Genomic DNA, 54911 nt, shown 5'->3' with positions numbered 1-54911 from the left:
CAGCACGTCCTGCAGCTCGCCGTACGCCAGGTAGGGCTCGTCGCGGCGCAGGTCGAAGTCGAGGCCGGACGCCCGAGCGATGGGGCCGGAGACGCCGTAGTCCTCGACCAGCGAGGGGGAGAGCACGCCGACGCCGACGGTGCGGGCCCGGAAGATCTCGTTGCCGAAGATCAGCCTTCCAGCTCGGCCAGCCTGGTTCGCACGGTCGCGATTGCGGCGGATGCACGTCCGGGCCAGCCGGCCGGGATGTCCTCCTTGAGGCCGCCGACGCGGTTGAACATGTAGTGCATCCGGCCGCCGGAGACTTCCTCCATGACTTCCTGGATCGTCTCGCGCTCACGGAACGCGTAGAAGATCGGCGTGATCGCGCCCAGCTCGAGCGGTAGGAGCCGAGGAACATCAGGTGGTTCAGCACCCGGTTGAGCTCGGCCAGCAGCGTCCGGATCCAGGTGGCCCGCTCGGGCACCTCCATGCCGAGCATGTCCTCGACCGCGAGCACGACGCCCAGCTCGGAGGAGAAGGCGCTGAGCCAGTCGTGCCGGTTGGCCAGCATCACGATCTGGCGGTAGTCGCGCACCTCGAACAGCTTCTCGACCCCGCGGTGCATGTAGCCGACGATCGGCTCGCACTCGCGCACCCGTTCGCCGTCGAGGGTCAGCCGCAGCCGCAGCACGCCGTGCGTCGCCGGGTGCTGGGGCCCGATGTTGAGCACCATGTCGGTCGTGGCGAAGCCGGTGCCCACGCTGGCGGTGATCTCGGTCATGGGCGTCCGAACGCCCGACGGATCCGGCGGAGCACCCGCTGCGTGAACCCCCAGGGCGAGCGCCGCTCGATGCGTTCGAGCCGGGCGTACAGCTCGTCGATCTGCCCCTTCTGGCCGGCGAGCTTCTCGGCGGTCTGCGCCTGGATGCGGGCGTGTCGGCTGCCGGCGCCGTTCCACGGGGGGTGCGCGAACGGAGGTTCGTACGCCTGCGGGTGGCGGGTGATGTCGAGGACCATGCCGTCGCGCAGCCACTTGAGCCGGGAGGCGATCTCGTGGCCGTCGGACGCGATCAGGGGCTGGACGGGCCGGGGGAACGTCGCGGCGGCGAGTCGTTCGTCGAAGTCGCCGGTGCCGTTGCCTTCGCCCCAGATGTGCTGCAGACCGTTGCGCTCGAGGAAGGCCGTGTACCGGTCGAATCCACGGGGCAGCTCGGAGTTGAACGCTGTCAGGTCGGTTGCGGCGTAGAGCTCTTCGGCGCGCACGTCGGCGGTGAACGAGGGCATGAGGGTGAACGGCATCTGGTGGTGCTCGGCGAGCTCGAGGGTGCGCGAGTCATGGGCCAGCAGCATGGCGGGGGTGCCGCCGAGCAGCGCCGCGACGTTGCCGTGGAACCGGGTGCCGTACGCGAAGTCCTGGGTCGCGCAGAAGTCGTACCAGGTCCACGTGTCGAGGAACAGACGCATGCGGTCCTGCTGGTAGATCGGATGATCGAGGTGGACGGGCACGAGCGGGTCGTGGACGTGGGGGAAGGGGGTGCCCACAGCAGCAGTCGCAGGTCGTGGGCATCTTGGCCGATGTAGGTCAGCTGCGGGTGCCGGGCCGCCTGGGCGGTGGCGAAGGCGCCGATGCCGGCGACCTCTGGCGTCAGGTTGAGCGCGAGAGGGCTGTCGGTGGTGATTGCGTCGACCCGCTTGGTGACCTGGAAGTCGCGGCCGTGCAGGAACAGCGACGGGCACCCGATGACGTCGACCGAGGCCTCGGGGAATCCCAGCGAGAGCAGGTAGGAGCGGGTGAACTCACCGCGCACGCCGATCGAGGCAGATCGGTCGAGCACCGCGCCGACGAAGCGTTTGACGGTGTCGGCGATCGGCTGGAGCGACTCGATGCCTTGCCCGTGGGCGGCTTGCGCGCCGATGCCCGTGACGGTGACGGGGATGTCGAGCCGCTCGATCAGCTCGGCCAGCCGGTCGAGGCGGGGCGCGAACTCGGGCCCGGAAGGCATTGGCCAGCGGCACCACGAAGTGATCGAACTCGGCGTTGATGCGGGCGGCGTCACCGCGTTCGGGCACGACTCGCTCCGACAGCGTCCCGTTCGACACGAGCTCGGTGCCATCGGTCGACAACGCTCTCCAGACGGAGTGCTGGAAGAGGTAGTTGCCGCTGTTGGAGTTGAAGACGTCTTGCGTGAGGGTCGATTCGGCGACCACGGGGGTGAACGGATCCTTGCCCGAACGGATCAGCAGTCGGCGCTCACTCATGGGCTCAGTCTTCCACGTCCGGTGGTGTCGGTGATGATCCACCAGAAGTCGCCGAGGCCACCGCGGGCGAGCAGCTCGGCGGCCTCTCCGCTGCGGCTCAACGCCTTGACGTAGGCGGCCGGGTCGGTGTGCGCGAGCCTCGATGGGCGGACGGCCTCCGTCCAGGCCGAGCTGGCTGAGCGCATCGCGTTGTCGCACCAGCTGACCGTCGCAGGCGGCGGCGACGGAATCGACGGCGACGTGGGCGGTGATGTCACGGCTCCCGTCGGGGACGACGTCGACCTCGCGGCCGTCGAGGTACGACCTGAGGGAGCCGAACGGCGGGCGGTCGTCGCGGTGGTGGCCGTAGTCGATCGCCACCGCGATGCCCTCGACCCGGGCGACGGCGTCAGCCCAGGCGGCGTCACGCGCGGCGCCGATCTCGGCCCGTTCGCCGTCGTCGGCCAGCGGCCACCACTGGTCGAGCCAGTCAGAAGAGATCGCCGAACCGAGCGACTCTGCGCCTCCTCGAGGGGCGACAAGTACCTCGCGAGCGACGCCGTCGGACTGCTCGACGACGTCGACCGGGATGTTGTCGAGCCACTCGTTGGCGATCAGGAGACCGTCGATCCGGTCGGGCAGCTCTGGCAGCCACCCGATGCCTTCGGGCAGGGATGCGGGTCGGTCGGCCACCTCGACGCCGATCAGCCGTACGTCGGGGAGCAGGCGGTGCAGGGCAGCGAGCAGCTCACCTCCGCCGGCGCCGAGGTCGACGACGGTTGGCGCCGAGGTGCGCCGGGCGAGCTCGGCGACCGCTTCGGCAAAGGGTCCGATGTGGGCGCTGGTGCGGAAGTGCTCGGCGGGCCGGGAGGTGCGAAAGAAGCCGTCGTCGCCGTAGAGGGCCTGCTCCCACGCCGCGCGCCAGGGAACTTTCGCCATGAGAGCAGGCTAGACCCCGTCCGGACAGCCCAGGGTGCCTACTCGGTCGCGGCGAGGACGCTGACGTGGTTGGCCACCGCCAGCCCGCCCATGTTGTGCACGGCAGCGAGCCGGGCCTGGGGAATCTGTGTCCCGGGGAAGGTTCCGGTCAGCTGCATCGAGGCAAGGACGTGCTGCGAGACACCTGTCGCACCGACCGGATGGCCCTTCGACTTCAGCCCGCCGGAAGGATTGACCACGAGCGCGCCGCCGGGAAGGACGGTTCCTTCGTCGATGGCTCGGCTACCCTGTCCCTGCGGGGCAAGCCCGATCGTCTCGTACATGATCAGCTCGGCGATCGTGAAGCAGTCGTGCAGCTCGACCAGGTCGAGGTCCGACAGGGCGATGCTGGCGGCGGCCAGTGCCTTGTCCCAGGCAAGCCGGGTCGCAGCGAAGGCAAGTGGGTCCCGCTTGGACTTGGGCAGGAAGTCGTTGGCGCTGGCCCAGCCGGCCACCTGTACTGCGGGGTGCTGGGACGAGGTGGCGGTGCTACCGAGCACGAGTGCCGCAGCACCGTCGGAGACCGGTGAGCAGTCCGTGCGTCGTAACGGGGCGGCAACCATGGGATTGCGGTCGGAGACCGTCGAGCAGAACTCCTCGCCGAGGTCCTTGCGCAGGTGCGCATACGGATTCTGCGCGCCGAGCCGGTGACTCTTCGCCGCGATCCTGCCGAGCACGTCGCCGACGGGCCCGTAGCGGCGTTCGTACTCGACCGCGACCTCGGCGAACAGCCCGGCGAAACCGGTCTCCGACACCGTCCCTGCGGCGTCATAGTCGGCTCCGAGCAGGGCGGCCCCTACGGTCGATGCGGGAACGCCCGACATCTTCTCGGCACCGATGACCAAGACTGTCTGGGCGCTGCCAGCCATCAGATGGGCCAGTCCGGTGTGCACTGCGGCCGAGCCCGACGCGCAGGCGTTCTCGACCCGCAGCGCGGGAGTGCCGAACAGCGAGTCGTCGATCTGCAGTGCAAGCGACGACGCGAAGCCGAGGGGATTGATCCCGGAGTTGAACTGACCGAGCACGATCAGGTCGACGTCCGCAGGGTCGACCTCGGCGTCGGCGAGGGCCTCACGTCCGGCGCTGACGATCAGTGACTCCAGCGTGTCGTCGACATGTTTGCCGAAGGCGGTGTGCCCCCAGCCGAGAATGAGTGGACTGTCTACCAACCTGGCCATGTCTGACGCAACTCCTTCTTGTCGATCTTGCCGACGGCGGTCACCGGAAGCGATGGCACGACGACAACCTGTTTGGGTCGTTTGTAGGTGGTCAGGGCGTCGCGCGCGGCAGTCTTGACCGCAGCGGCGGTGACGTCGGGGCCCTCGGGCACCACGAAGGCGACGACCGCTTCGCCCCAGTCCGGGTGCGGGATGCCCGTGACGGCGACCTCGCGGACGCCGGGGACCCTGGCGAGGACCTGCTCGACCTCCGTCGAGTAGACGTTGAGGCCCCCGGTGATGATCATGTCCTTCTTGCGGTCGACGAGGTAGAGGTAGCCGTCGTCGTCGAGGTAGCCCAGGTCGCCGGTGTGCAGCCAGCCGTCACGCAGTGCCTCGGCAGTCTCGGCGTCGCGCCCGAGGTAGCCGGCCATGGTGTACGACGTGCGGGCGGTGACTTCGCCGACTTCACCGGGGCCGCAGGGCGATCCGTCCTCGCGACGCACGACGAGCTGGGCCATCACGACGGACTGTCCGCAGCTCGCGAGCCGGTGGGTGTCGCGATCGAGCCGGTGGTCGTCGCGGCGGAACCGGGTCAGGAAGTTCGGCGCCTCCGACTGGGCGTACAGCTGCATGAACACCGGTCCGAACATCAGCAGCCCCTGCTCGAGTCGTTCGACGCTGATCGGGGCTGCGCCGTACAGGATCGTCCGGACCGCAGCTGGTGTCGAGCCCGACACGCGCTGCGACGGTGTCGAGCAGCCGGTAGATCATGGTCGGCACGAGGAACAGGTAGCTGACCCGATCGACAGTGATCTTGTCGATCACGGACTCGATGTCGAATCCTTCTTCGACGAAGGTCGTCGCGCCCTTCATCAGTGCTGCGTGGAGCAGGAAGCCCGCGCTGTGAGGCAGCGGCGATGTCAGCAGCAGGGCATCTTCGGCGACGATCTCCATCTCGACGACGTGCGACAACAGGTTGGCGGCGATGCCGCGCTGGGTGTGCAGGACGCCTTTGGGCCGCCCGGTCGTGCCACCGGTGTACATGATCAACGCGTGCGCGTCGGGGGACACGTCAGGCTCGTCGGTGAGCGGGGGGTGGGCGATGGCCCTCGACCAGCCGTCGAACTCGCCTGGACCGGCTCCACCGCGAACGATCGTGGTCGGCTCGGCTCCCAGCGCGCGCGCCGCCGTGAGCGAGGCGAGGTGGTCGGCCTCGACCAGGCATACCCGGGCGCCGGAGTCGGCCAGGATGTACGCCTGCTCGTCGGTCGACAACATCAGGTTCAGCGGGACCTTGGCTGCGCCGAGCAGCACGATCGCCAGGTCGGCGACGACGTACTCGATGCCATTGCGCAAGATGAGTGCGACCGGGTCGCCGGGGCTGACGCCCAGGTCTGCCAGGTGTCCGGCCACGGCACGGGCATCGCGCTCCAGGTCGCGATAGGTCCAGGACTGACCGTCGGCCACGACGGCGCGCCGGGTGCGGTGTCGTTGCAGAGTCGGCCAGAGGTAGTCCCGCAGGATCGCCTCAGTCATGTCGTGGGTCCTGTTCTTCAGCGTCTGAGGTGTCAGCTTGGGTCGGAAGCGGGGTCCGGGCGACTCGCATGGCGAGCCCGAACGCCTGGTAGAGCCCGGTCAGCCAGACGATCTCCTGGACCTGCGGCCACCCGAGCAGGTCGACGGCCCGTTGGAACGTCGAGTCGTCCAGATCGGCGTCGTCGACAAGGCAACGGGCCACGTGGTGGACCGTCAGCAGAGGCTCGTCGAGCCGTGGGACGGTTCCCGACCGCAGCAGCGCGCCGACGTCGGGATCCAGGCCTGCGGCAACGGCGATCGGCAGGTGCCCGGCCCACATGAAGTCGGATCCTTCGGCGACGGCGACGACCAGGATCACGACTTCTCGTTCCAGGACTGGCAGCTGCGGCCTCACGGAAGCTCGTCGCGGTCTCCAGCACCGCGAGGCCGACCTGGGGGCTCGCGGCCATGAGGTCGAAGGGCCCGACCAGCCTGCCGTCGGGGTCGACGGGGCTGAGCCCGACCGCGCCGCGACCCCAGTCCTCGCTGATCCGGTCGCGCAGGTGCTGCTGGGCCTCGTCGAGCCGTCCGGCGGTCGTCCACGGCGCCCGGCCCAGCAGGGTGGGCAGATCGGTCACTGGTCCCCCAGGTAGGCCTTGCGGACGTCGTCCGACGCCAGCAGTGCTTCTCCGGTGTCCTCGAGCACGACTACACCGTCCGCCAGGACGTATCCGCGGTCGGACAGCTCCAGGGCCTTGTGCATGTTCTGCTCGGCCAGCAGCACCGTGACACCCTCAGCGGTGATGCGTTCGAGCGTCGCGAACACTTCTTGGACGATGATTGGCGCCAGGCCCAAGGAAGGCTCGTCGAGCACCAGCAGGTCGGGTTGTGACACCAGGGCCCGGCCGAGCGCGACCATCTGCTGCTCGCCGCCTGACATCGTGCCGGCCAGCTGCTTGGAGCGACGTCCCAGGACGGGGAACATCTCGTAGACCTGGTCCAGCGATCCGGTCGCACGGCGCCGGGCGGCAGGGTGGTGCAGCCCGAGCAGCAGGTTGTCGCGGACCGTCATCTCCTTGAACAGTCGGCGCCCCTCCGGCACGAGGGCGATGCCGAGCGCCGGCCGATAGGTGGCCGGACGTCGGGAGATGTCCTCGCCGTCGAAGACGATGCTGCCGCCGCTGACCGGCTGCATGCCCATCAACGCCTGCACCAGCGTGCTCTTGCCGGCGCCGTTCGACCCGACGAGCGAGACGACTGACCCGCGGTCCACCCGCAGGTTGACCCCGCGCAGCGCGGCGGCCTCGCCGTAGTTGACGACCAGCCGTTCAGCTCGAGCATTGACCTCTCCTCCCAGGTAGGCGGCGATGACCAACGGGTCGCCCAGGACCTCGTCGGGTTTGCCGCTGGCCAGGTTCTGTCCTTGGTTCAGGACGTACATGCGGTCGGCCAGGCTCGCGACCGCGCGGACGTTGTGCTCGATGTAGACCACGGCGACCCCGCTGTCGCGCAGCGATGCGATCAGCGCCATGCCCGCCTCGGCCTCGGACGGGTTGAGCCCGCCGAGCACCTCGTCGAGCAGGATGAGCGCCGGGTCCAGCGCCAGGGCGCGGGCGATCTCCAAGAACTTGCGTTCGTGCAAGGTCAGCACGTCCACGGTGCTGTCGGCATGGGCCGCCAGGCCCACCCGTTCGAGCACCTCGCGGGCCCGGTCCAGCGCGGCGACCCGGGTCAGCCGGTCGCGTCCGAACATCGAGGACGTCGCGACGTTCTCGACGACCGTGAACGAGCCCAGCGGACGGGGCACCTGGAACGTGCGGGCGATCCCGGCCTGGGCGCGGAGGTGCGGGGCGGAACGGGTGATGTCCTTGCCAGCGAGCTCGATCGATCCGGCACTGACCGGGTGTGAGCCGGCGATACAGCTCAGCAGGGTCGTCTTGCCCGAGCCGTTGGGTCCGACGAGGCCGATGATCTCGCCGGCGGACACCTCGAGGGTGACCTGGTCGAGGGCGGTCACTCCGCCGAAGCGCTTGGTGACGTCGACACAGCGAAGCAGCGTCATCGTGCTCCTCCCTTGATGGTGCGCGCGGGGGTCAGGCGCGTGATGAACCCGGAGACGCCGTGTGGCATCAGCGCGATCACCACGACGAGGCTGAGTCCGACGATGACCTGGGCGAGCTCGGCGGAACCGAGGCCGAGCAGGGCCTCCCGCAAGGTGACGACGAGTGCGGCTCCGATGACCGGGCCCCACCAGCGGGTCATGCCGCCGAGGATCGCCATCATGATCACGAACAACGGGATGTTGAGCGCGAACACCGCGCCGACCTCGACGTAGCCGAGGAACACGGCCTGAGGTGCGCCGGCCAGACCGGCGAGGGCCCCGCTGATCGCGAAGGTGACGACCTTGTAGCGGTACGTGGGGACGCCCAGCGACTCGGCGACGGACTCGTCGTCGCGGATCGAACGCAGCGCCGTGCCCCAGCGGGTGTTGGCGGCCGCGATCGCGGCGGCACCGCACAAGGCGACCAGGAGAGCGGCGACGATGAACAGGTGCCGGGTGTCCGAGCCGATCCAGCTGTCGGCGGTGTGCTCACGGACGAAGACGCCGGTGCCGCCGTCGAGGAACGCGACGTTCGAAACCACCGTCATGACGATGAACGCCATCGCCAACGTGATGAGACCGAACAAGTCGCCGGCGAAGCGCGGGGAGGCGAACACCGCCAGCCCGACGACCAGTGCGAGGGCACCGGCGACCAGACCTGCCACCAGCAGCGCCACGATGAACGGCATGTCGGTCGACCGGAGCATGGCTGCTGCGGCATACGTCCCGATGCCGAAGAACACGCCGTGGCCGAAGCTGGCATAGCCGGAGTTGCCCGAGAACATGCTCCAGCTGAGAGCCAGGCAGATCCAGATCAGGAACTGGAATCCGAACGTGACAGCGAAGTTCGTGCCGAAGGTCGGCACCAGCGCGATCGCCAGGGCCACGCCGGCGGCGAGAACGATGAGCGGCCGGCGCATGGATGGATCAAGCCAGTGATTCACGGGTGACTCCTGAGGTGAGGCGCTCCTTGGCGAGGCGCGCCAGCGGTTGGAGGGCGAGGAAGGCGAACAGCAGGCCGAACGTCACGGCCGGCGCCCACTGCGGTGGGAACCACAGCGACCAGGCGTTCTGGACCACCATCAGGACGATCGCGGCCAGCAGGGCTCCCAGAGGCCGGCCGAGACCGCCGAGGAGGGAGGCGACGACCACGATGCCGATCCAGTGCAGCGGGAGCCCCGGGGACAGCGGCATCTTCATGGCGACGACCATCCCGGCGGCGGCGGCGCTGGCCGATGCCAGACCTGAGATCGCCAGGGTGATGGGCAGGATCTGGACACCGAGCGTCTCGGCGACGGCCCCGTCCTGGCGCATCGCCTGCACGGCCCGTCCCCATCGGGTGCGGTGCAGGGCGAGAGCTGCGCCGCCGACCAGGATCACCGCGACTGCGAGGGCGACGAGGTCGATCGGTGCCACCGAGACCGAACCGACCTTGGTGCTCTGGGTGAGGCCGTCGGCCAGCCAGGGGCGCAGGCTCAGCAGGTCGGGGCTCCAGATCATCGACACGACGCTCTCGGTGACGATGAACAGCGCGAACGTGAGCAGCAGGCTCGTGAACGCCTCGGCCTTGATCAGGTGGAAGAACCACTGGACCGCGACGCCGAGGACGAAGAACGTCGGCACGGTCACCGCGAGGGTCAGGAATGGGTTCCACAGCTGCTCGGTGACGAGCGTGTAGGTGAGATAGGCGCCCAGCAGGGTGAGCGAGAGGTGGAAGAAGTCAGGCACGCCGAGGTGGCCCCACTTCATGGTCAGTCCCAGCGCGATGGTGCCGAACAGGCAGCCGAGGAACACGCCGTTGAGCAGAGTCTGCGCGAGGGCGAGGGTCGAAACCGACATCTGCGATCCTTCCGGGTCGAACGGGTGTGGCAGGCCCTGACGGACCCGCCACACCACGCCGTGTCAGGAGAGCGTGGCTCTCAGGGCTTGTACTGGATCTCGGCGCCGGCGACGTCCTCGGGCCACACCAGGACGCGCTTGCCGTCCTGGACCTGTGTCACCCGGTTGAAGTCAGAGCCGTAGTTGTTGAACCCGTCGAACGAGACGGTGCCGGCGATCGTGTCGACCTGGTTGGCGTTGAGCCATTCGATGATCTTCTTGTTGTCGGGTCCGACCTCGTTGACGGCGGTCAGCAAGATCTGCCAGGCACCGAGACCGGCGGCTGCCTGGGTCTCCACCAGGGGGAACAGCTTCTCGGCCTTGGCGGCCTCGCTGTAAGCTCTTGGCGAAGTACCGGGCGATGTCGGTGTCGCCCAGAGGCGGCGTGTTCTCGTACAGCGACGAGATCAGCATCCCGTCGGCCTGGTCCTGCAGCCCGGCGATCGAAGCCGGCGAGGGCAGTGCTGCATAGACGCTGCGCGGCTTGTAGCCGATCGCGTCGAAGGCCTGGTAGATGTTGGTGACATCGGCGCCGAGCGAGCCCAGGTAGACCAGGTCGGGGTCCTTGCTCGCGATGCGGGTGGCGATCGAGCTGAAGTCGGTCGTGCCCATGTCGTACTCGACCGAGCCGACGACATCGGTCCCGGCTGCGGCGAGCGCCTTGTTGGCCGCACCCGCGTAGCTGAGCGTCGTGGGGAACTTCGCGGTCGCGAAGAACACGGACTTCGGCGGGTTGCCGCTGGACTTCAAGGCGTCGACGAAGGTCTGCGCCTGCGCGTCGAACATCTTGGCCGGGTCGGTGACGCCGCCGCCGATCTGCCAGGCCGGGAAGTGGTTCTCGCCGATGAGCTTGTCGGGTGCGCCGTTGGTTGCCGTGGGGTAGGCGTAGCCGGCCTTGGTGACCGGTCCGGCGCCCGCAAGCGTCGCGGCACCGCCGTACGGACCCATCACGAGGTCGACCTTGCTGCCGATGAGTCGTTCGTAGTTCGACGTCACCTGGGCCGGGGTCGACTGGTCGTCGAGGACCTTCCACTCCAACGGGCGGCCGTCGATGCCACCGCACGTGTTGACCCAGTCGGTCACGAGCTCGCCGACCTCTTCGTGCACGAGGCCAGTCGGGGCCAGCGGGCCTGTCAGGCTGAGCGATGCGCCGACGACGATCGGTTTCCCGGCGGGCTTGGTGCCTTCTGCGCACTCCAGGCCGGCGATCGGTGCGACGAGGGCGGCATCGGCCAGATCGGCCGTGCCGTCATCGTTCGTGGAGGCGTCCTTGACGCCGCCGCACGCGGCGACCAGCGCCAGTGCAGCCACGCTTGCGGCGAGCGTGCCGCCGCGCTTGAGGGGGAGAGGCATCGTGATGCTCCTAGTTCGGTAGTGGGGGAGGTCAGTCGTTGAGGAAGGCGACGACCCGGCAGGGCGACGCGCTGGTCTTGGGAAGCTTGAGCGGGAAGAAGCCGACCTGGAAACCGCTTGTCGGCAGCGCCGTCAGGTTGTCGAGCTGCTGGATGATGAAGGCCTCCTTGTCGGCGATCGCGAAGTGCCCGTCCCACAGCTCCCTGGGGGTTGCCCGTGGCCTCGTACGCCGCCTTCATGACCGGGAAGGGTCGGTCCCAGGCCATCGCGTCGGTGCCGAGGATCGTGGCGCCCAGGCCAGTCAGGTAGCGGGTGCCGTCTCCGCTCATCCCGGGGTAGTTGAAGAACTCCGGATCGCTCGGCTGGTAGCGCTCCTGTCCGGTGCGCAGCAGGAGAGCGTCGCCTTGCTGCACCTCGCGCCCCGTGGCGGCGACGGCCTTTTCCAGTGCCTCGACGGGAATGGCCTGACCGGGCTCGGCCCACTCGCGGACGTCCAGGACCATGCCGGGGGCGTACAGCTCCCGAGAGGTCGATGTCGCTGATGGTGCGGGCCGGCTTGCCCTCGATGATGCTGCCGCTGTGCAGCGGTGCGTCGACGTGCGTGCCGCAGTGCGTGTTCATCTCGGTCAGCCAGTCCTCGCCCCAGCCCTCGTGATTGGGCAGGTGCTCGGGCGGGCAGCCGAAGATCTCGGTCATCCGGTCCCGCCCTTCGCCGCCGGGGTGCAGGTAGTGGATCTTGGGCGCGAGCACGGTCTCCAGTGCCTTGTACGCCTCGGGACGAGCTCGCGGTTGGCGGGATCGAGCGTCCTGGACAGGTCGATGAGCGTGGTCATGGTGATTCCTTTCGGGTCGGTGGAGCTGTCGTGCCTAGTAGGGAAGCTGGACGCGGTTGCGCAGGATGCCGATGCCGGAGACCTCGAGCTCGACCTCGTCGCCGTCCTCGAGCCCTTTGCCGATCTCGACCGGGCTTCCGCTGAGAACCGTTCCCGTGCCGATGACCTCGCCGGCGTAGATCGTGCGGCCGAGGCTGAAGTGCGCCACGGCGTCCTCGAACCGGTGGTGCATCGTCGAGCTGCGATCCGTGCGACCACACCTCGCCGTTGACCCGCGCGGTCAGCTCCAGCGCGTAGGGGGAGTCGAGCTCGTCGGCGGTGACGATGCAGGGCCCGAGCGTGTTGGATCCGTCGAAGTCCTTGCCGCGTGACGGGCCGCTGCCGAGTCCATGACGGTCGACTGCAGATCGCGGCAGCTCCAGTCGTTGAAGATCGTGTAGCCGAAGATCACGTCGGCAGCGTCCTCGACACTGACGTCCGTGGTGGTCCGGCCGATCACGGCGGCGAACTCCAGCTCGTAGTCGAGCTGACGTGTTTCCTGCGGAGCCACGATGACGTCCCCGGGACCACTGATCGCGGTGTGGTCGGCGTTGTAGTAGATGACCTGACGAGAGAAGACGTCCGGTGTGTCGTAGCGCCCGGTCGCGACCAGTCGCTCGTACTCGGCGTCGGGGTCGGCGTTGGCCGAGGCCAGCTTGCGGGCCATCCCGCGGAAGGCGGGCTGCAGGTGCTCGATGAACAGGGAGCAGTCACGCAGGCGTACCGGGTTCGGCAACGGTGACGTGACCGTCACCCGATCCAGGTCGAAGGCCGCTTCGACCGGATGGAGCTCGAGCAGCTCTGCGGCGTCGGCCAGCGCTGACGGTCCTGCTTCGATCAGGTCCAGCATCGACGTGAAGCGCGGATCGTCCTTTGATGCGCGGGTCAGGCTGATGGCACGTCGCCCTGAGTCGTCGACTGCGCCGACATGTCGCTGGTTGTCGACCGTGAATGCGATGGCTTCATGGCTTCCTCTCGTCAGTGGACCTCCACCATGACGAGAGTGACGTGGGTCACCACAGGGCTCAGCGAGCCATCAAATCGGGTTCGAGGTGTGACGACGTGACAGCCTCGTCGGCGCGGACCAGGGCCTCGGTCAGCGCGTACATGCGCAGCGCGGTCTCGAGCCGGAAGCGGTCCTCGACGTCACGGACGTCGACGTCGAGCAGCTCTTCGATGCGGACGATGCGATTGCGCACGGTGTTGTAGTGGACGTGCAGCGCCGAGGCGGTCGCGGGCAGGTGGCGGTCGTGGCCGAGGTGAGCTGCGCAAGGTCTCGACGAGGTCGGTGCCACGCTGCTCGTCCGCGTCGATCAGGGGTCCGAGCGCATCGCGAACCATGGTGCGCAGGTGGTCCAGCGGGACGCTCGCCAACGGGACGATGCCGAGATCATGTGCCGTCACGACGGGTTCCTTCCCGGCTCCTCGCAGACCGAGCTCACAGGCTGCGCGGGCCTGGTCGTACGACATCGCGTAGTCGCTCAGGTCGTCGCAGGCTCGCCCGACGCCGGCCACCAGGTCGCGGTGCCATCCCGTCGCGAGCAGGGCGATCAGCTGGCCCCTCACGTCTTCTCCCGGTTGGGTGATGTCGATGATCGCCACCAGACGGCCGCCGCGGACCGCTGTCGTGCATCGTTCGAATGCTGACCTGAGGGTTGCGGCCAGCTGGGACACGCGATCGTCGTCGCCGCGCCGGCTGCCGACGACGACGACCTGACCGCGGCGGCTGTCCAACCCGGTCATGAGGAGCCGCTGGCGAAATGCCGCAGAGTCGACGACTCGGCCCTCCAGCAGCTGGTCGAGCAGCTCGCCGCTGAGGCGTTCGGTGGTCCGTTCGCGTTCGCTCAGCCTGAGCAGCTGTAGTCGAAACAGTCCGACGGCGAGCTCGACGGTGGCTGCGGCGAGCTCGTCGAGGTCACGGTTGCCGATGATGGAGAGGGTCAGCCCGTCAGTGTCAGCCAAGCCGCGCCGCAGGACCACGCGGGGATTGCCGTCCTCCAGCGCTCCTGCCGTGCGGACCAGCCGTCCGTCGTGCTGTCGAAGCTCCAGCATGGCTCTGATCTCGAGGGCCAGGAGGTCCAGCGCGGCGCCGGGATCGTCTTGTGCGGCCAGGCCCGAGGCGAGCGAGGCGCACGCTCGCTGTGCGTCGAGGGCTCGTTGGTGCTCGCGTTCGGCCGTGCTCACCCGATGCTCGCGTCGGCCGTCGACGTCGAGCTGGCGCAGTCTGATCGCGAGGTCGCGTCCGATCATCTCCAGCGCGTCCTGCTCGGCCACGGACCAGGCATAGGGGTGTCGCTGAGCCGCGTACAGGACTCCGAGCGCTTGATCCGCCATGAGGAGCGGGACGGTCAGGGTGGCCTCGATGCCTTCGTTGTCGATCAGACGCTTCATCAAGGGGACGCGGCGCGAGTCGTGTCGATAGTCGCGACTCATGTGAGGCCGGCGTTCCGACGCCACCTTGCCTCCGATGCCCTCGCCGACCTTCAGCTGCCAGGCCGAGGCCATCTCGGCCGACCTCACGCCGCAGTGCGCCCCCATCACGAGGTAGTCACCCTCGATCAGCCCGGCCCACGAGACGGCGCAGTCGAGGACCTCGACCACGTGGTCGGTCGCGATCTGAAGAGCCTGGGTCGCATCGTTGGCCGCCAGCAGGCGACGCAGGAACGTGGCCTCGCTGTCGGGCGCCGCGGCGAGGAACAAGGGTGCGGTCATCAGACTCTCCTCGATGTACCAGAGTCCAAAATGGACTAGAGTACAAAATGTATCCCACATCACATCTGATACCCAGGCCCTTCGCGTCGGTCAAAGGTGCTGGAATGAGGTCATGACCACTTCAGAAGCCGTGCCGCCCCACGAATCGGTCATCATCCGTCGGCAACGTCGTCGCAGTGAGCGTCGCGACCGGGTGTACGCGGCCGCCATCGGTCTGTTCACCGAACGCGGCTACGAGGGGACGACGATGGATGACATCGCGGTTCGCGCGGACGTGGCTCGTACCTCGGTCTTCAACTACTTCGAGCGCAAGTCCGCATTCTTGGACGACTGGGCCGCGCGACGCCGCGCCCTCGCCTTTGCGGGTGTCACGGACGGGAATGCGCCACTGGCCGATCGTCTGGCGCAGTTCATGACGGTGCTGGCCGAGACCAGCACGACTCACGAGACGAGACCGTCGCGCTGTTCGGCCCCGCTGTTCGTGAGCTGAACCTGTTGGACAACTCCGCGTTGGCCGGAGAGCTGGCCGACCTGATACACCAGGCAGGGCGCGACGAGATCGCCGAAGGGATCGATCCGGACCTGGTGGCCGTCACGTTGGCGACCGGGTACTTCGCAGTCCTGCACGCCTGGTGCAAGCCGGATCCTGCCACCTTCGATCTCGGCGACCGCCTTCGCCAGCTGGTACTTCTCGTCGCCGACGGGATGGCTGCGAAGTAGCGGAGGCTGATCCAACAACGTCCTCGTTATGCTCGTCGCGTGAGCAACGTGAGACGACTTGCGCGTCTGGCCAAGGTGCCCGTTGACCGATGGCGACAGCGCAACCGGCCGTTGCTGAGCGTGATCGTCCCGGTCTACAACGGAGCCGAGCACCTCGACGAGGCGCTCGAGTCGATCCGTCGCCAGGACTACCGACGGCTCGACGTCGTCGTGATCGACGACGGCTCGACCGATGACAGCCTCACGATCGCCCGGCGACACGCCCAGTCCGACCGACGCGTTACGGTGCTGACCCAGCCGAACGCCGGTGTCGGGGCGGCCAGGCGGGCAGCTGTCGCCGCCGCGACCGGCGCCTACCTGACGTTCGTCGATGCCGATGACACCGTGACCCGCCGGGGCATCCGCCAGGCCATGGACGTCCTCGAGCGGACCGGGTCCGATCTCGCGGTGATGCCGTACCAGCGGCTGGAGCGGTCGGGGATCAAGCCTGCGGCACCGCGGACCGTGCGCTGCACGCCGAGCCGGCCCGCCGCACCACTCTCGCCGAGCGTCCAGACGTGCTGGTCAACGCCGTGGCCTGCGCCAAGATCTTCCGGCGCACGTTCTGGGACGCCCAGGCGCTCGAGTTCCCCGCAGTGCTGCTGGCGGGCGACCAGATCGTCACGGCGCGGGCCTACCGTGACGCCAACGGCATCGACATCTGCGACACCGTCGCGTACAACTGGCGCCGCATGGAGTCGTCGATCTCGCAGGGCCAGGTCACGCCGCAAGCCGTCCATGCGCGCTTCGACGCCATCGATGCCGTGCTCGAGCTGCTGGCAGACCTGCCGGACGTCCGGGCAGAGCGCGCCCTGCAGTACCTGCGCTACAACGTGCCCAACTCGACCCTCAAGCTCGAACGCGCCGACGACGCCTACCTGGATGCGCTGTTCGAACGGGTTCCGCGGGTCGTCGAGGCGGCACCGGCTGATCGTTACGCCGCCGAGGTTCCGGCGCAGCACCGGGGTGCTCAATGCCTTGCTGGCGGTGGGCGACCGGGCCGCTGTGTGGAGGTTCGTGCAGGCCGAGGGGATGCAGCCCGAGATGCATTCGAGCCTCGTCACGCCGGAGGGAACGACGGCTCTGCTGCCGGGTCGGGGTGTCGACCGGGTCCCCGCTGAGGCGTACGTCCTGACGGCCGAGCAGACTGCGGCCAAGGCCGTCGTCCGCGCAGCGCGTCACGACGGACCCGATCTCGTCCTCGACATGGCGGTGTGGTTTCCCCACGTCGAGCTGCAGGACCCGTCGATCCTGGTCAAGACCGACGGAGACATCGCCGACGTCGAGCAGCGGGGCGAGCCGCAGGTCGTCACATCCCGCCAGGGTGCGCAGCGGCGCTACGAGCGGTCGGGCTGGACCGTGACCCTGCACGGTGCCGCCCGCCGGGCGCCACGCAGCATCACCGTGACGTTGACCGACGGCGACCGGTCGGGCTCGGCATCGGCCCGGATACCCCGACGCTGAGCCGGTGCAGTGTGATCTTCCGCATAGGTCGAGCCTCTAGGCAGTTCGGCCTGCGTGGATAAACTGAAGTCGTCAGTTTGTCTGGTACCCGTCAGGGACTGGAACACAGCGACACCAAGGGAAGGCAACCCCACATGCAGCGACTCGCCATGGGCATTGTCGGCGCGGGCAAGGTCGGGTCGGTCCTGGCCGCCCGCTTCAGGTCTGCGGGCTATCCGATCGTCGGCGTCAGCGGACGATCCGACGCCTCCACGTTGCGCATCAGCACCCTGCTGCCCGGAATCGAGGTGCGCACGCCCGTCGAGCTCGCCGAGGCCAGCGAGATCCTGATCCTGGCCGTTCCCGACGACAATCTCATCGCTGTCGCGGAAGAGCTGGCGTCGTCGGGCGCGATCCACCCCGGCAGTACGTCCTGCACACGAGCGGTCGCCACGGCCTCGACGCGCTGGCGTCGCTGACGCGCGTCGGCGCCCGACCGATCGCCTTCCACCCCGCGATGACGTTCAGCGGCACGACGGTCGACTTCGAAGGTGCGCCGATCTTCGGCCTCACGGCGGGGAGGCCGAGTGACCGCTGGCCGAAGTCGTCGCAGCGCTCGGCGGTGTGCCGATGTGGGTCGCTGAGTCCGATCGCGCGCTCTACCACGCAGCCCTGGCTCACGGCGCCAATCACCTCGTCACGCTCGTCGCCCAGTCGATGGACCTGCTGCGCGCCGCCGGCGCCGACGATCCGGCCGGCGTCCTGCGGCCACTGCTCGTGGCCGCGCTCGACAACGTCCTGGCCTACGGCGACGCGGCCCTGACCGGCCCGGTCGTGCGCGGCGACGTCACCACGATCCGTGCGCACGTCGACGCGCTGGCTGCTGCCGACGTCGACGACGCGACGGTCGACGCGTACCTCGAGCTCGCCCGGGCCACGGCTCGTCGTGCCAGTGCTGACGGTCGGCTGCCGTCGACCACGGCGGCCACGATCCGCCAGGTCCTCGACGAGGCCGACTGGGACACGATGGCGCACATCGCGGCCGGGATCTGACCGTGGCCACGCCGATCGTCGTGCGGACGCGCGAAGAGCTCGCGGCGGCTCGCGGCAGCTCCACGGTCTCGCTGGTCCCGACGATGGGTGCCCTGCACGACGGGCACGTCCAGCGATGCGGCACGCCCGGCCACTGGCCGAGACCTCGGTGGTCTCGATCTTCGTCAATCCGACGCAGTTCGCACCGGGTGAAGACTTCGACGACTATCCGCGTACGTTCGACGCCGACCTCGAGCGCTGCGCAGAGGCCGACGTCGACCTCGTGTTCGCGCCTGCGGTGCCGACGATGTACCCGTCGGGGCTCGTCGACACCGTCACGGTCGATCCTGGTCCGCTCGGGGCGATCCTGGAAGGTGCGGCCCGACCGACCGATTTCCGGGGCGTGCTGACGGTGGTGTCCAGCTGCTGGGCCTCGTCAGGCCAGACGTCGCCGTGTTCGGCGAGAAGGACTACCAGGCAGCACCTTGATCCGGCTGATGGCGCGCGCTGGCTCTCGGCGTCGAGATCGTCGGATGCCCCACGGTCCGGGAGGCCGACGGTCTCGCGATGAGCTCGCGCAACCGCTACCTCGGCGAGGTCGAGCGCAAGACCGCCGCATCACTGTCGGCGGCGTTGCGGGCCGGCGCCGCGGCGTCAGGTGGCGGAGTCGATGCGGTGCTTGCCGCGGCCCACGCGGTCATCGATGCGGCCGACGTCGACCTCGACTACCTCGTGCTGACCGATCCCCGACCTCGGCCCCGCAGTGCCGGGACGGGACGCGCGGCTGCTCGTCGCAGCGCGCGTCGGCAAGCCGCGACTGCTCGACAACATCGGCCTGACCCTAGGAGCCTGACCATGCTGCGCACCATGATGAAGTCCAAGATCCACCGGGCGACCGTCACGCAGGCCGACCTGCACTACGTCGGGTCGGTGACGATCGACGAAGATCTCCTCGACGCGGCCAACCTGCTGCCCGGCGAGCTCGTGCACATCGTCGACATCGACAACGGCGCACGGCTGGAGACCTACACGATCGCGGGCGAGCGTGGCTCCGGTGTCATCGGCATCAACGGTGCTGCCGCCCACCTGGTGCACCCCGGTGACCTCGTCATCCTCATCGCCTACGCCCAGCTCGACGACGCGGAGGCGCGCACCTTCGAGCCGAGCGTCGTGTTCGTCGACGCCGACAACCGGGTCATGACGCTGGGCTCCGACCCGGCCGATGCCCCCGCAGGCTCGGGGCTGACCCGCGGCGACGTCGTGGCCAATCCGCTGGTCGCTGCGCGATGAGGCGTCTGCCGTGATCCTGCTGTGTTCTCGACGTCAGCAACAGCCACACGCACGATCGGGGCGTTCGACCTCTCGGCCGGCTCGGCCACCGATGATGCCCTGATCGACCACTGGCAGGTGTCGTCCGACGAGCGGCGGACCGCTGACGAGTGGCAGGTACTCATCACCGGCCTCGCCGTCCGGTCGGGCATCGACGACATCGACGCTGTCAGCATCTGCTGCACGGTGCCCGCGATCCTGGTCGAGCCGCGGGCCATGCAGGACCGCTACTACGTCGGCATGCCCGTCGTGATCGTCGGGCCGGGCGTCAAGACCGGCATCCCGATCCACACCGACAACCCGCGCGAGGTCGGCGCCGACCGTATCGTCAACGCCTTGGCAGCCGCCGCTCTACGGCGGGCCGGCGATCGTCGTCGACCTCAACGGCACGGCGACGATCTTCGACGTGATCAGCAGCGACAACTGCTACATCGGCGGTGCGATCTCGCCCGGAGTCGAGCTGTCGCAAGAAGCGTTGGCCCGTCGGGGAGCGCAGCTGCGCAGCGTCGAGCTGGCTCAGCCCCGCGACGTCATCGGCAAGAACACTGTCGACGCGATCCAGTCAGGTGTCGTCTACGGCTTCGTGGGACTCGTCGACGGCATGGTCAACCGCATCATCGACTCGCTCGGCGTCGACCCCGACGAGGTCACGGTGATCGCGACCGGTTCGTTCCCCGAGGCGGTCGTCGACAACTGCACGACCATCACGACGCGCGACCCGTTCCTGACGCTGACCGGCCTGCGGATCGTGCACGACAAGAATCGTGGCTGACCCAGCACCCCAGCACGTCCCCAGCGTCACCCCAGTGCCTGACTTCACGATGAGGCGTCCCCTCATCGTGAAGGAAGTATCTGATGTCGATCCCCAATCGAGTCGTCGCCGCGTTGGCAGGCGCCACGCTGGCCGGACTGTCCGGCCTGGTCTCCGCCGCGCCGGCCGAAGCCGCACCCCAACAAGCCCTGCTGTCGGTCTACGGACCCATCCACGAGAACGTCACCTTCGTCGCCGCCGGGTTCACCTCGCCGATCAAGGTCGGTCGTCGGGTCGAGCTGCAGGTGAAGTCGGGCTCGCGCTGGAAGATCGTCGACACCGTCAAGCAGGACCAGTACGGGGGCCTCAGCTTCAGCGCCCGCCTCGGCCGCACCAGCAAGGCGAAGGACAGCAAGGGCTACGAATGGCGCTACTTCCGGATGCGCGCGCGGGCGGCCGGAGGGTTGAAGGAAAAGGTGTCCTCCGCCAAGAAGGTCAAGCCGATGCTGGATCCGAAGGTCTACTACCGGGTCGTCAGGGCCTCGGTTCAGCACACCGGCGATGCCACGCGGGTCATGAACGGTTGCGACGTCGTGACGAGCATGTCCGGCACGCGCAAGACGAGCAGTGCGCTCGGCAAGGCCGAGTCAGGCAAGCCGAGGTGGAAGGCCAAGAGGCTGGCCAACGGCACGATCTCAGCCGAGGTCGATCCGGGCCTCACGACGACGTGGACGCAAGACCTGAAGGGGTGCCGCTACGCGCCCGCTCCTGCCGCGTGCCAGGTCACCAAGGTCGACAAGCCGACCGGTGACGGCAAGGAACGGCTCGGGGTCCGTATTCTCCGTGCCCAAGAGGGCTCTGGGTCGGCGATGTTCTACACGCGCGGTGTCGACATCGGCCATCCGAGCGCCGATGACTCGGTGTGCAACGTGCCCTGGATGCGGTCGGGCGACGTACCGGTCAAGATCAGGACGAAGACGGTCTCGCGCTCGACGCTGCTGGGCAAGAAGCCGTTCACGATCGTCAATCAAGGGCAGACATCGTGGACCAGGACGCCATCAGCGGCCAGGCTGCCGACATCAAGCTGCGGTGGACCGAGTCGATCACCTTGCAGCGGTGTCGACAAGGCCGGGCGCCGCCTGAAGTAGGCCGGAACAGGCGGCATCCTGCCCCAAAGTGCTGGGATTGCAGCAACCTCGACGTTCGGGACAGCCCTGGACCGTTGCTAGTTTGCGAGCCCACATCCGCTCTTCCACGGAAGGGCCCACTTCCAAGGAGTCCCGCACGTCCGTCGTCTTCGACTGCTGACCGCCGTCATGGCGGCAGCACTGATCAGCGGCCTGTCGGTCAACGCCGCCGACGCCGCCTCCCAGTCCGCGACCTTGTCGATGCCCAGGGCCATCAACGAGAACGTCCGGTTCGGCGTCGCCGGATTCGTGACGCCCATCCAGGCCGGCCGCCCGGTCGAGCTGCAGGTCAAGTCAGGCAAACGGTGGAAGAGGTCGCCACCGCCCGCCAGACCCAGTACGGCGGGTTGACGTTGCTACGGCAAGGTGCGACGCACCGCCCAGGCCAAGCAGGCTCGTGGCAAGGAGGTTCGCCAGTTCCGGATGCATGCGCGGGCGACCTCCTCGCTGCCGCAGAAGGTCTCGCGTCCGGTCAAGGTCACGGTGCTGCTCGATCCGAAGGTCTACTACCGGGTGCTGAAGGCGTCGGTCCAGCACACGGCGAATGCGCAGATGGCGCGCAGCGGCTGCAGCGACGTCATCGCGAGCTTCTCGGCGACCAAGAGGACGAGCGCCTCGCTGGGACCGGCCGAGAAGGGGCGTCCGAAGTGGAAGGCCAAGCGACTGGCCAATGGCGCGATCACCGCCGATGTCGGTCCCCGCGTGTCGACGCGCTGGATCCAGAATCTTGCGGGCTGCCGCTACGACCCGCGCCGGCGGCGTGCACCACGACAGTCGCCGAGGAGCCCAGCAGGGACGGCCGTCAGCCCATGTGGGTCACCGTCAAGGTGCCGCGCAGCGGTTCGAAGGGCACGGTGCTGTTCGCGACGCCGACTCTGAGCGTCGGATACCCCCAGGCCTCCGACGCGGTCTGCAACGTCCCCTGGATGCTCGGCGGGACGGTCGGCGCCAAGATCCGGACCGTGCCGGTGTCTCGGGCCAAGCTGCTGGGCAAGAAGCCGTTCACGGTCAGGGTCCAGGGCAATGCAGCCTGGACCAAGGACGCGATCAGCGGTAGTCCGGCCGACCTGAAGCTGCGATTCACCGAGTCGATCACGCTGCAGCGCGTCGACGCCTCGGGCCGAAAGCTGAGGTGACGGTCCGTCGCGACGCAGCAATCTGGGTTTGTCCGCGTATCTGCGGACAAACCCAGATTCTTGCGTCCAGCGCACGCGATTAGGCTTGCTCCTTGTGAGTGACGCGACGAACAACCCTGCCACCGAGGACGAGCCGCCCGAGCAGATGCGGGTGCGCCTCGACAAGCGCCAGCAGATCATCGACCGGGGCGAGGAGCCGTATCCCGTCGACATCGCGCGTACCCACTCGCTGAAGCAGATCGTCGAGACCTATGACGCCGAGGCGCTTGGCGCCGACGTCGCGACCGGCGACATCGTGACCGTCGCCGGGCGCGTCATCTTCGTGCGCGGCACCGGCAAGCTGGTCTTCGCGGCGCTGCGCGAAGGCGACGGCACCCCGCTGCAGGCCATGATCTCGCTCAACGGTGTCGGCGAAGATCAGCTCGCACTGTTCAAGTCGACCGTCGGCATCGGCGACCACCTGGCCGTCACCGGCGAGGTCATCACGAGCAAGCGCGGCGAGCTCTCCGTCATGGCCACCGGCTGGCAGATCGCCGCCAAGACGATCCCGGCCGCTGCCCAACGAGCACAACCCGCTGTCGGACGAGGCGCGCAGCCGCGTGCGGTACGTCGACCTGATCGTGCGTCCCGAGGCCCGCGACAACGTCCGGGTCAAGGCCAAGGTCATGCAGTCGCTGCGCTCGACGCTCGACCGTCTGGGCTACATCGAGGTCGAGACACCCGTCCTGCAGCACACCAACGGCGGCGCCGCGGCGCGTCCGTTCCGCACGCACGTCAACGCCTTCGACGAGCCGGCGCTGCTGCGCATCGCGCTCGAGCCGCCACCTCAAGCGGTCGTTGGTCGGTGGCATCGACAAGGTCTGCGAGATGGCCAAGACGTTCCGCAACGAGGGCGTCGACAACACCCACAACGTCGAGTTCCTGATGCTCGAGGCGTACGAGGCCTACGGCTCGTACGACACCATGGCGCTGCTGACCCGCGAGCCGTCCTCGACGCGGCTCGGGCTGTCGGCAAGACCGTCGTGACGGGCCGGGACGGCTCGACGATCGACCTCGAGGCCGACTGGCGGCACGAGACCGTGCACGGTCTGGTCAGCGAGGCTGTCGGCCGGGTCGTCGACATCGACACGTCGGTCGACGACTGCTGGCGCTGGCAGCCCAGCACGAGGTTGCCCTGCAGCCGGACTGGGACGCCGGCGAGATCGTGCTGGAGCTGTACGAAAGGCTTGCTCGAGCACACGCTGATCCAGCCGACGTTCGTGCGCGACTACCCCGAGTCGGTCCGTCCCTTGGCCAAGAAGCACCGCACCAAGCCCGGCCTGGTCGAGGCGTGGGACCTGATCATCAACGGCGTCGAGCTGGCTCCGGCGTACTCCGAGCTCAACGACCCGGTCATCCAGCGCGAGCGGCTCGAGGAGCAGGCTCGTCAGGCAGCAGCCGGCAATCCCGAGGCCAATGACGTCGACGAAGACTTCTTGCGTGCCCTCGAGTTCGGCATGCCGCCGGCCGGTGGCCTGGGCTTCGGCGTCGACCGGCTGGTCATGCTGCTGCAGGGCATCGGCATCCGCGACGCGATCTTGTTCCCGACCAGCCGCGCCGAGTAACCCTCCACGCTGCGGTTTCCCACGAGGCCTCGGGTCTTCGTCACGCACCCAGCGCTGTAACGCTAGGCATGTGACAAGGACGCCAGGTCTCGTGGGAAACCGCACCGGTGGGGAAAGGTTTCTGCCGACAGCGAACGAGGGAACGTATCGGGCTCGATGCCGGTTGGGTTACATACTGGACATCCCTGCGTGCGGATTTCCACACCTGACTAAACTGAACTGATAGTCCACAGAGGGGGACGCAATGTTCGAAAGATTTACTGACCGCGCTCGTCGCGTGGTCGTGCTTGCCCAAGAAGAGGCACGCATGCTCAGCCACAACTACATTGGCACCGAGCACATCCTTCTCGGACTGATCCACGAGGGCGAGGGCGTCGCCGCCAAGGCTCTCGAGAGCCTCGACATCTCGTTGGAGGCCGTCCGCGGCCAGGTCGAGGACATCATCGGTCAGGGCCAGCAGGCACCGAGCGGGCACATCCCGTTCACCCCTCGCGCCAAGAAGGTGCTCGAGGCCGAGCCTGCGCGAAGCCCTGCAGCTCGGCCACAACTACATCGGAACCGAGCACATCCTGCTCGGCCTGATCCGCGAGGGCGAGGGCGTCGCCGCCCAGGTGCTCGTCAAGCTCGGCGCCGACCTCAACCGGGTGCGCCAGCAGGTCATCCAGCTGGTCAGCGGCTTCCAGGGCAAGGAGGCCGAGACCTCCGGTGCGCCCAGCGAGTCGGCTCCCAGCACGTCGGCGGTGCTCGACCAGTTCGGTCGCAACCTCACGCAGGCTGCCCGCGAGGGCAAGCTTGACCCGGTCATCGGCCGCGACGACGAGGCCGAGCGCGTCATGCAGACCCTGAGCCGCCGCACCAAGAACAACCCCGTCCTGGTCGGCGAGCCCGGCGTCGGCAAGACCGCCGTCGTCGAGAGCCTGGCCCAGGACATCGTCCGTGGCGACGTGCCCGAGACGCTCAAGGACAAGCAGATCTACACGCTCGACCTCGGCGCGCTCGTGGCCGGCTCGCGCTACCGCGGTGACTTCGAAGAGCGCCTCAAGAAGGTACTCAAGGAGATTCGTACCCGCGGCGACATCATCTTGTTCATCGATGAGATCCACACCCTGGTGGGTGCGGGTGCCGCCGAGGGCGCGATCGATGCTGCCAGCATCCTCAAGCCCATGCTGGCTCGTGGCGAGCTGCAGACCGTCGGTGCGACGACGCTCGACGAGTACCGCAAGCACTTCGAGAAGGATGCGGCCCTCAACCGTCGCTTCCAGCCGATCCTGGTCGAGGAGCCGTCGGTCGCTGACACCGTCGAGATCCTCAAGGGTCTGCGCGACCGGTACGAGGCGCACCACCGCGTCTCCATCACCGACGAGGCCCTCGTGGCCGCGGCGACGATGGGCGACCGCTACGTCTCCGACCGCTTCCTGCCCGACAAGGCGATCGACCTATCGACGAAGCCGGTGCACGGCTGCGCATCCGTCGCATGGCCACACCGCCTGAGCTCAAGGAGTTCGACGAGCAGATCGCCGATGTCCGCCGCCGCAAGGAAGGCGCCATCGACGCCCAAGACTTCGAAGCCGCCGCGTCGTTGCGCGACGAGGAGAAGCAGCTCATCAACGCCAAGGGCGAGCGTGAGAAGGCGTGGAAGGCCGGCGACCTCGACACCGTGGCCGTCGTCGACGAGCAGCTGATCGCCGAGGTCCTCGCCAGGCGACCGGTATCCCGGTCGGCCAGCTCAGCGAGGCCGAGTCGAGCCGTCTGCTCAACATGGAAGCCGAGCTGCACGAGCGGGTCATCGGCCAGGACGAGGCCATCAAGGCCCTGTCGCGGGCCATCCGTCGTACGCGTGCGGGTCTGAAGGACCCCAAGCGTCCCGGTGGATCGTTCATCTTCGCTGGCCCCTCGGGTGTCGGCAGACGTGGCTGTCCAAGGCGCTCGCGAACTTCCTGTTCGGCGACGAAGACTCCCTGATCCAGCTCGACATGTCCGAGTACAGCGAGAAGCACACCGTCTCGCGTCTGTTCGGCTCGCCTCCCGGCTACGTCGGCTACGAAGAGGGCGGCCAGCTCACCGAGAAGGTGCGTCGCAAGCCGTTCTCCGTCGTCCTGTTCGACGAGATCGAGAAGGCCCACCCCGACATCTTCAACTCGCTGTTGCAGATTCTCGAGGAAGGTCACCTGACCGATGGTCAGGGTCGCGTCGTCAACTTCAAGAACGCTGTTGTCATCATGACCACCAACCTCGGTGCGCGTGAGATCTCCAAGGGCGTCAACCTGGGCTTCAGCCAGGCCGGCGACACTGCGGGAACGTACAACAAGATGAAGGAGCGCGTCGCGATCGAGCTTAAGCAGCACTTCCGGCCTGAGTTCCTCAACCGTGTCGACGAGATCATCGTGTTCCCGCCGTTGACGCAGGACGAGATCTTCCAGATGGTCGACATGATGGTGGCCTCGCTCGAGAAGCGTCTGGTCGAGAAGGACATCACGCTCGAGCTGACCGAAGATGCCAAGGTGCTGCTGTCCAAGCGCGGCTACGACCCGGTCCTGGGTGCTCGTCCGTTGCGCCGCACGGTGCAGCGCGAGATCGAGGACGTCATGGCCGAGAAGCTTGCTCTACGGCGAGATTCGCGCCGGTCAGATCATCATGATCGGCGTCGAGGGCGAAGGCGCAGATGCGACCTTCACCTTCGAGGGTCGAGACAAGGCCGAGCTGGCCTTGGAGATGCCCGACGTGCCGCCGGCCGTGGAGGCCGGAGTCGAGTAGTCGACTTCACCTAGCCGCAAAGATGTCGGCGGTTCTGGGTCGTCCCTCTGGGGACAACGACCTAGAACCGCCGACATCGTCGTTTCAGGACCCTCAGGGCAGGGCGTACTCGCCATCGGCCACCGGATCGACGAGTCCGTCGGCGACCAGGCCGTCCAAGGCTCGCTCTCTCTGGGCGGCATCGGGCCAGACCAGGTCGAGCGCTGACTTCGGCACGGGGCCATGAGCCTCGCGCAGCACCGCCATCAGGCGACCGCGGCACTGCCGATCAGTGCCTTCCCACGCCTGGCCCCGACGTGGGGGACCGTCATAGGCCGGAAAGCCTGCGGCTCGCCACCGGCACGTCGATGCGACGGGGCAGGCCTCGCACGCTGGCGTTCGCGCGGTGCAGACGATCGCCCCGAGCTCCATCGTCGCGGCGGCCCAGCGGTGGGCGTCGACCGACGGCAGCAGCTCGGTGGCCAGCCCACGCTCGGCCGCCGTGACGGACTGGGACGGGAACTCGACCCCAGAGATGACGCGCGCGAAAACCCGGCGGACGTTGGTGTCGAGCACGACAGCCCTCCCGCAGAAGGCGAAGGACTCGATCGCAGCAGCGGTGTAGTCCCCGACACCAGGCAGCGCCAGCAGCTCAGCCCGCGTGCGGGGCACCTCGCCCTCATGGTGCTCCACGATCGCCACGGCAGCTGCGTGCAGACGAAGGGCACGGCGCGGGTAGCCGAGCCGGCCCCACGCCCGGATGGCCTCGCCGGTCGGCTCGGCGGCCAGGTCGGCAGGAGTCGGCCATCGGGCCATCCAGGCCTCGTAGACCGGCAGGACCCTGACGACAGGTGTCTGCTGGAGCATGAACTCGGAGACCATGACGGCCCAGGCGGACGCGTTGCGGCGCCAGGGCAGATCGCGGGCGGCCTCGTCGAACCAGGTGAGGATGCTCTCGTGGAGGCGGTCGAGCTCGGGACTCGGCAGCACAGTTGTGGTGGAAGACATGGCGGGTCGATTTTCGCACGAGCGGTCCGGGGACCTATCGTGTGACCGTGAGCCAGCGCAGGTTGCCCGCCGAGATCTACTGGCGTCGACGACTCCTCGTGCTGGCCGCCCTGATCGCTGTGGTCTGGATCGGGCTGAGACTGTTCGGTGGCTCCGACGACGAGCCCCAGGCCGCAGCAACGACCCCGCCGCCGGCCGTGACGACCACGGCAGCGCCCGTCGCCAAGGTCAACGGCCGGGTCGACGTGAGCCTGGTCAGCGCCACGAAGGCGTGTGATCCGCAGAAGATCCGGGTCGTGCCGTCGGTGAAGTCGGGGCAGCTGACGAAGGGACCGGTCCAGATCGGGCTGGTCGTGAGGCTCGACCAGCAAGAGTCCGTGCACGCTGACGGCAGAGGATGCCGACGCCATCGCGGTCATCAGCGCCAACGGGACGGCTGTGTGGGACTCGACGGTCTGCAAGGACGGCCTGATCGACGGGCCGATCGCGGTCTCGGCAGGTTGGGCGACGCTGGCGAACGTCGAGTGGTCCGGACGGGGCTCGGGCTCGAAGCGCAGCTGAGGCGAGGGCTATGCGACGCCGGGCACCTACACCTTGCAGATCGGTACCTTGGGCGGTGAGCCGGGCAAGACGAAGTTCACCCTCAAGGCCAAGCCTGAGCCTGCGAAGACGAGCAAGACGCCCACGCCGAGCAAGACCCCGAAGCCAGACAAGACTCCGAAGCCAGACAAGACGACCGACAAGCCTGCGGAGGGCTAGTCAGACGTAGCGTTCGAGGATGCTCGACTCGGCGAGTCGAGACAGCCCCTCGCGGACGCCGCGCGCCCGCAGGTCGCCGACCCCGTCGACGGTCTGCAGATCTTCGATGCTGGCCGCCAACAGCTTCTGCAGGGAGCCGAAGTGGTTGATCAGGCCCTCGACCACGGAGATCGGCAGTCGTGGGATGCGCGCGAGCAGCCGGTAGCCCCGAGGAGCCAGCGGTCCGTCGAGAGTCTCCTGCGTGCCGATGCGCAGGGCACGGGCCACGGCCCCGAGATCGACCAGATGGGTCGACTCGATCGCCGCCAGCTCGGCGAGCACGGCCTCGAGCGGGCGAAGCTCGACGCCCGCTGGGCATGTAGTCACGGATGATGAGCTCGCGTTCGGCGTCGACGCCGGCGATGGGCTCTTCGAGCTGCAGGGCCAGGAGACGTCCGTCGCTGCCCAGCTCGAGGACATAGGTGTCGATCTCGCCGGCGATGCGGCTGACCATCTCGAGCCGCTGGGCAACCGCGGCGACATCGCGCACCGTGACCAGATCTTCGATCTCGAGCGCTGACAGGGCATCGGAGACCTCGTCGAGGCGGTTGCGATAGCGCTCGAGGGTCTGCAGGGCCTGGTTGGCGCGGCCGAGGACCGCGCCGGTGTCTTCGAGCACGTGGCGCAAGCTGCCGAGGTAGAGCGCGATGATGTGCATCGACGCCGACACCGAGATGACCGGGACACCGGTCTGCCGGGCCACCCGATCTGCTGTGCGGTGGCGGGTGCCGGTCTCTTCGGTCACGATTGCCGGATCTGGCATCAGGTGGACCCCGGCCATCACGATGCGGCTGGCATCTTTGTCGAGGATGATCGCGCCATCCATCTTGGCGAGCTCGCGCAGCCCGGTTGCCGTGAACGGGACGTCGAGGGCGAATCCGCCGGTCGAGATGGCCTCGATGCTCTTGTCGTGGCCGACCACGATCAGGGCGCCGGTGCGGCCGCGCAGGATGCGTTCGAGTCCCTCGCGCAGGGTGGTTCCGGGCGCGACGGACGACAACGTCGCACGCATCCGGGTGGATGCATCAAGTGACGCCGCATGACGTTCAGCTGCCGTGGACATGGCCCTCCCTCCGCACTCAGGTCAGGGACAGTCTAAGGCCCCTCAGGTGCGTACTGGCGCACCCAGACAGGCCAGCGCTTCGGCAATCGTGTGGATCGGCTGAATTGTCATGCTGCTGGAGATCGAGTCGAGGCCTTCGGACCCGGCTGGCACGATGGCCCGCTTGAATCCGATGCGTTCTGCCTCGCGCAGACGGGCGGCCAGATTGCTGACCTTGCGGACCTCGCCGGCCAGGCCGACCTCGCCGATCGCGATCAGATCGGTGGGCGCGGCCTGGTTGGACACCGCCGACAGAGTCGCCACCGCAAGCGCCAGGTCGACCGACGGCTCGATGAGCCGGGCCCCACCGACGGAGGCGGTGTAGACGTCGACTGGCCGAGCGGCACCCCGCAGTGCTTGGTCAGCACGGCCAGGATCATCGCCACGCGAGAGGAGTCGAGCCCGCTGGACGTGCGCCGCGGCGACGGGGTGGAAGTCGGGACGCTGAGCGCCTGAACCTCGGCCAGCAGGGGGGCGCCGTCCCTCCATCGTGACCGTGACGCAGGTGCCCGCGACAGGCTGGTCGTGCCGTGACACGAACAGCCCGGTCGGATCAGGCACCTCGACGATGCCGTCGTCGACCAGGTCGAAGCAACCGATCTCGTCGACGGGGCCGAACCGGTTCTTGACCGCACGCAGCAGGCGCAGGCGTGAGCTGCGGTCGCCCTCGAACTGCAGCACGACGTCGACGAGGTGCTCCAGCACGCGCGGTCCGGCGACCGAGCCGTCCTTGGTCACGTGCCCGACGAGGAGCGTCGCGATGTTGTTAGCTTGGCCTGCTGGATGACCGAGGAGGCCACTTCTCGGACCTGGGTCACGCCGCCGGGCACACCCTCGACATCGGCCGAGCCGATTGTCTGGACGGAGTCGATGATCAGCAGGCTGGGCTTGACGGTCTCGACGTGGGTCAGCACCGCACCGAGATCGGTCTCGGCGGCAAGGTACAGCGAGTCGTCGACGGCGCCGGTGCGCTCGGCACGCAGGCGTACCTGGGCGGCGGACTCCTCACCCGACACGTAGAGGGTGCGGCGTCCGGCCCGCGCCCACCTGGCCGCCACCTCGAGCAGCAGCGTCGACTTGCCGACGCCGGGCTCGCCGGCCAGCAGCAGCACTCCGCCGGGAACCACACCTCCGCCCAGCACGCGATCGAGCTCGCCGATGCCCGAGCCGACCGAGCGGGCCGACTCGATCGCGACCTGGCTGATCGGCACGGCCGCCGTGGCGACCGGAGCGGGCTTGGTGCGTCCGGCCCGCGCAGGCGCCGCGACGTCGACGGTGCCCCAGGCCTGGCACTCTCCGCACCGGCCGACCCATTTGCTGGTGGTCCATCCGCAGTCGGCACACACGTATGCGGGTCGAGCAGTCTTGGTGCTGGCCATGCGTTCACCCTAGGTGAGAGGGCGGACAGTTCTGGTGGGCGCAGCACGTGGGGTTCGTCGAACTGCCGGGCGGGCGACTAAACTCCTGGCATGACGTCCGTCGCCGTGTCCACCCGGTACCCCGCGCCGCCGGTCATCAAGTCGGCCAACATCGCCGCCAAGACCGGGCTGGTGCTGCTCCTGGGGCTGGCACTTCTCGTTCCCGGGTTCGGCAACCTCGACGGCAAGGGCCTCGTGCCGCGCGCCATCGGCTACCCGCTCGCCGCGTTCGCGATCCCGTTCATCTGGATGACGTGGTGGCGTCCTCGGGCGTCGTTCCCGTGGACCGCCGACTTCCTGGTGACGTTCGCCTGCTTCAGCGACATGTTCGGCAACTTCTTGAATCTCTACGACTCGGTCGAGTCCTTCGACAACATGGTGCACTTCGTCAACACCGGGCTCTTGACCGCTGCGGTCATCCTGCTGACGATGCACCGCTCGACCCCGCTGTCGGCGGTGCTCGAACGCGCTGTCGCCTTCGGTGTCAGTGCCGCCCTCGTGTGGGAGATCGCCGAGTACTTCGCCTTCTTGCGCTGGTCACCCGAACGGCTGGGAGCCTACGCCGACACGCTCAGCGACATGTCGCTCGGTGCACTGGGCTCGGTGCTCGCCGGGTTCTGCGTCTACGCCCTGTGGCAGCGCGGGCACCTCGCCGAGGTCGCGCCGCAGCCGAGCTGGCCCATCTGCAGCGCACGTCGCGCTCGTCGTAGGGCCAGCCCGAGACAGCTGCTCAGATCCGGACGTCGCCCTTCGGCGTGCGGAACGTGGCTGCCATGATGCCGGGCAGCCCGTTGGGGGGCGGTCCAGTTGACCTCGATCTCCTCGAGTGCGTCGATGGCCGGCTCGCCCAGCCAGTCGGACAGTCGCTGCGGCGAACCAGCGATGTCGAGGGCGATCAGGCTGATGTCGGACTCGGCCATCTGAGAAGGGTGCTCAGCCGGATCGATGTCCCACGCCGTGACGTACGGGAGCTGCGGATCGGATCGCATGCTGCTGGTGCCGATCTGACGCCACTCGAGGTTGAAGCCGTCAGGACGGCGACGGTTGCCGGGCACCGCATGGCGGCCGATACGGCGTTCGACCTCTTCCATGTCGTCGACCGACACGCACCAGGCCATCCAGCCGCCGCCGGCCTCGGACCGTTCACGCACGGCCTTGCCGAAGGCAGCCTTGTCGGAAGCCGGGTGGTCCAGCACCGTGACGACTTCGAGGTACTGCCGGTTCTGCAGGGGCAGGATCATGTTGCGGGTGCCGAACCGAGGGTGGGCGCCGCCGTCGAGGAAGCTGGCGTTCAGCAACGCGCCGAGCTCGGCTGTGGTGCCGGCGAGGCCGTTGGGACCGACTGCGAAAGAGACGTGATCGAGGTGCATATTGCATTCTGACCCAGCCGTTGTCGGCCCGAGGTCAGGGGGTCATCGGATGGGGTCGGCGAGGTGTGGTGTATTGGCGCCGCGCACCTCGTGATCCCTGCAGTGCCGGGCAAGTTCGCGGTATCCGCGCTCGCCCATCAGGGCTGTGAGCTCGTCCTGGTTGGAGACGTAGACGGGCTCCACGCCGACGTGCGCCTCGGTGTTGGACGAGCAGTACCAGTCGAGGTCTGCGCCGCCCGGCCCCCAGCCTGCGCGGGTGTACTCGCCGATCTGCGTCTCGGTGTACGTCGTGCCGTCGCCGCGGTCGACGTCGCGGAACTGGCGCCTCAGCGGAAGCTGCCAGCAGACGTCTGGCTTGACGGTGTGCGGCGGCAGGTCGTTGGCGAGCGCGAACCCGTGCAGCGCGCAGCCGTACCCGCCGGCGAACCCGCGTGAGTTGTGGAAGATGCACGCTCCGTCGACGGCCCGGGTCTTCAGCTCGCCGTCGTCATCACGTTCGGTCCAGCCGTCGCGGTGCCCCTCGTCGTGGCGCTCCCACTGCTCGGGAGTCAGCTTCTCCATCACGACGCGCGTCCGCTGGGCGTCCTCGTCGTCGGCGAAGTGCGCGCCGAGCGTGCAGCATCCGGCGTCGGGGCTCGTGTCGTAGATGCCGGGACACCCTTGCCCGAAGATGCACGTCCACCGCGACGTCAGCCACGTCAGGTCACACCGAAAGACCTCGTCGGCGTCGTCTGGATTGGCGAATTCCACGTACGTCCGGGGGAATCCGATCTCGATCTCGGGCATTGCCCGCCACTCTAACCGGCGTTGCGGCGTCATTCACAGTTTTCGGCGATGCCAGAATGGCGGTATGCGTATGGGCGTCCTCGACATCGGTTCCAACACGGGACACCTGCTTGTCGTCGACGCCTTCCGCGGAGGACCTCCCGTCCCGGCGCACTCCTACAAGGAGCCGCTGCGGCTGGCCGAACAGCTCGATGCAGGCAACCTGATCGCCGAGGAGGGGGTCTCGCGCCTCGTCAAGTACGTCGTAGAGGCGCGGGCCGAAGCAGCCGAGAAGGGGTGCACCACGATCCTGGCGTTCGCCACGTCGGCGGTCCGTGACGCCGACAACGGCGACGAGATCATCGCGCGGGTCAACGAGGCCAGCGGAGTCGACCTGCAGGTCCTGGCCGGCGAGGACGAAGCACGGCTGACGTTCCTGGCCGTTCGACGCTGGTTCGGGTGGTCTGCTGGACGACTCGGCGTGTTCGACATCGGCGGTGGCTCGCTGGAGATCGCCGCGGGCTCGGACGAGTCGCCCGACGTCGCGCACTCGATCCCGCTCGGGGCCGGCCGGCTGACGCGCGACTGGCTCGACGCGGGTCGGTCGACGGTCGACCTGCGGCTGCACATCCGCGAGCAGATCGCCGCCAAGGCCGGCTCGGTGCTGCGTGGAGGGACGTTCGATCGAGCTGTCGCCACCAGCAAGACGTTCCGGTCGTTGGCCCGCATCTGCGGTGCGGCGCCGTCGACCGACGGGCAGTACGTGCGCAGGGTCCTGCGCAAGCACGACCTGTCGGCGTTGGTCGAAGAGCTGCGGACCATGACTCCTGAGGCCATCAGCCAGCTCCCAGGCGTCTCACCCGACCGGGCGCACCAGATCCAGGCCGGTGCCCTGGTGGCCGAGGCGACGATGGATCTGTTCGACGTCTCCGAGCTCGAGATCTGCCCTTGGGCGCTGCGAGAGGGCGTCCTGTTGGAGCATCTCGATCACCTTTGAGGGGTGCGGCCTACTCTTGGAAGCGTGCCCGCACCCCTTCGCGTCTCGTTGTCGACGTCCTCGGTCTATCCGGGGTCGACGTCCAGCGGTTTCGAGACCGCCGCACGCCTCGGTTTCGACGGAGTCGAGGTCATGGTCGGGATCGACGACGTCAGTGCCGACATCACCGCGGTCAAGGCGCTCAGCGGATTTCACGAGATCCCCATCGTCTCGGTGCACGCGCCCTGCCTGCTCGTGACCCAGCGGGTCTGGGGCAGCGATCCGTGGGGAAAGCTGCACCGCAGCGCTGAGATGGCCCTCGAGGTGGGAGCCTCGGTCGTCGTGGTGCACCCGCCGTTCCGGTGGCAGCGAGACTACGCACGGACGTTCGTCGACGGCATCGCCGAGCTCGAGACCCGCCACGGCATCACCTTCGCGGTCGAGAACATGTACCCGTGGCGCACCGGCAAGCGCGAGTTCCAGGCCTACGCGCCCGGATGGGACCCCATCGAGCAGGACTACGCCCACGTGACCCTCGACCTGTCGCACAGCTCGACGGCTGGCGGCGACCCCGTCGAGATGGCCGCCGACCTCGGGCCGCGGCTCGCGCACATCCACATGACCGACGGATCAGGCTCGGCCAAGGACGAGCACCTCATCCCGGGACGTGGCACGCAGCCGTGCAAGGAGTTCCTCGCAGCCGTCGCCGCTTCTGACTTCGCCGGCGAGATCGTGGTCGAGGTCAACACCCGCAAGGCCAAGGACCAGGCCGAACGCGAGTCCGAACTGCTGGAGGCGCTGGCGTTCACCCGCCTCCACGCGTCCGTCTGAGGCGGTAGCCTGCAGGGCATGGAAGCTGCCCCTCTGCCTCATGACCAGGTATCCCAGTGGCGGTCGGAGCCACACATGCAGCGGCAGTGGCTGCTCGGTGTTGTCGTGTCTGCCCTGTTCGTCGGGCTGGAGGGCGTCTCGAGGATCTTCTCGCTGGTCGCCTTCGCCGTGCACATCGGTGAGGGACTCGGTGATCGCTTGTCGGTCGTGGGTGATGTGCTTCGCGAGGAGTGGGGCGTCTACCTCGCCTATGGTGTGGTGGCGGCGATCGCGACCTACCTCCTGTGGCGGCTTCGGGAGGCGTGGACGGTGCGTGACCTGTGGTCAGTCATCTGGCGTGCCGTGGTCGTCTACGTACCGGTGTCGATCGTCGTGACGTTCTTCATCGCCCTCGGCTCGGCGCTGATCCACGACCGCCCGATGTTCTTCTTCGGCTTCGAGGTCATCGGATGATCACGGTCGAGCAGCTCCTCACCTTCGGACTCGCGGCGTTCATCCTGATTGCGATACCGGGCCCGAGCGTCGTCTTCGTCATCGGACGAGCGCTGGCCTATGGCCGCGGTGTCGCGCTGATGACGGTGCTCGGCAACACCCTCGGCCTGCTGGCGATCGTGGTCCTGGTGGCCATGGGGCTCGGCGCGATCGTGCAGGAGTCGATCGTCGTCTTCATGATCTTGAAGTTCGTCGGCGCGGCCTACCTGATCTGGCTGGGCGTGCAGGCGATCCGGCATCGGTCGGCATTCAGCGTGGCTGACGCTGGGGAGGGTGCGGCGCCGTTGCTGTCTCGTCGCACTGTCGTGCGCCAGGGGTTCATCGTGGGCTTCTCCAATCCGAAGGCGTTCATGATCATCGGTGCGCTGCTGCCGCAGTTCGTCGTGCGGGGACGGTGGTCAGATCCCGCTGCAGATGCTGCTGCTGGGGCTCGTCGCCGTCGTCATCGGCTTGCTGTCGGACTCGCTGTGGGCGGTCATCGCGAGCCAGCTGCGGTCATGGTTCAACGCGTCCCCGCGCCGCGGCGCCGCGATGGGCGCCGTCGGCGGGACGTCGATGATCGGTCTCGGCGTCGGCCTCGCCGTCACCGGCAACTCCCACTGACCCCATCCCCCTCACCCCGGGGGCGGTGACTTAGCGACCCATCCTGCTCCAGGGGCGGTGACATAGCGACCTTTCCCGTGTTCGGACACGTCGCTATGTCACCGCCGCGGGTTCGGGCACGTCGCTATGTCACCGCCAGGGGCCGGGAAACCTCGCTATGTCACCCGTCCACAGGGCGCCGCGGCAGGGCGGATGTCCACAGTGGGCAGGGATGGCCTGTCATGGCGGGCGGCGACGAGGTCGGATGATCTTCATGCCTCCGGTTCCAGTCGTCCCTGACGGTCTCCGTCACCGCCCGTTCCACGTGCATGAGGCACGGGCGCTCGGTGTCACCGAACGGCAGCTCCGTGGCAAGAGCTGGGTCTCTCCGTTCCCGCGAGTGTGGGTGCACGTCGATCACGTGATGAGCGACGCCGACTGGATGGACGCCGCTCGACTCACGATGCCTGGCCGGGCACAGCTCAGCCACATCTCGCGTCTGCAACAGCTCGGGCTCGACGTCGGTGACAAGCGGCCGTTCCATTTCGTCGTGTCCGGCGACCTGCACATCGAAGCCGAAGACATCTTCCTGCACCGGACGACCGTGCTGCCGCCGCTTGACGAGACTGGGGTCACTCCCGCCGTAGCCTTCGTCCAGTTCTGTGAACAGGCGCGGATGATCGACGCGATCAAGGTCGGCGACTGGCTCCTGCGTCGTCGACACATGACGTCGGTTGAGGTCGGGGAGCTGATTCAACGGGACAGGTGGCGGCCAGGTGCACGAGAGGCAGTCAAGGTCATGCCCCATCTTGATGCGCGTTCGCGGTCACTCAAGGAGTCTGAGAGCCGTGCGGTCCTGGTCTTCTCGGGTCTACCGTCGCCTGACGTCAACCGCGATGTCTTCAACGGGCAGGGCGACCTGCTCGGCTGCGGCGATCTCGTCTACTTGCGGTGGAAGGTTCTCGTCGAGTACGAGGGACGTCAGCACCTCACCCACCTGACGCAATGGAACACCGACATCGACCGCTACAGCGGGCTGCGTGACGGCGGCTGGCGCTATGTCCAGGTCACGAACGAGAAGCTGGCGCAGCCTCGAAAAGCTCGTCTCTGAGGTCTATCGCCAACTTGTCCAGGGTGGCTTCGACGGTCAGGCGCCCACGTTCGGTGGGCGATGGGCAGCACTGTTCGAGCCGATCACGCCGAATCGGCCGGCCACGCCTCGAAAGTCCCGCAACGCACGAAGGCGGTGACCTGGCGACCTGTCCCGGCGGGGGATAGGTCGCTAAGTCACCGCCTCAGCGGGAAAGGGCTACTTCTTGCCGCGGTTGGCGCGGTTGCGCTCAGTCGCGTCGAGGATGATCTTGCGGATGCGCACGTGCTGCGGGGTGATCTCGACACACTCGTCCTCGCGGCAGAACTCCAGCGACTGCTCGAGCGACAGCTTGCGCGGCGGGATCAGCTTCTCGAACTCGTCGGCGTTGGAGCGGACGTTGGTCTGCTTCTTCTCACGGACGATGTTGATGTCCATGTCGTCGGCGCGCGAGTTCTCGCCGACGATCATGCCCTCGTAGACCTCGGTCGCCGGCTCGATGAACAGCGTGCCGCGCTCCTGGATGTTGGTCATCGCGTAGGACGTCGCAGCACCGGCGCGGTCGGAGACCAAGGAGCCCGAGGCGCGGGTCTGGATCTCGCCGGCCCACGGCTCGTACTTCTCGAACGTCTGGTGCGCGATGCCGGTACCGCGGGTCTCGGTCAGGAACTGGGTGCGGAAGCCGATCAGGCCACGTGCGGGAACGATGAACTCCATGCGGACCCAGCCGGTGCCGTGGTTGATCATCTGCTCCATGCGACCACGACGGACCGCGAGCAGCTGGGTGATCGCGCCGAGGTACTCCTCGGGGGCGTCGATCGTCAGGCGCTCCATCGGCTCGTGCAGCTTGCCGTCGACCTCCTTGGTGACGACCTGCGGCTTGCCGACGGTCAGCTCGTAGCCTTCACGACGCATCTGCTCGACGAGGATGGCCAGTGCGAGCCGCCACGACCCTGGACCTCCCAGGCGTCGGGACGATCGGTGTCGACGACCTTGAGCGACACGTTGCCGATGAGCCGCGGTCGAGACGGTCCTTGACGAGGCGGGCGGTGACCTTCGTGCCCTTCTCGCGACCGGCGAGCGGCGAGGTGTTGGTGCCGATCGTCATCGAGATGGCGGGCTGGTCGACCGTGATGAGCGGCAGCGCGACGGGGTTCTCGGGATCGGCGAGCGTCTCACCGATCATGATCTCGGGGATGCCCGCGATGGCGACGATGTCGCCAGGACCTGCGGACTCGCCGGGAACGCGCTCGAGCCGTGGGTCACGAGCAGCTCGGTGATCTTGACCCGGTCGACGGAGCCGTCGACCTTCATCCATGCGACCTGCGAACCCTTCTTGAGGGTGCCTTCCTTGACCCGGACGAGGGCCAGACGGCCGAGGAACGGCGAGGCGTCGAGGTTGGTGACGTGGGCCTGCAGCGGTGCGCCCTCGGTGTACTCGGGGGCGGGGACCGCGTCCATGATGGTCTGGAACAGCGGGATCAAGTTCTCGCTGTCGGGCAGGCCGCCGTCGTCGGGCTTGTTGAGCGAGGCGCGCCCGGCGCGAGCCGAGGCGTAGACGACGGGGAAGTCGAGCGCGTCCTCGCTGGCACCGTCTTCGAGCAGGTCGAGGAACAGCTCGTACGTCTCGTCGACGACTTCGCTGATGCGCGAGTCAGGACGGTCGACCTTGTTGACGACCAGGACGACCGGCATCTTGGCGGCGAGCGCCTTGCGGAGCACGAAACGGGTCTGGGGGAGCGGGCCCTCGGATGCGTCGACGAGCAGGATGACCGCGTCGACCATCGACAGACCGCGCTCGACCTCGCCACCGAAGTCGGCGTGGCCGGGGGTGTCGATGATGTTGATCGTGACGCCGCCCTCAGGCGCACCGGGACCGTTGTAGCGGACTGCGGTGTTCTTCGCGAGGATCGTGATGCCCTTTTCGCGTTCCAGGTCGCCTGAGTCCATGGCGCGTTCGGCGAGCTGGTGATGTTCGTCGAAGCTGCCCTGCTGCTGCAGCATGGCATCGACCAGTGTGGTCTTGCCGTGGTCGACGTGGGCGACGATTGCGACGTTGCGCAGATCGGAGCGAATGGGCATGCGAAAAATGTCCTAAGCGTGGGGAATGCTCGTTGCGTACAGAGCCTTCCCATTCTACGGGTTGGCGCCCCGGTGCGACGAATCGCGTACCAGTTATTCATTGTGAGTTAGCAAACATTCCATTGAAGCAAAGGTTGCATGAGCGTTAGTATTTCGAGGTGAGTACTTCTGCGGCCGAGCTCTTCGATGCGCTCGACGACTTCATCGTGCGCGTCATGCACCTGGCCGAGGTCGAGGGCATGGAGGCGCTGGTCGAGCTCGACCTGTCGTTCTCGCAGGTGCGCCTGCTGTTCATGCTGGCCACCGCGTCCGACCCGATGTCGATCCACTCGATCGCCTCGGGCCTGACCCTGTCCGACGCTGCTGCAGGTCGCAACGTCGAGCAGATGCTCAAGCTCGACCTCGTCGAACGGCGCGAATGCTCCACCGACCGCCGAGTCAAGCTCGTCTCACTCACACCCAGCGGAGAAGCCGTCGTCGACGCGCACCTCGTGGCCAAGCGGGCCTCGATCAAGACGTTCGCCGAAGCCCTTCCGCAGCACCAGCGCGACAACCTGCACCGCGCACTCACAGACGTCCTCGCGGGCGACGTCCTCGCTCCGCGAAAGAACACAGGAGAACCCTCATGACCAGCTCGACCGCTCCACCCGAAGCGGAATACCCCGACAAGATCGACGGCGCGGTGCTCAAGGTCGCCGGCGTCGTCGTGCTCGGCGCCATCATGTCGATCCTCGACATCACGGTCGTCAGCGTCGCGCTGCCGACGTTCCAGGAGGCCTTCGGCTCCACCTACGCCACTGTCGCGTGGACCATGACGGCCTACACGCTGGCGCTCGCGACGGTCATCCCGCTGACCGGGTGGGCAGCCGACCGGTTCGGCACCAAGCGGCTCTACCTGACCGCCCTGTTCCTGTTCACGGTCGGCTCGGTGCTGTGCGCCGTCGCCGACTCGATCGAGATGCTGATCGCTTTCCGCGTGGTCCAGGGCCTTGGCGGCGGCATGCTGATGCCGCTGGGCATGACGATCCTGACCCGGGCAGCCGGTCCCGACCGCATCGGTCGCCTCATGGCGATCATGGGCATCCCGATGCTGATGGGCCCGATCATGGGCCCGATCCTCGGTGGCTGGCTCATCGACATCGCATCGTGGCACTGGATCTTCCTGATCAACCTGCCGATCGGCATCATCGCCCTGCTGTACTCGCAGCGCGTGCTGCCGACCGACGTGCCCAGCAAGTCCGAGAAGTTCGACTTCATGGGCATGCTGCTGCTGTCGCCTGGTCTGGCGCTGTTCCTGTTCGGTGTCTCCTCGATCGCCGAGGGCGGCGAGGGCGCATCGATCAGCACCCGCGTCGTGGTGTCGTCGACGGCCGGCCTGCTGCTGATCATCGCGTTCGTGTTCCACGCGCTGCGCAAGGACGAACCGCTGATCGATCTGCGACTGTTCCGCAACCGCAACCTGACCATCGCGACGGTCTCGATGTTCGTGTTCATGATCGCGTTCATGGGTGCCGGCCTGCTGTTCCCGTCCTACTTCCTGCAGGTGCGGGGCGAGACGACGCTCATGGCAGGTCTGCTGATCGCGCCACAAGGAATCGGCGCGATGATCACGATGCCGATCGCCGGCGTGCTGGCCGACAAGGTCCCGATCGGCCGGACGGTTCCGTTCGCGCTGGCCCTGATGGCAGTCGGCTTCTTCGGCTTCACCCAGGTCGAGGCCGACACCTCCTACTGGATCCTGTGCGGCTCGCTGTTCGTCATGGGCCTCGGCATGGGCGGCACGATGATGCCGATCATGACGTCGGCACTCAAGACGTTGACGAATCACGAGGTCGCCCGCGGCTCGACGATGGTCAACATCGTGCAGCAGGTCGCCGGCTCGATCGGTACCGCGGTGCTGTCGGTCATCCTGACCAACCAGCTCACGTCGACTCCGGCGGCAGGCGTCGGTCAGCCGAGTTCGCGGCCAACGGCTTCGCCACGACGTTCATGGTGGCCTTCGTGCTGGTGCTCGTCGCCTTCATCCCGGTGTACTTCCTGCCGCGCAAGCACGACGAGTCGCACCTCATGGACGACGGCGGCCCCAAGCCGCCGGTGCTGATCCACTGATCAGCGCTGCTCGCACGCCAGGACGCCCCGCCACGACCGGCGGGGCGTCCTCGTGATTTCAGAGCGAATATATCTTCCGATCCCGGGAATTCTCCGGCCATGACAGGCCTTGCTCTCTCATAGAGCACCAATCCCATGTGGCGTCCGGCACACCCCCTGGCGACGACACCGGGCACAACGGTCACGACTCGCGGACCGCGTAACGACCAGGAGAACACTTATGACCACCCCACGTGATGTCGTCCCCGACGACGACAAGATCACCCCCGAGATACTCAAGGTCGCCGGCGTCGTCGTGCTCGGCGCCGTCATGTCGATCCTCGACGTCACCGTCGTCAACGTCGCGCTGCCGACGTTCCAGACCGAGCTGTCGAGCGGCGACGAGCCGCTGGCCTACTCGACCGTGGCCTGGACGGCAACGGCCTACATGCTCGCCCTGGCCGCAGTCATCCCGTTGACCGGTTGGGCAGCCGACCGGTTCGGCACCAAGCGGCTCTACATGACGGCGATCGCCCTGTTCACGGTTGGCTCGCTGCTGTGCGCGACGGCCTGGAACATCGAGGCCCTGATCGGTTTCCGGGTGCTCCAAGGACTCGGCGGCGGCATGCTGATGCCACTCGGCATGACGATCATGACCCGCGCTGCGGGCCCCCACCGCATGGGACGCCTCATGGCGATCCTCGGCATCCCGATGCTGCTGGGCCCGATCCTCGGCCCGATCATCGGCGGCATCCTGATCGACGCTGCCTCGTGGCACTGGGTCTTCCTGATCAACCTGCCGATCGGCATCATCGGTCTGCTGTACGCCCAGCGGGTCCTGCCGAAGGACTCGCCCGAGCCGAGCGAGTCGCTCGACGTCGTCGGCATGATCTTGCTGTCGCCGGGCCTGGCACTGCTGCTCTACGGCGTCTCGACGATCCCCGAGAAGGGCACGTTGATGGCGGGCAAGGTGCTGATCCCGATGCTCATCGGCCTGGCGCTGATCATCGTGTTCGTCTTCTACTCCTTCAAGCCCAAGCACCCGTTGCTCGACCTGAGGCTGTTCAAGGACCGCAACCTCACCGCGTCGGTCATCACGATGTTCTTCTTCGCTGCGGCGTTCTTCGGTGCGCTGCTGCTGGTGCCGACCTACTTCCAGCAGGTCAACGGCGACTCGGTGCTCAAGGCCGGTCTGCTGCTGGCGCCGCAGGGCATCGGCGCGATGGTCACGATGCCGATCGCCGGAGCGCTGACCGACAAGATCCCCGTGGGTCGCATCGTTCCGTTCGGCTTCCTGGGCATCCTGATCGGCATGTTCGGCCTGGCCCAGAGCACCGACCCCGGAACGTCGAACCTGACGATCATGACGTGGCTGTTCATCACCGGTCTGGGCATGGGCGCCACGATGATGCCGTTGTTCACGTCGGCGCTCAAGACGCTCAAGCCGCATGACGTGGCTCGTGGGTCGACGCTGCTCAACGTGACGCAGCAGGTGGCCAGTGCCACCGGTATCGCGACGATCTCGGTCATCTTGACCAATGCCATGAAGAGCGGCGACGTCCTCGCCGGCTCCGACAGCTGCCGGGTGTCGACGGCGGTCTGACCCCTGCGCAGCTGGCTGCGGGCTCGCACACCGATCGTGGCGCTGGACTCGTCGACGCGCTGAAGGTGCCGGCCGATGTGCTGCAGCAGGGCTTCCACGACCTGGCCGACGCGTTCGCGTCGTCCTACTGGGTGGCCTTCGGGGTGCTGGTCTTCACGTTGATACCGGTCGCGTTCCTGCCGCGCAAGCGTCAGATCACACCCCTGGAGGACGGCGACGGCGTCGCTCCGCCCATCGTGATGCACTGACCCACCTGGCGGTTTCCCACGTGGCGGTTTCCCACGAGGCCTAGGGTCTTTGCCACTCACCCAGCGCTGTGACGCGAGGTGAGTGGCAAAGGCCCTTGCTGCGTGCGGAGGGGGTCAGAGCTGCTCGCGATGCACCTTGTGCGGGGCGGCCTGCGCCACGGGCTTGAGCACCATCAGGTCGACGTTGACGTGCGCGGGGCGCGTCGCGACCCAGGCGATCGCGTCGGCGATGTCCTCGGCGACCAGGGGCTCACGGACTCCCGCGTACACCGCGTCGGCGGCGGCCGCGTCGCCGTGGAAACGGTTGAGCGAGAACTCATCGGTCCGCACCATGCCAGGAGCGATCTCGGTGACCCGGACGGGCTGGCCGTTGAGCTCGAGCCGCAAGGTCTCGGTCATCGCGGTCAACCCGTGCTTCGCGGCGGTGTAGCCCGCGCCGCCCTCGTAGGTGAGATGTCCGGCGATCGAGCCGAGGTTGAGCAGGGTCCCGGCGCCGCTGGCCACCAGCGCGGGGAGCAGGGCCTTGGTGACCAGTAGGGTGCCGATGACGTTGACCTCGTACATCTGGCGCCACCCGTCAGGATCGGCATTCGCCACGGTGTCGCTGCCAAGTGCTCCGCCAGCGTTGTTGAGCAGCAGGTCGAGGGTCGGACCGACCGCATCAGCGAGTGCTGCGACCTGAGCGGGATCGGTCACGTCGCACGTCACCGCGGTGCCACCGATCTCGGCGGCGAGAGCCTCGACGCGATCAGTGCGACGAGCGACGCAGAAGACATGGAATCCGGCGGAGGCGAGCGCGCGGGCGCTGGCAGCGCCGATTCCGCTGCTGGCTCCGGTGACAACGGCTGTGGGCATGAGCCCATCGTGTCAGACCACCGCCGAGCCACATTGGATGCAGGGTGCGACGATGGACCCGAAAGGTGGTGCCCATGATCCAACGAGTGGCGATGCTCTCGGCGCACACCTCCCCCCTCGAACAGCCCGGTGACGGTGATGCCGGCGGGATGAACGTCTACGTCCTGGAGCTGTCGCGCCAGCTGGCGGCTCGAGGCATCGAGGTCGAGATCTTCACCCGTGCGACGTCACGGCACCAACCCGTCCTGGTCGACGCCGGACCGGGGATCCGGGTCCACCACGTCGCCGCCGGCCCGTTCGAAGGCCTGCAGAAGAACGACCTGCCGTCCCAGCTGTGCTCCTTCGTGCGTGACGTGCTGCGCGCCGAGGTCGAGCGCGAGCCGGGCCACTTCGACCTCGTCCACTCGCACTACTGGCTCTCCGGCCAGGTCGGCACCGTTGCTCGTGAACGGTGGAACGTCCCGCTCGTGCACACGATGCACACCATGGCCAAGGTCAAGAACGCGATGCTCGCCGAAGGAGACGCCGCCGAGCCGATCGGCCGCATCTACGGCGAGGAGGAGATCGTCCGGCTTGCCGACCGGTTGATCGCCAACACCTCCGAAGAGCGCCGCGAGCTCATCGAGTGTACGACGCCGAGCCCGAGCGGGTCGCGGTCGTGCACCCCGGCGTCGACGTCGAGGTGTTCCGGCCGGGACGCCAGAGCGAGGCGCGCGAGCTGCTGGGCATCGCGCCTGATGCCGCGCTGCTCATGTTCGCCGGGCGCATCCAGCCGCTCAAGGCGCCTGACGTCGTCCTGCGTGCGGCTGCGGTCATGCTCGAACGAGATCCGGCCCTACGTGAACGACTGGTCGTCGCGGTCGTCGGTGGAGCCTCAGGGTCAGGGCTGGAACATCCGTCGATGCTGACAGATCTCATGTCCGAGCTAGGCATCGACGACGTCGTCCGCTTCGTGCCGACGGTCTCGCAACGACAGCTGGCCGACTGGTACGCCGCGGCGTCAGTGGTGTGCGTGCCGTCCTACAACGAGTCGTTCGGTCTCGTCGCGATCGAGGCGCAGGCGTGCGGCACGCCCGTCGTCGCCGCCCGGGTCGGCGGTCTGACCACCGCGGTCTCCGACGGCGTGAGCGGGGTCTTGGTCGACGGCCACGATCCGGCCGACTTCGCCGCGGCCATCCATCCATTGCTGACCGACCCAGGACTGCGCGAGGCGATGAGCCACAAGGCCGTGCGTCACGCCGAAGGATTCGGCTGGGACGTCACCGCCGACCGCACCCTGGCGGTCTACGCAGAAGCCGTCGCGTCCCACCAGGAGGAGCAGTCATGAGCGAGCGCCAGCGAAGGGATCATGGGGCCGTGCAGGACGTCCGGAGCATCATCGTGGAGGCGCTTGACGCCGCTGAGCTCGCCTACACCGAGCATCAGCCGGGAGTCTTCGAGATCACGCTGCCCGGCGAGCGCAAGCTGCAGACCACGTGTCGGCTCGACATCGGCAAGCATGCGCTCGGCATCCACGCCTTCGTCGCCCGCAACCCCGACGAGAACCACCAGGTCGTCTACCGCTGGCTGCTCGAGCGCAATCTGAAGATGTTCGGCGTGGCCTTCGCGGTCGACTCGGCCGGCGACATCTACCTCGACGGCCGGTTGCCGCTCGGGGCCGTCACGGCCGACGAGATCGATCGGGTCCTCGGGGCGGTGCTGACGTATGCCGACGAGTCGTTCAACACGATCCTCGAGCTCGGTTTCGCCAGCTCGATCCGCAAGGAGTGGCAGTGGCGCGAATCGCGCGGCGAGTCGACCCGCAATCTCGAGGCGTTCAAGCACCTCAAGCCCTGAACGGCGGCCTGGTGACCAGCGGTCGCGTAGCGTTGGGTCCGTGAAAGCCATCGTGTTCGCCGACGTGACGGACCCCTGGGCATACATCGGCGCTATCCGTTTCGAACGAGCAGCGGCGATGTTCTCGATCCTGACGGGGGAGCCGGTCGAGATCGGCTACCGGGCCCATCTCGTGGAGCCAGAAGTCGTGAGCGAGGGCAGACCGCTCATGGACGTCCTCGAAGAACGCCTCGGGGGTCGGGACCAGGCCGAGCTCATCAATGCCCGGGTCACGGCGGCCGCCAAGATCACGGCGATCGACCTCAACTTCGAGGAGGCCGTGGCGGCGAGCTCGTTCGATGCCTGGCGGCTGATCACCTGGGCGGCCGAGAGCGGCCCAGAGTTCCCTCGAGACCTGCTGCACCAGCTGTGGCGGGCGCACTTCCTGGAGGGTGCTGACATCGGTGATCCCTTCGCCCTGGCCACCCGCGCGGCACTGGTCGGGCTCGACCTCGAGACGGCTGAGGCCCTGCTCGCGAGCACCGAGTACGCCGACAAGGTGCACACGCAGGCCGACACCGCCGCGAGCCTCGACATCGAGCAGCTGCCGTACATCGTGATCGAGCAGCGTTGGACGTTGGCTGGTGTGCAGTCGCAGAACGACTACGTGCAGGCGCTGCACCGGATCCACCAGGAGTGGAAGGCCGCTGATTCCTCGGCATCTTGACCGAATAGGCTCGGTCCCATGAGCACCCTGATCCTGCTGCGTCATGGCCACAGCGAGTGGAACGCCAAGAACCTGTTCACCGGTTGGGTCGACGTCGACCTCAACGAGCAGGGCGTCGAGGAGGCCCACAAGGGCGCCACGATGCTCGCCGATGCGGGCCTGCTGCCCGACGTCTCGCACACCTCGCTGCTGCGCCGCGCGATCCGCACCTCGCAGATCGTCCTGGACGGCATCGACCGCCACTGGATCCCGGTCAAGCGTTCATGGCGCCTCAACGAGCGTCACTACGGTGCGTTGCAGGGCAAGGACAAGAAGGCGACGCTGGAGGAGTTCGGCGAGGAGCAGTTCATGACCTGGCGCCGCTCGTACGACACCCCGCCCCCGGCCCTTGCTGACGACTCGGAGTTCAGCCAGGCCGCCGACCCCCGCTATGACGCACTGCCCGACGAGCTGCTGCCGCGCACCGAGGCGCTGTCGAACGTCCTCGACCGCATGCTGCCGTACTGGTACGACGCGATCGTCCCCGACCTGCTCGACGACAAGATCGTCCTCGTGACGGCGCACGGAAACTCGCTGCGCGCACTGGTCAAGCACCTCGATGGTGTCAGCGAGGCCGACATCGTGGGCCTCAACATCCCGACCGGCATCCCGCTGGTCTACGACCTCGATGCCGACCTCAAGCCGACCATCTCGGGCGGCACGTACCTCGACCCGGCCGCTGCCGAAGCTGCCATCGCAGCAGTCGCCAACCAAGGCCGCTGACCCGCTGAGGAGGGGGTTACGGCCCCTCGAGGAGCGGCTAACCGCCTTCGGCGAGGGCGACAACCCCCTCGGCGAAGGGCGGTAACCCCCTCCTCAGCGTTGGGGTGGGGGTGCCGGGGTCTAGGTGTCGTACTTGTAGCCGAGGCCTCGGACGGTCGTCAGGGTGACGGGGTTCGTCGGATCGGGCTCGATCTTGGCGCGCAGCCGCTTGACGTGGACGTCGAGGGTCTTGGTGTCACCGACGTAGTCGGCGCCCCACACCCGGTCGATGAGCTGTCCGCGGGTCAGCACCCGGCCCGGGTTGCGCAAGAAGTACTCCAGCAGCTTCGAACTCCTTGAGCGGGAACTTCGCCGCCACGCCGTCGATCGTGACGAGGTGGCGGTCGACGTCCATCCGCACGCGTCCCGACTCCAGCGAGGCGTTGTCATCGACGTCGTCGGTCGCACCGCGCCGCAGGACCGCCTTGATGCGGGCCACCAGCTCACGCGGCGAGTACGGCTTGGTCACGTAGTCGTCGGCGCCCAGCTCGAGCCCGACGACCTTGTCGACCTCGGTGTCCTTCGCGCTGACCATGATGATCGGCACGGACGAGATCTGGCGCAGGGCGCGGCACACCTCGGTGCCGGACAGGCCCGGCAGCATCAGGTCGAGCAGCACGATGTCGGCCCCACCTCGGTCGAACTCGGTCAGCGCATCGGGTCCGGTCTCGGCAATCGCGACGTCGAAACCCTCCTTGCGCAGGACGTACGACAGCGCCTCGCTGTAGCTCGCCTCGTCCTCGACGACCAATACCTTCGTCACTGGTTCTCCTCTTCGATGTCGTGATGGTGTGCTGGCAGGACGAGCGTGAACGACGAGCCGAGACCCGGCTCGCTCCACACCTCGACGCTGCCGCCGTTGCTGGCCGCGACGTGCTTGACGATCGACAGCCCGAGGCCGGTGCCTCCCGTGGATCGGGCCCGCGCCGGGTCGACCCGGTAGAACCGCTCGAAGATCCGATCGAGCTCTTCTCCTGGGATGCCGATGCCGTTGTCGGTCACGGTGAGCCGGATGTCGAGGCCGTCGCGCTGACCGGTGACGGTGACCCGCGATCCGTTGGGACTGTACGTGACGGCATTCTCGACGAGGTTGCTGACTGCGGCATGCAGCTGCGCCCGGTCGCCGTGCACGAGCAGATCGGGTTCGACCGACGTCGCGATCTCGATGTGCTTGTGCTCGGCCTCGGTGGCCGAGTGCTCGCAGGCCTCGGCAATCAGGTCGCCGATCTTGATCGTGGAGGCGTCGTCGCTGAGTGCGTTGTTCTGCAGGCGTGACAGGTCGATGATCTGCTGCACGAGACGGGTCAGACGTTCGCTCTCGAGGTGCATCCGGCTGGAGAAGCGGACCACTGCCTCGGGATCGTCCTTCGCCTCGCCGACCGCTTCGGCCAGCAGCGTGAGGGCGCCGACGGGTGTCTTGAGCCGTGGCTGACGTTGGCGACGAAGTCACGGCGGATCGACTCGACGCGATGCTCGCGGGTGCGATCATCGGCCAGGACGAGGATCAGGCGCGACGTCAGTGGTGCGACGCGGGCGTGGATGAAGGCGGTGCTGCCTCGCTTGGGCTGCAACGACACGTCGGCCTCCCGTACCTGCCCGTCGCGACGTACCTGCCGCACCAGGCTCATCAGCTCGGCCGACTCGAGGCGATCATCGGTGATCAGACCCATCACGAACGCCGGCGCCGACGCCTGGACGACCGTGTCGGCGGAGTCGATCAGGACCGCTGAGGACGACAGGACGGACAAGACGAGCTCTGCTCCCGGCGGCACGACGGATAGTGGCTCGTCCACGGTCTGCTGCTGCCTTTCGCTGTATCGCCACACGTACGTGATGATGGCCCCGACGACGCAGCCGACGGCTCCGGCGATCGCGATGACTCCGCTGGTGTCCACACCTCGATGGTAGGGGTCCGTTCACCCTGCAACCGTCTGTTGGGCCCCTGTGCGAGCGGGGTTTCCACTTGCGTTCACGTCCCGTTCACCGTGGGTCGCCGTCCGTTCACCCGGCCTGCCTATCGTGTGGGGCATGCGCGATCAGTATTACGAACAGCTCGATGCCATCGTCGACGACCTGGTGAACCTGACCGGGACCGTCCGCCGAGCGGTAGCCGACGCGACCAAGGCCCTGCTCGAAGCAGATGGTCAGATTGCCGAGTCCGTCATCGCTGGCGACAAGGACATCGACGAGACGACCGAGACCATCGAAGAGCGGACGTTGCTGCTGCTCGCGACCCAGCAGCCGGTCGCGACCGACCTGCGCCAGCGTCGCGACACTGCGGATGCTCGCCGACCTGCAGCGGATGGGAGACCTCTCGGTGCACGTCGCCAAGATCGCCCGCCGTCGTATGCCGGAGTCTGCCGTACCTGCGCACCTGCACCCGACGATCTTGTCGATGGCGGCCGTTGCCGACTCGATGATCGACTCGGCCTCGCGGATCGTGGCCAACCGTGACGTGGCCAAGGCGGCGCAGCTGGAGTCCGAGGACGACGAGATGGACCTGCTGCGCAAGGACCTGTTCCGTTCGCTGCTCGGTGACTCGTGGGACCACGGCATCGAGCCGGCCGTCGACGTCGCGCTGCTCGGCCGCTACTACGAGCGCATCGGCGATCACGCCGTCTCGATGGCCCGCCGGGTCGTCTTCCTCGTCACCGGGCAGATCTCCTAGCCAGCTCGTCTAGGTAGAGATCCTGGGGCGAGCCCCGATCTGAGCCCCTGCTGCCTGCCGCTGCGGGGGTTCTGTCGTTCAGCCGGCCATGACCTTGAACCGGGCGATGACGTCGCCGTACTGGAACGGGATCGTCACGGTGATGGTCTCGCCGACCGTCACGTCGGCTGCGTCGAAATAGTCGGCGTCACCGATCTGCTCGGGGTCGGGCACCCGGTAGGGCGGTCCACCGATCCGGGTCGGCTCACCCGTGCGAGCGGTGAGGCCAGACGGCCCTCCGGTTGAGGTCTGATGACGGTAGGCGACGGTCTTGCCTTGGGCGTTCTTGGCGGTCGGTAGCCCCCAGGTCATGTCGTCGATCTTGGAGGTGATGGTGCCGTCCACATAAGCCCGCTCTTGGCCGGGCACGACGACGATGACACCGTCCTTGACCGTTATCGCATCGGGCGGGACGCCGAGCAGGTCGTCATTGTCGGGGGAGCGGGCGATGACCGGGGCAGTGAGCGAGATCGGCGGCAGCTCGACTGCCGGGATCGTCGCGAGGTCTTCGAAGGTCAGAGTCACCGTGACGTCTGTGCCGGGTTCGGCGCCTTCGATCATCGCGGCCAAGTAGGTGTCGTCGATTCGGCCGATCGAGGTCGTGGCGTGGCCTTTGATGGGGCCGTGGGACCGGTCCATGATGAGGAGCCCGTCCTGATCGGGGAGGTCGGCCGAGAGCAGGCCGAGCTCGGTGTCAGTGCGGTTGGTGACCTTGGCGGTGAGGAGCGCGTGTCCGCTGGTGTCGGCGATGAACACTGCGTCCCTGACCTCGACGTCGGAGCGAGGTGGCGCGGTAGCGGGAGTGGCTTTCGACTCCTCTGAAGGCTGCATCCGGCCAAGGTCAGCACGGCTGTCGCAGCGGCCAAGGCCATGGCGCGGTGGGTTCTCAACGTTCGGCTCCCTCGTGGTCGGTCGACTGATCCTAGGGTGTCGGAGCCTGTCCGCGCGGTGGTCCTGCCGCAGGACGCAGAAACCCCCGTACGCCGTGGCGGACGGGGGTCTCTGGATGCGTGGAGGCCTACTGTGCGGAGGCGCTTCCGGCGACGCTGTCGTACTCGGCGTTGCGAGCGACGACGGGGGCTTCGACCGTCAGCGGGGCCGAGTCGGTGAACGTGAAGGTCACCTTGACGTAGTCGCCGGCCTCGGCACCTTCGGAGACGAGGAAGACGACCGAGCCCTTGACGTTGCCGAGCGTCGTCAGCTCGTTGGGCTCCAACGGCAACAGGATCTTGGGGCTGCGGACGACGAGCGGCTCGCCCTCGAACGTGGTGACTTCGACCGACGACAGCTGCTGGGCCTCTTCGAGGTTGTTCTGCAGGCCGACCGACAGGGTCGCCGAGCCATCGGTGTTGGCCACGAAGAGCGTGTTGAGGGCATCGACGTCTCCACGCGCGTTGGCCCCGACGGCCGGCTGGTAGACCTGGTTGGTCTGAGCGCTGAAGCCGTGCCACATCCACCAAGGGCCAGCATCGTTGCCAGGGCAAGGGAGGCGGCCGCCACGCGGCGACGTCGTACAGGGCTCACCAGATCACTGCTTTCGGTCGGTGTCTCGGGGGCTTGGGTACCCCCACAGATCGTATCCGAGTGGCTGCGGCCATTTCCCTTTGACCTGTAGATATCTCGTCTGCTATGGCGCCCAAGGCCTGAAACGACAGCGGTAGACGTGGTTTACGCGTGGTATCCTGGATACCTAGGAAAGGTATTTTCTCTATGACTTTTGTTGTCGGCGAAACGGTTGTATACCCCAATCACGGAGCTGCAGTCATCGAGGATATCGAGACCCCGGACGATCAAGGGTGAGGAGCGTGAGTACCTCGTCCTGCGAATCGTTTCGCAGAACGACCTGGTGGTTCGCGTTCCCGCATGCAACCTCGATCTCGTCGGTGTTCGCGACGTCGTCGACGAGGCTGGCCTTGAGCGGGTCTTCGGTGTCCTGCGTGCGGAGCACGTCGAGGAGCCGACCAACTGGTCTCGCCGCTACAAGGCGAACCTCGAGAAGCTGCACTCAGGCGACGTCCTGAAGGTGGCCGAGGTCGTTCGTGACCTGTGGCGTCGTGACCACGAGCGTGGTTTGTCCGCCGGTGAGAAGCGGATGCTGGCCAAGGCGCGCCAGATCCTCGTCTCAGAGCTGGCACTGGCTGAGAAGACCAACGAGGACAAGGCAGAACTGCGACTCGACGAGGTTCTCGCATCCTGATGTGAACTGCACGAGAAGCCCCTGGTTCCAGCTGGAACCAGGGGCTTCGTCGTCTCTGCGGCTTGTCGGTCGGACGGTCAGGCGGGGTGGACGAGCGCTGTCGCTATCGCTGCGATGCCCTCGCCCCGTCCGGTGAGACCGAGGCCGTCAGTGGTCGTCGCCGACAGGCTGACGGGAGCGCCGACGGCATCGGTGAGCACCAGCTGGGCCTCGTCACGGCGAGGACCCAGCTTGGGCCGGTTGCCGATGGCCTGCACCGACGTTGCCGATCGCCCAGCCCGCGTCCCGCAGACGGCGGGCGGTCTCAGCCAAGAAGTCGACTCCCGCGGCACCTGCCCACTTCGGGTCGCCGGTGCCGAAGTTGCTGCCGATGTCTCCGAGCCCGGCAGCGCTCAGCAGCGCGTCGACGATCGCGTGGCTCACGCAGTCGCCATCGGAGTGTCCCTCGAGACCTTGGGGCTCGTCGGGCCACTCGAGGCCAGCCAGCCACATCGGGCGCCCGTCGACGAGACGGTGGACGTCGGTGCCGACGCCGATACGAACGGAAGTCACGGTTCGATCATGCCGTACGTTCTGCGGGCCGCCGCAATCCACGCGACGATGAGCAGGTGAGAACCCGAGTGGCCGCCGCGTGCGGTGCCCTGGCAGCCGGAGCCGCGATGGCCGTCAGCGAGGGCCTCGCGGCGTTGCTCGACCTGCGGGAGTCGCCGATCTTGTCGGTGGGCCAGTCGGTCATCGACGTGACTCCGGGACCGGTTGCGCACGCCATCATCGAGGTGGTGGGCACGCGAGACAAGCCGCTCGCGGTGACAAGTGTCGTGATCGCGATCGTCGCACTGGGTGCGCTCGCCGGTGCACTGTGGATGAGGCACCGTCTTCGCGCCTGCCTGGTCGTCGCTGCCGTGGTGCTGCTGTCGGTCGTGTCGGTGCTGTCGCGTCCGTACGCGTCGGCGCCGGCGGTGTTCGTCTGCGTCACCTCGGGTGTCGTGGTGCTGGGTGTTCTGCAGGTCCTGGTGCGGGACGGTGCTCTGGCAGATCCGGATGGGCGGCGGTCGTTCCTCCGTCTTGCCGGGGCCATCGTGCTCGGCAGCCTGATCGTCGGCGGCGCGAGCCAGGTGCTGGCATCACGGCACCGACGGCGCCGGGCGATCGAGTCGGTCCGGGCGGCGTTGAAGCTTGCCGGTCCGCAGGGTCGCCGTCCCGGTGGGCGCAGATCTGGCGGTTGCGGGACAGCGGCCGTGGTTGACGCCGAATCGCGACTTCTACCGCATCGACACGGCCCTTACGCCGCCGCTGATCGACCCGGACAGCTGGTCGCTGCGCATCCACGGCCTGGTCGACCGCGAGCTGGTCCTGACGTACCAGGATCTGCTCGACCGAGGTCTGCGCGATGCGTGGATCACGATCTGCTGCGTCTCCAACCCGGTCGGCGGCGACCTGATCGGCAACACGGTGTGGGGCGGAGTGCCGATCAAGGCGATCCTCGACGAGGTCGGTATCCGTAACGGCGCAGACGCACTGCTGTCGACGTCGGAGGACGGGTGGACGTGCGGGACTCCGTTGGACGCGCTGACCGACGGGCGCGAGGCCTTGCTGGCGCTGACCATGAACGGCGAGCCGTTGCCCGTGCCGCACGGCTTTCCAGTTCGTCAGGTCGTCCCGGGTCTGTACGGCTACGTGTCGGCGACCAAGTGGGTCACCGACTGGGAGGTCACGAGGTTCGCCGACTTCGAGGCGTTCTGGACCCAGCGTGGGTGGGGCGAACGCGGTCCGGTCAAGACCGAGTCACGCATCGACGTCCCGAAGAGCGGTTCCTCGATCTCAGCGGGACCTGGCGTCGTGGCCGGGGTCGCCTGGGCGCAGCAGGTCGGCATCGAGAAGGTCGAGGTCAGCGTCGACGGCGGACCGTGGCGCGAGGCGACCCTGGGCGAGGTGCCGAACGTCGACACGTGGGTGCAGTGGAGCATCGACTGGGTCGCCGACGAGGGCGATCACGAGATCGCGGTGCGGGCGACAGACCGCAACGGCCGGGTGCAGACGGCCGAACGCGCCGACGTGCTTCCGGACGGGGCGACGGGTCACCACCGCATCACGGTGTCAGCTGGCTAGCAGGCTCGCCTACCAGCGGGCGGTGTCCTTGGGCAGGGCCTTGCTCGTCGGACGGATGACGTAGACGACGCCGCCGCTGCCCTTGAGCCACGCCTTCTCGAACTGCGCTCGGGAGTAGATGCGGCGAACCGTCGAGTTCTTGGGGGCCGCAGGATCGTTGGCGATGACCTGGCCGGTGGAGGTGAAGCCGCGGATCACGAGCAGGTGACCGGGGGTGGACGAGATCGGCGCGCCGGTCAGGCCGCCCTTCGCGAAGGCCACGGATGCGACCACGGGGATGCCGGCCTTGATGAACGCCTCGGCCTCGCGCAGGTTGTACAGGCGGGTCACGAACGTGTCGAGCGAGTAGCCGGCTGCGTAGGCGGTGTTGAACGGCCAGTTGCCGGTGCCGTTGTAGGCGTGGTCGAAGGTGTACCGCGCGGCGTGGTCGACGAAGGAGTCGGCGTACTTCGACCAGCTGTAGTCGGCCTTCTTCGGTCCCTTG

The 54911-nt window shown here is 67.7% G+C and carries 51 protein-coding genes and 21 pseudogenes (2 of these 72 running past the window's edge); 38 read left to right on the top strand and 34 right to left on the bottom strand.

What is annotated here, in order from left to right; translation table 11 throughout:
• From ACHMWU_RS22455 to ACHMWU_RS22365, 19 genes and pseudogenes are all read right to left on the bottom strand, one after another.
• Positions 1-314: pseudogene (locus ACHMWU_RS22455) on the bottom strand (hypothetical protein) (it extends 378 nt beyond the left edge of the window).
• 445 nt (positions 315-759) lie between these two features.
• Complete coding sequence (locus tag ACHMWU_RS22450) at positions 760-1524, bottom strand: polysaccharide pyruvyl transferase family protein (RefSeq protein WP_396047342.1); 765 nt, start codon at positions 1522-1524, stop codon at positions 760-762.
• A gap of 218 nt (positions 1525-1742) precedes the next feature.
• Positions 1743-1985, bottom strand: a pseudogene (locus ACHMWU_RS22445) (hypothetical protein); the annotation flags it as partial.
• Between the two features lie 526 nt (positions 1986-2511).
• Positions 2512-3159: pseudogene (locus ACHMWU_RS22440) on the bottom strand (SAM-dependent methyltransferase); the annotation flags it as partial.
• Between the two features lie 38 nt (positions 3160-3197).
• Entirely contained in the window at positions 3198-4376 is a 1179-nt protein-coding gene (locus tag ACHMWU_RS22435; protein ID WP_396047340.1) for a thiolase domain-containing protein, read from the bottom strand.
• Positions 4361-5095 carry a class I adenylate-forming enzyme family protein gene (locus ACHMWU_RS22430; protein ID WP_396047338.1) on the bottom strand — a complete coding sequence of 245 codons (735 nt, stop codon included), beginning with the start codon at positions 5093-5095 and terminating at the stop codon, positions 4361-4363. Before ACHMWU_RS22430 ends, ACHMWU_RS22435 begins: the two co-directional genes overlap by 16 nt.
• A gap of 19 nt (positions 5096-5114) precedes the next feature.
• Positions 5115-5894, bottom strand: a pseudogene (locus ACHMWU_RS22425) (class I adenylate-forming enzyme family protein); the annotation flags it as partial.
• A complete protein-coding gene (locus tag ACHMWU_RS22420; RefSeq protein ID WP_396047336.1) occupies positions 5887-6288 on the bottom strand; it encodes a carboxymuconolactone decarboxylase family protein in 402 nt (133 codons plus the stop codon). The pseudogene ACHMWU_RS22425 and the gene ACHMWU_RS22420, both read right to left, overlap by 8 nt.
• A 219-nt stretch (positions 6289-6507) precedes the next feature.
• Positions 6508-7935: an ATP-binding cassette domain-containing protein gene (locus ACHMWU_RS22415; protein WP_396047334.1), complete on the bottom strand. Its 1428-nt coding sequence runs from the start codon at positions 7933-7935 to the stop codon at positions 6508-6510.
• The gene (locus tag ACHMWU_RS22410; RefSeq protein ID WP_396047332.1) at positions 7932-8894 is read right to left on the bottom strand and encodes a branched-chain amino acid ABC transporter permease; all 963 of its coding nucleotides are present in this window, start codon (positions 8892-8894) and stop codon (positions 7932-7934) included. Before ACHMWU_RS22410 ends, ACHMWU_RS22415 begins: the two co-directional genes overlap by 4 nt.
• 7 nt (positions 8895-8901) lie before the next feature.
• Positions 8902-9813, bottom strand: a complete 912-nt coding sequence (locus ACHMWU_RS22405; protein ID WP_396047330.1) for a branched-chain amino acid ABC transporter permease — start codon at positions 9811-9813, stop codon at positions 8902-8904.
• Between the two features lie 171 nt (positions 9814-9984).
• Positions 9985-11163 (bottom strand): ABC transporter substrate-binding protein, encoded by a 1179-nt coding sequence (locus ACHMWU_RS22400; protein ID WP_396049176.1) that lies wholly within the window; start codon positions 11161-11163, stop codon positions 9985-9987.
• A gap of 305 nt (positions 11164-11468) precedes the next feature.
• Positions 11469-11723 (bottom strand): annotated as a pseudogene (locus ACHMWU_RS22395) (cyclase family protein); the annotation flags it as partial.
• Between the two features lie 22 nt (positions 11724-11745).
• Positions 11746-11826: pseudogene (locus ACHMWU_RS22390) on the bottom strand (cyclase family protein); the annotation flags it as partial.
• Between the two features lie 71 nt (positions 11827-11897).
• The gene (locus tag ACHMWU_RS22385) at positions 11898-12038 is read right to left on the bottom strand and encodes a hypothetical protein (RefSeq protein ID WP_396047328.1); all 141 of its coding nucleotides are present in this window, start codon (positions 12036-12038) and stop codon (positions 11898-11900) included.
• Between the two features lie 34 nt (positions 12039-12072).
• Positions 12073-12273: pseudogene (locus ACHMWU_RS22380) on the bottom strand (fumarylacetoacetate hydrolase family protein); the annotation flags it as partial.
• Between the two features lie 73 nt (positions 12274-12346).
• Positions 12347-12744 (bottom strand): annotated as a pseudogene (locus ACHMWU_RS22375) (fumarylacetoacetate hydrolase family protein); the annotation flags it as partial.
• Positions 12745-13102: 358 nt separating this feature from the next.
• Positions 13103-13297 carry a helix-turn-helix domain-containing protein gene (locus tag ACHMWU_RS22370; RefSeq protein ID WP_396049175.1) on the bottom strand — a complete coding sequence of 65 codons (195 nt, stop codon included), beginning with the start codon at positions 13295-13297 and terminating at the stop codon, positions 13103-13105.
• Positions 13224-14789, bottom strand: coding sequence for a GAF domain-containing protein (locus ACHMWU_RS22365; RefSeq protein ID WP_396047326.1), 1566 nt, complete (start codon positions 14787-14789; stop codon positions 13224-13226). The genes ACHMWU_RS22370 and ACHMWU_RS22365 overlap by 74 nt, the downstream gene beginning before the upstream one ends.
• Before the next feature lie 112 nt (positions 14790-14901).
• Here ACHMWU_RS22365 and ACHMWU_RS22360 point away from each other — a divergent pair, with 112 nt between their 5' ends.
• From ACHMWU_RS22360 to ACHMWU_RS22275, 18 genes and pseudogenes are all read left to right on the top strand, one after another.
• Positions 14902-15279 carry a TetR/AcrR family transcriptional regulator gene (locus ACHMWU_RS22360; protein WP_396047324.1) on the top strand — a complete coding sequence of 126 codons (378 nt, stop codon included), beginning with the start codon at positions 14902-14904 and terminating at the stop codon, positions 15277-15279.
• Positions 15280-15284: 5 nt separating this feature from the next.
• Positions 15285-15509: a hypothetical protein gene (locus ACHMWU_RS22355; RefSeq protein ID WP_396047322.1), complete on the top strand. Its 225-nt coding sequence runs from the start codon at positions 15285-15287 to the stop codon at positions 15507-15509.
• 39 nt (positions 15510-15548) lie between these two features.
• Positions 15549-15953: pseudogene (locus tag ACHMWU_RS22350) on the top strand (glycosyltransferase family 2 protein); the annotation flags it as partial.
• A 113-nt stretch (positions 15954-16066) separates the two neighbouring features.
• Positions 16067-16669, top strand: a complete 603-nt coding sequence (locus ACHMWU_RS22345; protein WP_396049302.1) for a hypothetical protein — start codon at positions 16067-16069, stop codon at positions 16667-16669.
• Positions 16593-17012 carry a hypothetical protein gene (locus ACHMWU_RS22340; RefSeq protein WP_396049301.1) on the top strand — a complete coding sequence of 140 codons (420 nt, stop codon included), beginning with the start codon at positions 16593-16595 and terminating at the stop codon, positions 17010-17012. The genes ACHMWU_RS22345 and ACHMWU_RS22340 overlap by 77 nt, the downstream gene beginning before the upstream one ends.
• A gap of 134 nt (positions 17013-17146) precedes the next feature.
• Positions 17147-17470 (top strand): NAD(P)-binding domain-containing protein, encoded by a 324-nt coding sequence (locus tag ACHMWU_RS22335; protein ID WP_396047320.1) that lies wholly within the window; start codon positions 17147-17149, stop codon positions 17468-17470.
• 151 nt (positions 17471-17621) lie between these two features.
• Positions 17622-18044 (top strand): DUF2520 domain-containing protein, encoded by a 423-nt coding sequence (locus ACHMWU_RS22330; RefSeq protein ID WP_396047318.1) that lies wholly within the window; start codon positions 17622-17624, stop codon positions 18042-18044.
• 2 nt (positions 18045-18046) lie between these two features.
• Positions 18047-18118 (top strand): annotated as a pseudogene (locus tag ACHMWU_RS22325) (hypothetical protein); the annotation flags it as partial.
• Positions 18119-18159: 41 nt separating this feature from the next.
• The gene (locus tag ACHMWU_RS22320; protein WP_396047316.1) at positions 18160-18594 is read left to right on the top strand and encodes a pantoate--beta-alanine ligase; all 435 of its coding nucleotides are present in this window, start codon (positions 18160-18162) and stop codon (positions 18592-18594) included.
• Positions 18531-18716, top strand: a pseudogene (locus ACHMWU_RS22315) (pantoate--beta-alanine ligase); the annotation flags it as partial. The gene ACHMWU_RS22320 and the pseudogene ACHMWU_RS22315, both read left to right, overlap by 64 nt.
• Before the next feature lie 162 nt (positions 18717-18878).
• Positions 18879-19313, top strand: coding sequence for an aspartate 1-decarboxylase (gene panD / locus ACHMWU_RS22310; protein ID WP_396049174.1), 435 nt, complete (start codon positions 18879-18881; stop codon positions 19311-19313).
• Positions 19314-19334: 21 nt separating this feature from the next.
• Positions 19335-20124: pseudogene (locus ACHMWU_RS22305) on the top strand (type III pantothenate kinase).
• An 83-nt stretch (positions 20125-20207) separates the two neighbouring features.
• Entirely contained in the window at positions 20208-21251 is a 1044-nt protein-coding gene (locus tag ACHMWU_RS22300) for a hypothetical protein (RefSeq protein ID WP_396047314.1), read from the top strand.
• A 168-nt stretch (positions 21252-21419) separates the two neighbouring features.
• A complete protein-coding gene (locus tag ACHMWU_RS22295) occupies positions 21420-21641 on the top strand; it encodes a hypothetical protein (protein WP_396047312.1) in 222 nt (73 codons plus the stop codon).
• A 15-nt stretch (positions 21642-21656) separates the two neighbouring features.
• Positions 21657-22169, top strand: coding sequence for a hypothetical protein (locus ACHMWU_RS22290; protein ID WP_396047310.1), 513 nt, complete (start codon positions 21657-21659; stop codon positions 22167-22169).
• Positions 22145-22426, top strand: a complete 282-nt coding sequence (locus ACHMWU_RS22285) for a hypothetical protein (RefSeq protein ID WP_396047308.1) — start codon at positions 22145-22147, stop codon at positions 22424-22426. Before ACHMWU_RS22290 ends, ACHMWU_RS22285 begins: the two co-directional genes overlap by 25 nt.
• A 145-nt stretch (positions 22427-22571) precedes the next feature.
• Positions 22572-24030 (top strand): annotated as a pseudogene (gene lysS, locus ACHMWU_RS22280) (lysine--tRNA ligase).
• Positions 24031-24274: 244 nt separating this feature from the next.
• Positions 24275-26784 (top strand): annotated as a pseudogene (locus ACHMWU_RS22275) (ATP-dependent Clp protease ATP-binding subunit).
• 93 nt (positions 26785-26877) lie between these two features.
• Here ACHMWU_RS22275 and ACHMWU_RS22270 read toward each other — a convergent pair.
• Positions 26878-27771: an A/G-specific adenine glycosylase gene (locus tag ACHMWU_RS22270; RefSeq protein WP_396047306.1), complete on the bottom strand. Its 894-nt coding sequence runs from the start codon at positions 27769-27771 to the stop codon at positions 26878-26880.
• Positions 27772-27818: 47 nt separating this feature from the next.
• Between ACHMWU_RS22270 and ACHMWU_RS22265 the strand changes: the two genes are divergently transcribed.
• Positions 27819-28391, top strand: coding sequence for a hypothetical protein (locus ACHMWU_RS22265; protein WP_396047304.1), 573 nt, complete (start codon positions 27819-27821; stop codon positions 28389-28391).
• Positions 28392-28414: 23 nt separating this feature from the next.
• On the opposite strand, the gene disA is transcribed toward ACHMWU_RS22265, so the two are convergent.
• Together disA and radA are read right to left on the bottom strand one after the other, a co-directional pair.
• Positions 28415-29632 (bottom strand): DNA integrity scanning diadenylate cyclase DisA, encoded by a 1218-nt coding sequence (gene disA, locus ACHMWU_RS22260; RefSeq protein WP_396047302.1) that lies wholly within the window; start codon positions 29630-29632, stop codon positions 28415-28417.
• 42 nt (positions 29633-29674) lie between these two features.
• Positions 29675-31050, bottom strand: a pseudogene (radA, locus tag ACHMWU_RS22255) (DNA repair protein RadA).
• A 90-nt stretch (positions 31051-31140) separates the two neighbouring features.
• Between radA and ACHMWU_RS22250 the strand changes: the two are divergent.
• Positions 31141-31866 carry a hypothetical protein gene (locus ACHMWU_RS22250; protein WP_396047300.1) on the top strand — a complete coding sequence of 242 codons (726 nt, stop codon included), beginning with the start codon at positions 31141-31143 and terminating at the stop codon, positions 31864-31866.
• Here ACHMWU_RS22250 and ACHMWU_RS22245 read toward each other — a convergent pair.
• Together ACHMWU_RS22245 and ACHMWU_RS22240 are read right to left on the bottom strand one after the other, a co-directional pair.
• Positions 31820-32459: pseudogene (locus ACHMWU_RS22245) on the bottom strand (VOC family protein). The gene ACHMWU_RS22250 and the pseudogene ACHMWU_RS22245 sit on opposite strands and share 47 nt — an antisense overlap.
• A gap of 42 nt (positions 32460-32501) precedes the next feature.
• A complete protein-coding gene (locus tag ACHMWU_RS22240; RefSeq protein ID WP_396047298.1) occupies positions 32502-33245 on the bottom strand; it encodes a hypothetical protein in 744 nt (247 codons plus the stop codon).
• A 64-nt stretch (positions 33246-33309) separates the two neighbouring features.
• On the opposite strand from ACHMWU_RS22240, the gene ACHMWU_RS22235 reads away from it, so the two are divergent.
• The 5 genes from ACHMWU_RS22235 (at position 33310) to ACHMWU_RS22215 (ending at position 37216) form a co-directional block, all read left to right on the top strand.
• Positions 33310-34221 (top strand): Ppx/GppA phosphatase family protein, encoded by a 912-nt coding sequence (locus ACHMWU_RS22235; protein ID WP_396047296.1) that lies wholly within the window; start codon positions 33310-33312, stop codon positions 34219-34221.
• A 24-nt stretch (positions 34222-34245) separates the two neighbouring features.
• Positions 34246-35031, top strand: a complete 786-nt coding sequence (locus tag ACHMWU_RS22230) for a sugar phosphate isomerase/epimerase family protein (RefSeq protein ID WP_396047294.1) — start codon at positions 34246-34248, stop codon at positions 35029-35031.
• A 75-nt stretch (positions 35032-35106) separates the two neighbouring features.
• On the top strand, positions 35107-35484 hold the full coding sequence (locus tag ACHMWU_RS22225; protein ID WP_396047292.1) for a hypothetical protein: 378 nt from the start codon (positions 35107-35109) through the stop codon (positions 35482-35484).
• Positions 35481-36155, top strand: coding sequence for a LysE family translocator (locus ACHMWU_RS22220; protein ID WP_396047290.1), 675 nt, complete (start codon positions 35481-35483; stop codon positions 36153-36155). The genes ACHMWU_RS22225 and ACHMWU_RS22220 overlap by 4 nt, the downstream gene beginning before the upstream one ends.
• Positions 36156-36379: 224 nt before the next feature.
• Positions 36380-37216: a hypothetical protein gene (locus ACHMWU_RS22215; RefSeq protein ID WP_396047288.1), complete on the top strand. Its 837-nt coding sequence runs from the start codon at positions 36380-36382 to the stop codon at positions 37214-37216.
• Between the two features lie 198 nt (positions 37217-37414).
• Here the strand turns inward: ACHMWU_RS22215 and typA are convergent.
• Positions 37415-39277 (bottom strand): annotated as a pseudogene (typA, locus tag ACHMWU_RS22210) (translational GTPase TypA).
• A 158-nt stretch (positions 39278-39435) separates the two neighbouring features.
• Between typA and ACHMWU_RS22205 the strand changes: the two are divergent.
• From ACHMWU_RS22205 to ACHMWU_RS22190, 4 genes are all read left to right on the top strand, one after another.
• Complete coding sequence (locus tag ACHMWU_RS22205; RefSeq protein WP_396047286.1) at positions 39436-39906, top strand: MarR family winged helix-turn-helix transcriptional regulator; 471 nt, start codon at positions 39436-39438, stop codon at positions 39904-39906.
• Positions 39903-41378 (top strand): DHA2 family efflux MFS transporter permease subunit, encoded by a 1476-nt coding sequence (locus ACHMWU_RS22200; RefSeq protein WP_396047284.1) that lies wholly within the window; start codon positions 39903-39905, stop codon positions 41376-41378. Before ACHMWU_RS22205 ends, ACHMWU_RS22200 begins: the two co-directional genes overlap by 4 nt.
• 228 nt (positions 41379-41606) lie before the next feature.
• A complete protein-coding gene (locus ACHMWU_RS22195; RefSeq protein WP_396047282.1) occupies positions 41607-42968 on the top strand; it encodes a DHA2 family efflux MFS transporter permease subunit in 1362 nt (453 codons plus the stop codon).
• Positions 42969-43033: 65 nt separating this feature from the next.
• Positions 43034-43216, top strand: a complete 183-nt coding sequence (locus ACHMWU_RS22190) for a hypothetical protein (protein ID WP_396047280.1) — start codon at positions 43034-43036, stop codon at positions 43214-43216.
• 114 nt (positions 43217-43330) lie between these two features.
• On the opposite strand, the gene ACHMWU_RS22185 is transcribed toward ACHMWU_RS22190, so the two are convergent.
• Positions 43331-44071 carry an SDR family oxidoreductase gene (locus tag ACHMWU_RS22185; protein ID WP_396047278.1) on the bottom strand — a complete coding sequence of 247 codons (741 nt, stop codon included), beginning with the start codon at positions 44069-44071 and terminating at the stop codon, positions 43331-43333.
• Between the two features lie 74 nt (positions 44072-44145).
• Between ACHMWU_RS22185 and ACHMWU_RS22180 the strand changes: the two are divergent.
• The 5 genes and pseudogenes from ACHMWU_RS22180 to ACHMWU_RS22160 all read left to right on the top strand — a co-directional run.
• Positions 44146-44640: pseudogene (locus tag ACHMWU_RS22180) on the top strand (glycosyltransferase); the annotation flags it as partial.
• The gene (locus ACHMWU_RS22175) at positions 44523-45398 is read left to right on the top strand and encodes a glycosyltransferase (protein ID WP_396047276.1); all 876 of its coding nucleotides are present in this window, start codon (positions 44523-44525) and stop codon (positions 45396-45398) included. The pseudogene ACHMWU_RS22180 and the gene ACHMWU_RS22175, both read left to right, overlap by 118 nt.
• A complete protein-coding gene (locus ACHMWU_RS22170) occupies positions 45395-45907 on the top strand; it encodes a YbjN domain-containing protein (protein ID WP_396047274.1) in 513 nt (170 codons plus the stop codon). Before ACHMWU_RS22175 ends, ACHMWU_RS22170 begins: the two co-directional genes overlap by 4 nt.
• Positions 45908-45947: 40 nt before the next feature.
• Positions 45948-46613, top strand: coding sequence for a DsbA family protein (locus ACHMWU_RS22165; RefSeq protein ID WP_396047272.1), 666 nt, complete (start codon positions 45948-45950; stop codon positions 46611-46613).
• Positions 46614-46631: 18 nt separating this feature from the next.
• Entirely contained in the window at positions 46632-47375 is a 744-nt protein-coding gene (locus ACHMWU_RS22160) for a phosphoglyceromutase (protein WP_396047270.1), read from the top strand.
• 120 nt (positions 47376-47495) lie between these two features.
• On the opposite strand, the pseudogene ACHMWU_RS22155 reads toward ACHMWU_RS22160, so the two are convergent.
• From ACHMWU_RS22155 to ACHMWU_RS22145, 3 genes and pseudogenes are all read right to left on the bottom strand, one after another.
• Positions 47496-48177, bottom strand: a pseudogene (locus ACHMWU_RS22155) (response regulator).
• The gene (locus ACHMWU_RS22150) at positions 48174-48806 is read right to left on the bottom strand and encodes a sensor histidine kinase (protein ID WP_396049173.1); all 633 of its coding nucleotides are present in this window, start codon (positions 48804-48806) and stop codon (positions 48174-48176) included. Before ACHMWU_RS22150 ends, ACHMWU_RS22155 begins: the two are co-directional and overlap by 4 nt.
• Positions 48719-49309, bottom strand: a complete 591-nt coding sequence (locus ACHMWU_RS22145) for a hypothetical protein (RefSeq protein WP_396047268.1) — start codon at positions 49307-49309, stop codon at positions 48719-48721. The genes ACHMWU_RS22150 and ACHMWU_RS22145 overlap by 88 nt, the downstream gene beginning before the upstream one ends.
• Before the next feature lie 133 nt (positions 49310-49442).
• Between ACHMWU_RS22145 and ACHMWU_RS22140 the strand changes: the two genes are divergently transcribed.
• Together ACHMWU_RS22140 and ACHMWU_RS22135 are read left to right on the top strand one after the other, a co-directional pair.
• Positions 49443-49868 (top strand): PhoU domain-containing protein, encoded by a 426-nt coding sequence (locus ACHMWU_RS22140; protein WP_396047266.1) that lies wholly within the window; start codon positions 49443-49445, stop codon positions 49866-49868.
• Positions 49831-50082 carry a phosphate signaling complex PhoU family protein gene (locus tag ACHMWU_RS22135; protein WP_396047264.1) on the top strand — a complete coding sequence of 84 codons (252 nt, stop codon included), beginning with the start codon at positions 49831-49833 and terminating at the stop codon, positions 50080-50082. The genes ACHMWU_RS22140 and ACHMWU_RS22135 overlap by 38 nt, the downstream gene beginning before the upstream one ends.
• A 78-nt stretch (positions 50083-50160) precedes the next feature.
• Here the strand turns inward: ACHMWU_RS22135 and ACHMWU_RS22130 are convergent, their stop codons facing one another.
• Both ACHMWU_RS22130 and ACHMWU_RS22125 read right to left on the bottom strand, forming a co-directional pair.
• A complete protein-coding gene (locus ACHMWU_RS22130; protein WP_396047261.1) occupies positions 50161-50952 on the bottom strand; it encodes a hypothetical protein in 792 nt (263 codons plus the stop codon).
• Between the two features lie 187 nt (positions 50953-51139).
• Positions 51140-51574: a hypothetical protein gene (locus tag ACHMWU_RS22125; RefSeq protein ID WP_396047259.1), complete on the bottom strand. Its 435-nt coding sequence runs from the start codon at positions 51572-51574 to the stop codon at positions 51140-51142.
• A gap of 257 nt (positions 51575-51831) precedes the next feature.
• On the opposite strand from ACHMWU_RS22125, the pseudogene ACHMWU_RS22120 reads away from it, so the two are divergent.
• Positions 51832-52318: pseudogene (locus ACHMWU_RS22120) on the top strand (CarD family transcriptional regulator).
• 77 nt (positions 52319-52395) lie between these two features.
• Here the strand turns inward: ACHMWU_RS22120 and ispF are convergent.
• Positions 52396-52810: pseudogene (ispF, locus tag ACHMWU_RS22115) on the bottom strand (2-C-methyl-D-erythritol 2,4-cyclodiphosphate synthase).
• A gap of 67 nt (positions 52811-52877) precedes the next feature.
• Positions 52878-53294: a hypothetical protein gene (locus ACHMWU_RS22110; RefSeq protein ID WP_396047258.1), complete on the bottom strand. Its 417-nt coding sequence runs from the start codon at positions 53292-53294 to the stop codon at positions 52878-52880.
• A gap of 227 nt (positions 53295-53521) precedes the next feature.
• On the opposite strand from ACHMWU_RS22110, the gene ACHMWU_RS22105 reads away from it, so the two are divergent.
• Complete coding sequence (locus tag ACHMWU_RS22105) at positions 53522-54427, top strand: molybdopterin-dependent oxidoreductase (RefSeq protein WP_396047256.1); 906 nt, start codon at positions 53522-53524, stop codon at positions 54425-54427.
• Positions 54428-54436: 9 nt separating this feature from the next.
• Here ACHMWU_RS22105 and ACHMWU_RS22100 read toward each other — a convergent pair whose 3' ends face one another.
• Positions 54437-54911 carry the 3' end of a peptidase C39 family protein gene (locus ACHMWU_RS22100; RefSeq protein ID WP_396047254.1) on the bottom strand. It continues 767 nt past the right edge of the window, so the window shows 475 of its 1242 coding nt (coding positions 768-1242); its start codon lies off the right edge, out of view — the gene reads right to left on this strand; it ends in the stop codon at positions 54437-54439.

Source organism: Aeromicrobium sp. UC242_57 (assembly GCF_044452305.1).
GTDB lineage: Bacteria > Actinomycetota > Actinomycetes > Propionibacteriales > Nocardioidaceae > Aeromicrobium.
The sequence above is the reverse complement of the archived record's forward strand: the minus strand, read 5'-3'. Positions and strand labels throughout refer to the sequence as shown.

What these genes read in the sequence shown, in the direction of transcription:
- ACHMWU_RS22405 (WP_396047330.1), bottom strand. Translation starts at nt 9,813, where the DNA reads ATGTCGGTTTCGACCCTCGCCCTCGCGCAGACTCTGCTCAACGGCGTG.
- ACHMWU_RS22320 (WP_396047316.1), top strand. Translation starts at nt 18,160, where the DNA reads ATGCGGCACGCCCGGCCACTGGCCGAGACCTCGGTGGTCTCGATCTTC.
- ACHMWU_RS22410 (WP_396047332.1), bottom strand. Translation starts at nt 8,894, where the DNA reads ATGCGCCGGCCGCTCATCGTTCTCGCCGCCGGCGTGGCCCTGGCGATC.
- panD (WP_396049174.1), top strand. Translation starts at nt 18,879, where the DNA reads ATGCTGCGCACCATGATGAAGTCCAAGATCCACCGGGCGACCGTCACG.
- ACHMWU_RS22240 (WP_396047298.1), bottom strand. Translation starts at nt 33,245, where the DNA reads ATGCCCGAGATCGAGATCGGATTCCCCCGGACGTACGTGGAATTCGCC.
- ACHMWU_RS22250 (WP_396047300.1), top strand. Translation starts at nt 31,141, where the DNA reads ATGACGTCCGTCGCCGTGTCCACCCGGTACCCCGCGCCGCCGGTCATC.
- ACHMWU_RS22235 (WP_396047296.1), top strand. Translation starts at nt 33,310, where the DNA reads ATGCGTATGGGCGTCCTCGACATCGGTTCCAACACGGGACACCTGCTT.
- ACHMWU_RS22195 (WP_396047282.1), top strand. Translation starts at nt 41,607, where the DNA reads ATGACCACCCCACGTGATGTCGTCCCCGACGACGACAAGATCACCCCC.
- ACHMWU_RS22435 (WP_396047340.1), bottom strand. Translation starts at nt 4,376, where the DNA reads ATGGCCAGGTTGGTAGACAGTCCACTCATTCTCGGCTGGGGGCACACC.
- ACHMWU_RS22125 (WP_396047259.1), bottom strand. Translation starts at nt 51,574, where the DNA reads ATGTGGCACGGCTTCAGCGCTCAGACCAACCAGGTCTACCAGCCGGCC.
- ACHMWU_RS22415 (WP_396047334.1), bottom strand. Translation starts at nt 7,935, where the DNA reads ATGACGCTGCTTCGCTGTGTCGACGTCACCAAGCGCTTCGGCGGAGTG.
- ACHMWU_RS22225 (WP_396047292.1), top strand. Translation starts at nt 35,107, where the DNA reads ATGCAGCGGCAGTGGCTGCTCGGTGTTGTCGTGTCTGCCCTGTTCGTC.
- ACHMWU_RS22270 (WP_396047306.1), bottom strand. Translation starts at nt 27,771, where the DNA reads ATGTCTTCCACCACAACTGTGCTGCCGAGTCCCGAGCTCGACCGCCTC.
- ACHMWU_RS22360 (WP_396047324.1), top strand. Translation starts at nt 14,902, where the DNA reads ATGACCACTTCAGAAGCCGTGCCGCCCCACGAATCGGTCATCATCCGT.
- disA (WP_396047302.1), bottom strand. Translation starts at nt 29,632, where the DNA reads ATGTCCACGGCAGCTGAACGTCATGCGGCGTCACTTGATGCATCCACC.
- ACHMWU_RS22340 (WP_396049301.1), top strand. Translation starts at nt 16,593, where the DNA reads ATGCATTCGAGCCTCGTCACGCCGGAGGGAACGACGGCTCTGCTGCCG.
- ACHMWU_RS22335 (WP_396047320.1), top strand. Translation starts at nt 17,147, where the DNA reads ATGCAGCGACTCGCCATGGGCATTGTCGGCGCGGGCAAGGTCGGGTCG.
- ACHMWU_RS22170 (WP_396047274.1), top strand. Translation starts at nt 45,395, where the DNA reads ATGAGCGAGCGCCAGCGAAGGGATCATGGGGCCGTGCAGGACGTCCGG.
- ACHMWU_RS22330 (WP_396047318.1), top strand. Translation starts at nt 17,622, where the DNA reads ATGTGGGTCGCTGAGTCCGATCGCGCGCTCTACCACGCAGCCCTGGCT.
- ACHMWU_RS22185 (WP_396047278.1), bottom strand. Translation starts at nt 44,071, where the DNA reads ATGCCCACAGCCGTTGTCACCGGAGCCAGCAGCGGAATCGGCGCTGCC.
- ACHMWU_RS22300 (WP_396047314.1), top strand. Translation starts at nt 20,208, where the DNA reads ATGTCGATCCCCAATCGAGTCGTCGCCGCGTTGGCAGGCGCCACGCTG.
- ACHMWU_RS22130 (WP_396047261.1), bottom strand. Translation starts at nt 50,952, where the DNA reads ATGCAGCCTTCAGAGGAGTCGAAAGCCACTCCCGCTACCGCGCCACCT.
- ACHMWU_RS22140 (WP_396047266.1), top strand. Translation starts at nt 49,443, where the DNA reads ATGCGCGATCAGTATTACGAACAGCTCGATGCCATCGTCGACGACCTG.
- ACHMWU_RS22295 (WP_396047312.1), top strand. Translation starts at nt 21,420, where the DNA reads ATGGCGGCAGCACTGATCAGCGGCCTGTCGGTCAACGCCGCCGACGCC.
- ACHMWU_RS22215 (WP_396047288.1), top strand. Translation starts at nt 36,380, where the DNA reads ATGCCTCCGGTTCCAGTCGTCCCTGACGGTCTCCGTCACCGCCCGTTC.
- ACHMWU_RS22160 (WP_396047270.1), top strand. Translation starts at nt 46,632, where the DNA reads ATGAGCACCCTGATCCTGCTGCGTCATGGCCACAGCGAGTGGAACGCC.
- ACHMWU_RS22385 (WP_396047328.1), bottom strand. Translation starts at nt 12,038, where the DNA reads ATGACCACGCTCATCGACCTGTCCAGGACGCTCGATCCCGCCAACCGC.
- ACHMWU_RS22135 (WP_396047264.1), top strand. Translation starts at nt 49,831, where the DNA reads ATGATCGACTCGGCCTCGCGGATCGTGGCCAACCGTGACGTGGCCAAG.
- ACHMWU_RS22200 (WP_396047284.1), top strand. Translation starts at nt 39,903, where the DNA reads ATGACCAGCTCGACCGCTCCACCCGAAGCGGAATACCCCGACAAGATC.
- ACHMWU_RS22220 (WP_396047290.1), top strand. Translation starts at nt 35,481, where the DNA reads ATGATCACGGTCGAGCAGCTCCTCACCTTCGGACTCGCGGCGTTCATC.
- ACHMWU_RS22365 (WP_396047326.1), bottom strand. Translation starts at nt 14,789, where the DNA reads ATGACCGCACCCTTGTTCCTCGCCGCGGCGCCCGACAGCGAGGCCACG.